48 protein-coding genes, 1 rRNA gene and 1 pseudogene (1 of these 50 only partly in view) are annotated in these 56,859 nt (G+C 63.2%); 33 read left to right on the forward strand and 17 right to left on the reverse strand.

Features of this window, described 5'->3' with window-relative positions:
- Positions 1 to 77: 77 nt before the first annotated feature.
- Positions 78 to 192 (forward strand): 5S ribosomal RNA (gene rrf / locus ACUXV1_RS04720).
- A 62-nt stretch (positions 193 to 254) separates the two neighbouring features.
- Here rrf and ACUXV1_RS04725 read toward each other — a convergent pair.
- On the reverse strand, positions 255 to 608 hold the full coding sequence (locus tag ACUXV1_RS04725) for a DsrE/DsrF/TusD sulfur relay family protein (RefSeq protein WP_446014930.1): 354 nt from the start codon (positions 606 to 608) through the stop codon (positions 255 to 257).
- A gap of 308 nt (positions 609 to 916) precedes the next feature.
- On the opposite strand from ACUXV1_RS04725, the gene putA reads away from it, so the two are divergent.
- Both putA and ACUXV1_RS04735 read left to right on the forward strand, forming a co-directional pair.
- Entirely contained in the window at positions 917 to 4,519 is a 3,603-nt protein-coding gene (putA, locus tag ACUXV1_RS04730; RefSeq protein ID WP_446014931.1) for a trifunctional transcriptional regulator/proline dehydrogenase/L-glutamate gamma-semialdehyde dehydrogenase, read from the forward strand.
- Between the two features lie 390 nt (positions 4,520 to 4,909).
- Positions 4,910 to 6,133 (forward strand): branched-chain amino acid ABC transporter substrate-binding protein, encoded by a 1,224-nt coding sequence (locus tag ACUXV1_RS04735; RefSeq protein ID WP_446015132.1) that lies wholly within the window; start codon positions 4,910 to 4,912, stop codon positions 6,131 to 6,133.
- Between the two features lie 59 nt (positions 6,134 to 6,192).
- Here ACUXV1_RS04735 and ACUXV1_RS04740 read toward each other — a convergent pair whose 3' ends face one another.
- Positions 6,193 to 6,453 (reverse strand): GlsB/YeaQ/YmgE family stress response membrane protein, encoded by a 261-nt coding sequence (locus ACUXV1_RS04740; protein ID WP_043641489.1) that lies wholly within the window; start codon positions 6,451 to 6,453, stop codon positions 6,193 to 6,195.
- 141 nt (positions 6,454 to 6,594) lie between these two features.
- The gene (locus ACUXV1_RS04745; RefSeq protein ID WP_446014932.1) at positions 6,595 to 7,743 is read right to left on the reverse strand and encodes a branched-chain amino acid ABC transporter substrate-binding protein; all 1,149 of its coding nucleotides are present in this window, start codon (positions 7,741 to 7,743) and stop codon (positions 6,595 to 6,597) included.
- A gap of 177 nt (positions 7,744 to 7,920) precedes the next feature.
- On the opposite strand from ACUXV1_RS04745, the gene ACUXV1_RS04750 reads away from it, so the two are divergent.
- The 4 genes from ACUXV1_RS04750 (at position 7,921) to ACUXV1_RS04765 (ending at position 12,955) form a co-directional block, all read left to right on the forward strand.
- Positions 7,921 to 8,295 (forward strand): cysteine-rich CWC family protein, encoded by a 375-nt coding sequence (locus ACUXV1_RS04750; RefSeq protein ID WP_081557053.1) that lies wholly within the window; start codon positions 7,921 to 7,923, stop codon positions 8,293 to 8,295.
- A gap of 121 nt (positions 8,296 to 8,416) precedes the next feature.
- Positions 8,417 to 9,643, forward strand: a complete 1,227-nt coding sequence (gene macA, locus ACUXV1_RS04755) for a macrolide transporter subunit MacA (protein WP_203391660.1) — start codon at positions 8,417 to 8,419, stop codon at positions 9,641 to 9,643.
- Positions 9,640 to 11,577: a macrolide ABC transporter ATP-binding protein/permease MacB gene (macB, locus tag ACUXV1_RS04760; protein ID WP_446014934.1), complete on the forward strand. Its 1,938-nt coding sequence runs from the start codon at positions 9,640 to 9,642 to the stop codon at positions 11,575 to 11,577. The genes macA and macB overlap by 4 nt, the downstream gene beginning before the upstream one ends.
- A gap of 4 nt (positions 11,578 to 11,581) precedes the next feature.
- Positions 11,582 to 12,955: an efflux transporter outer membrane subunit gene (locus ACUXV1_RS04765; RefSeq protein ID WP_446014935.1), complete on the forward strand. Its 1,374-nt coding sequence runs from the start codon at positions 11,582 to 11,584 to the stop codon at positions 12,953 to 12,955.
- A 37-nt stretch (positions 12,956 to 12,992) separates the two neighbouring features.
- Here the strand turns inward: ACUXV1_RS04765 and ACUXV1_RS04770 are convergent, their stop codons facing one another.
- Positions 12,993 to 13,853, reverse strand: a complete 861-nt coding sequence (locus tag ACUXV1_RS04770) for a hypothetical protein (RefSeq protein ID WP_446014936.1) — start codon at positions 13,851 to 13,853, stop codon at positions 12,993 to 12,995.
- 27 nt (positions 13,854 to 13,880) lie between these two features.
- Positions 13,881 to 14,705: a hypothetical protein gene (locus ACUXV1_RS04775; protein WP_043641499.1), complete on the reverse strand. Its 825-nt coding sequence runs from the start codon at positions 14,703 to 14,705 to the stop codon at positions 13,881 to 13,883.
- Between the two features lie 273 nt (positions 14,706 to 14,978).
- On the opposite strand from ACUXV1_RS04775, the pseudogene ACUXV1_RS04780 reads away from it, so the two are divergent.
- Together ACUXV1_RS04780 and ACUXV1_RS04785 are read left to right on the forward strand one after the other, a co-directional pair.
- A pseudogene (locus ACUXV1_RS04780) lies at positions 14,979 to 15,149 on the forward strand (transposase); the annotation flags it as partial.
- A complete protein-coding gene (locus tag ACUXV1_RS04785) occupies positions 15,128 to 15,430 on the forward strand; it encodes an ankyrin repeat domain-containing protein (RefSeq protein ID WP_446014939.1) in 303 nt (100 codons plus the stop codon). The pseudogene ACUXV1_RS04780 and the gene ACUXV1_RS04785, both read left to right, overlap by 22 nt.
- Before the next feature lie 78 nt (positions 15,431 to 15,508).
- Here ACUXV1_RS04785 and ACUXV1_RS04790 read toward each other — a convergent pair whose 3' ends face one another.
- Both ACUXV1_RS04790 and ACUXV1_RS04795 read right to left on the reverse strand, forming a co-directional pair.
- Positions 15,509 to 16,342: a hypothetical protein gene (locus ACUXV1_RS04790; protein ID WP_203391655.1), complete on the reverse strand. Its 834-nt coding sequence runs from the start codon at positions 16,340 to 16,342 to the stop codon at positions 15,509 to 15,511.
- A gap of 117 nt (positions 16,343 to 16,459) precedes the next feature.
- Positions 16,460 to 17,239: a helix-turn-helix transcriptional regulator gene (locus tag ACUXV1_RS04795; protein ID WP_043641501.1), complete on the reverse strand. Its 780-nt coding sequence runs from the start codon at positions 17,237 to 17,239 to the stop codon at positions 16,460 to 16,462.
- Between the two features lie 169 nt (positions 17,240 to 17,408).
- Between ACUXV1_RS04795 and leuC the strand changes: the two genes are divergently transcribed.
- The 15 genes from leuC (at position 17,409) to accD (ending at position 34,336) form a co-directional block, all read left to right on the forward strand.
- On the forward strand, positions 17,409 to 18,815 hold the full coding sequence (gene leuC, locus ACUXV1_RS04800) for a 3-isopropylmalate dehydratase large subunit (RefSeq protein ID WP_446014940.1): 1,407 nt from the start codon (positions 17,409 to 17,411) through the stop codon (positions 18,813 to 18,815).
- A 19-nt stretch (positions 18,816 to 18,834) separates the two neighbouring features.
- Positions 18,835 to 18,972 (forward strand): entericidin A/B family lipoprotein, encoded by a 138-nt coding sequence (locus ACUXV1_RS04805; RefSeq protein ID WP_081544472.1) that lies wholly within the window; start codon positions 18,835 to 18,837, stop codon positions 18,970 to 18,972.
- 92 nt (positions 18,973 to 19,064) lie between these two features.
- Positions 19,065 to 19,703 carry a 3-isopropylmalate dehydratase small subunit gene (gene leuD / locus ACUXV1_RS04810; RefSeq protein WP_194426133.1) on the forward strand — a complete coding sequence of 213 codons (639 nt, stop codon included), beginning with the start codon at positions 19,065 to 19,067 and terminating at the stop codon, positions 19,701 to 19,703.
- Positions 19,704 to 19,717: 14 nt separating this feature from the next.
- Complete coding sequence (locus ACUXV1_RS04815) at positions 19,718 to 20,497, forward strand: class I SAM-dependent methyltransferase (protein WP_043641506.1); 780 nt, start codon at positions 19,718 to 19,720, stop codon at positions 20,495 to 20,497.
- 15 nt (positions 20,498 to 20,512) lie between these two features.
- On the forward strand, positions 20,513 to 20,788 hold the full coding sequence (locus tag ACUXV1_RS04820; protein ID WP_446014942.1) for a hypothetical protein: 276 nt from the start codon (positions 20,513 to 20,515) through the stop codon (positions 20,786 to 20,788).
- Positions 20,789 to 20,801: 13 nt separating this feature from the next.
- Positions 20,802 to 21,866, forward strand: a complete 1,065-nt coding sequence (gene leuB, locus ACUXV1_RS04825) for a 3-isopropylmalate dehydrogenase (protein ID WP_043641509.1) — start codon at positions 20,802 to 20,804, stop codon at positions 21,864 to 21,866.
- Between the two features lie 181 nt (positions 21,867 to 22,047).
- Positions 22,048 to 23,160: an aspartate-semialdehyde dehydrogenase gene (gene asd, locus ACUXV1_RS04830; RefSeq protein ID WP_039755586.1), complete on the forward strand. Its 1,113-nt coding sequence runs from the start codon at positions 22,048 to 22,050 to the stop codon at positions 23,158 to 23,160.
- A gap of 295 nt (positions 23,161 to 23,455) precedes the next feature.
- A complete protein-coding gene (locus tag ACUXV1_RS04835) occupies positions 23,456 to 24,466 on the forward strand; it encodes an aspartate-semialdehyde dehydrogenase (protein ID WP_043641511.1) in 1,011 nt (336 codons plus the stop codon).
- Positions 24,467 to 24,685: 219 nt separating this feature from the next.
- On the forward strand, positions 24,686 to 26,986 hold the full coding sequence (locus ACUXV1_RS04840) for a FimV/HubP family polar landmark protein (RefSeq protein WP_446014944.1): 2,301 nt from the start codon (positions 24,686 to 24,688) through the stop codon (positions 26,984 to 26,986).
- Between the two features lie 265 nt (positions 26,987 to 27,251).
- Entirely contained in the window at positions 27,252 to 29,753 is a 2,502-nt protein-coding gene (locus tag ACUXV1_RS04845; RefSeq protein WP_446014945.1) for a type IV pilus assembly protein FimV, read from the forward strand.
- 228 nt (positions 29,754 to 29,981) lie between these two features.
- Positions 29,982 to 30,773, forward strand: a complete 792-nt coding sequence (gene truA, locus ACUXV1_RS04850) for a tRNA pseudouridine(38-40) synthase TruA (RefSeq protein ID WP_043641515.1) — start codon at positions 29,982 to 29,984, stop codon at positions 30,771 to 30,773.
- A gap of 2 nt (positions 30,774 to 30,775) precedes the next feature.
- On the forward strand, positions 30,776 to 31,405 hold the full coding sequence (locus tag ACUXV1_RS04855) for a phosphoribosylanthranilate isomerase (RefSeq protein ID WP_256870439.1): 630 nt from the start codon (positions 30,776 to 30,778) through the stop codon (positions 31,403 to 31,405).
- Complete coding sequence (trpB, locus tag ACUXV1_RS04860; protein WP_019102616.1) at positions 31,392 to 32,594, forward strand: tryptophan synthase subunit beta; 1,203 nt, start codon at positions 31,392 to 31,394, stop codon at positions 32,592 to 32,594. Before ACUXV1_RS04855 ends, trpB begins: the two co-directional genes overlap by 14 nt.
- Positions 32,595 to 32,603: 9 nt before the next feature.
- On the forward strand, positions 32,604 to 33,392 hold the full coding sequence (gene trpA / locus ACUXV1_RS04865; RefSeq protein ID WP_081556374.1) for a tryptophan synthase subunit alpha: 789 nt from the start codon (positions 32,604 to 32,606) through the stop codon (positions 33,390 to 33,392).
- A gap of 74 nt (positions 33,393 to 33,466) precedes the next feature.
- Positions 33,467 to 34,336: an acetyl-CoA carboxylase, carboxyltransferase subunit beta gene (gene accD, locus ACUXV1_RS04870; RefSeq protein ID WP_081573973.1), complete on the forward strand. Its 870-nt coding sequence runs from the start codon at positions 33,467 to 33,469 to the stop codon at positions 34,334 to 34,336.
- Between the two features lie 45 nt (positions 34,337 to 34,381).
- Here the strand turns inward: accD and ACUXV1_RS04875 are convergent, their stop codons facing one another.
- The 3 genes from ACUXV1_RS04875 to tsaD form a co-directional block, all read right to left on the reverse strand.
- Positions 34,382 to 35,140 carry a substrate-binding periplasmic protein gene (locus ACUXV1_RS04875; protein WP_446014946.1) on the reverse strand — a complete coding sequence of 253 codons (759 nt, stop codon included), beginning with the start codon at positions 35,138 to 35,140 and terminating at the stop codon, positions 34,382 to 34,384.
- Positions 35,141 to 35,348: 208 nt separating this feature from the next.
- Positions 35,349 to 37,253 (reverse strand): ATP-binding cassette domain-containing protein, encoded by a 1,905-nt coding sequence (locus ACUXV1_RS04880; protein WP_043641519.1) that lies wholly within the window; start codon positions 37,251 to 37,253, stop codon positions 35,349 to 35,351.
- Between the two features lie 53 nt (positions 37,254 to 37,306).
- Positions 37,307 to 38,332 carry a tRNA (adenosine(37)-N6)-threonylcarbamoyltransferase complex transferase subunit TsaD gene (gene tsaD / locus ACUXV1_RS04885; protein WP_043641520.1) on the reverse strand — a complete coding sequence of 342 codons (1,026 nt, stop codon included), beginning with the start codon at positions 38,330 to 38,332 and terminating at the stop codon, positions 37,307 to 37,309.
- Between the two features lie 121 nt (positions 38,333 to 38,453).
- Here tsaD and ACUXV1_RS04890 point away from each other — a divergent pair, with 121 nt between their 5' ends.
- Entirely contained in the window at positions 38,454 to 38,870 is a 417-nt protein-coding gene (locus ACUXV1_RS04890; protein WP_043641523.1) for an OsmC family protein, read from the forward strand.
- On the opposite strand, the gene ACUXV1_RS04895 is transcribed toward ACUXV1_RS04890, so the two are convergent.
- Positions 38,839 to 39,306, reverse strand: a complete 468-nt coding sequence (locus ACUXV1_RS04895; RefSeq protein ID WP_052370903.1) for a hypothetical protein — start codon at positions 39,304 to 39,306, stop codon at positions 38,839 to 38,841. The two genes, ACUXV1_RS04890 and ACUXV1_RS04895, sit on opposite strands and share 32 nt — an antisense overlap.
- Before the next feature lie 192 nt (positions 39,307 to 39,498).
- Between ACUXV1_RS04895 and ACUXV1_RS04900 the strand changes: the two genes are divergently transcribed.
- From ACUXV1_RS04900 to ACUXV1_RS04910, 3 genes are all read left to right on the forward strand, one after another.
- Positions 39,499 to 40,095: an MFS transporter gene (locus ACUXV1_RS04900; protein ID WP_019102624.1), complete on the forward strand. Its 597-nt coding sequence runs from the start codon at positions 39,499 to 39,501 to the stop codon at positions 40,093 to 40,095.
- On the forward strand, positions 40,092 to 40,973 hold the full coding sequence (gene hslO, locus ACUXV1_RS04905; protein ID WP_039755589.1) for an Hsp33 family molecular chaperone HslO: 882 nt from the start codon (positions 40,092 to 40,094) through the stop codon (positions 40,971 to 40,973). Before ACUXV1_RS04900 ends, hslO begins: the two co-directional genes overlap by 4 nt.
- A gap of 224 nt (positions 40,974 to 41,197) precedes the next feature.
- Positions 41,198 to 43,864, forward strand: a complete 2,667-nt coding sequence (locus tag ACUXV1_RS04910; protein WP_446014948.1) for a collagenase — start codon at positions 41,198 to 41,200, stop codon at positions 43,862 to 43,864.
- 196 nt (positions 43,865 to 44,060) lie between these two features.
- Here the strand turns inward: ACUXV1_RS04910 and ACUXV1_RS04915 are convergent, their stop codons facing one another.
- Positions 44,061 to 45,209: a hypothetical protein gene (locus ACUXV1_RS04915; protein ID WP_446014949.1), complete on the reverse strand. Its 1,149-nt coding sequence runs from the start codon at positions 45,207 to 45,209 to the stop codon at positions 44,061 to 44,063.
- Positions 45,210 to 45,247: 38 nt separating this feature from the next.
- Here ACUXV1_RS04915 and ACUXV1_RS04920 point away from each other — a divergent pair, with 38 nt between their 5' ends.
- On the forward strand, positions 45,248 to 45,973 hold the full coding sequence (locus tag ACUXV1_RS04920) for a GAF domain-containing protein (protein WP_043641525.1): 726 nt from the start codon (positions 45,248 to 45,250) through the stop codon (positions 45,971 to 45,973).
- 96 nt (positions 45,974 to 46,069) lie between these two features.
- Positions 46,070 to 46,651: a GTP cyclohydrolase II gene (ribA, locus tag ACUXV1_RS04925; RefSeq protein ID WP_203391643.1), complete on the forward strand. Its 582-nt coding sequence runs from the start codon at positions 46,070 to 46,072 to the stop codon at positions 46,649 to 46,651.
- A gap of 62 nt (positions 46,652 to 46,713) precedes the next feature.
- Here the strand turns inward: ribA and ACUXV1_RS04930 are convergent, their stop codons facing one another.
- The 5 genes from ACUXV1_RS04930 to lptF all read right to left on the reverse strand — a co-directional run bounded on the left by ACUXV1_RS04930 (position 46,714) and on the right by lptF (position 54,137).
- Positions 46,714 to 47,358, reverse strand: a complete 645-nt coding sequence (locus tag ACUXV1_RS04930; RefSeq protein WP_043592114.1) for a HugZ family pyridoxamine 5'-phosphate oxidase — start codon at positions 47,356 to 47,358, stop codon at positions 46,714 to 46,716.
- 100 nt (positions 47,359 to 47,458) lie between these two features.
- Entirely contained in the window at positions 47,459 to 49,087 is a 1,629-nt protein-coding gene (locus tag ACUXV1_RS04935; protein WP_194426139.1) for a S53 family peptidase, read from the reverse strand.
- Positions 49,088 to 49,377: 290 nt separating this feature from the next.
- A complete protein-coding gene (locus ACUXV1_RS04940) occupies positions 49,378 to 51,951 on the reverse strand; it encodes a [protein-PII] uridylyltransferase (protein WP_114154843.1) in 2,574 nt (857 codons plus the stop codon).
- 1 nt (position 51,952) lies between these two features.
- Positions 51,953 to 53,029, reverse strand: coding sequence for an LPS export ABC transporter permease LptG (gene lptG, locus ACUXV1_RS04945; RefSeq protein WP_043592119.1), 1,077 nt, complete (start codon positions 53,027 to 53,029; stop codon positions 51,953 to 51,955).
- 7 nt (positions 53,030 to 53,036) lie between these two features.
- A complete protein-coding gene (gene lptF, locus ACUXV1_RS04950; RefSeq protein ID WP_043592120.1) occupies positions 53,037 to 54,137 on the reverse strand; it encodes an LPS export ABC transporter permease LptF in 1,101 nt (366 codons plus the stop codon).
- Positions 54,138 to 54,338: 201 nt separating this feature from the next.
- On the opposite strand from lptF, the gene ACUXV1_RS04955 reads away from it, so the two are divergent.
- The 3 genes in view from ACUXV1_RS04955 to ACUXV1_RS04965 are tightly spaced (at most 2 nt apart) and all read left to right on the forward strand, a layout consistent with a single transcriptional unit that may run on beyond the window.
- Positions 54,339 to 55,904, forward strand: a complete 1,566-nt coding sequence (locus tag ACUXV1_RS04955) for a leucyl aminopeptidase (RefSeq protein WP_114154845.1) — start codon at positions 54,339 to 54,341, stop codon at positions 55,902 to 55,904.
- Complete coding sequence (locus tag ACUXV1_RS04960) at positions 55,891 to 56,313, forward strand: DNA polymerase III subunit chi (protein WP_446014950.1); 423 nt, start codon at positions 55,891 to 55,893, stop codon at positions 56,311 to 56,313. The genes ACUXV1_RS04955 and ACUXV1_RS04960 overlap by 14 nt, the downstream gene beginning before the upstream one ends.
- Before the next feature lie 2 nt (positions 56,314 to 56,315).
- A protein-coding gene (locus ACUXV1_RS04965; RefSeq protein ID WP_446014951.1) for a hypothetical protein crosses the window boundary here: on the forward strand, positions 56,316 to 56,859 show its 5' end (the start). 1,997 nt of this gene lie beyond the right edge of the window; only the first 544 of its 2,541 coding nucleotides appear in the window; its start codon is at positions 56,316 to 56,318; the stop codon falls past the right edge of the window.

Here is a 56,859-nt window from a genome sequence, read left to right on the forward strand (position 1 = left end):
CCGCCAGACGCCCTATACGATAACGCCAAGTTCAAGACTTGGCGTTTCGCTTCCCAAGGGAAGCAATACAGTTTATGCCTGGCGACATTAGCGAGGCGGTCCCACGCCTTCCCATCCCGAACAGGACCGTGAAACGCCTTAGCGCCGATGATAGTGTGGCATTCGCCATGTGAAAGTAGGACATTGCCAGGCGCCCCATGTAAAAGCCCAGACCAATCGGTCTGGGCTTTTTGCATTTGCCTTGCGGCAGGCGTTTAGAAACTGAGCGCCTTGTCCGCGGAGAGTGTCCACTCCGCCAACTCCGGCATGGTGCCGATCTTGACTCCCGTCAGCAGCAAGTCCTCATGAATTCCCCTCGCATCGGCGCAAGTGCGGCAGACTCGCGCCTCCGCGCCCAGTTCCACCGCTTCGGCCAACATGTCTCCCAGGGTGGGCGCTTGGGCGGTCTTCTGATTTTTCAACGCGGTGACTACGGCGTCGGACAGCAGGAATAGCCGCACCCGGCAGCGCTCGGCTTGCTGCGCCAGCGTAAGCGTTAGACGTAGCGCGGAGAGCGCGCGTTCGTCGCCATAGGGGCTGGCGTTCAAAGTGATCAGCACGGTTTGCATGATGGTTTGCCTATGATGAAGAGGGTTAGGGCGGCATTGTGGCACGTTGCGACGGTCTTGGCATGTGCGGTATGGACGCTTGGCGGCGATTCTAAGTTGTTGGCATGCAACAAGTGGGATGGGGGCGATGGCGGAGTCGAGGGGGCTAACTACTTGTTCGAGTTGAGTTTGTTTGTAATGAGATTGTGGACTGAAAAGTTTCCTTCACATTGTCCAGCAATCTATTTGTATTTGTATACAATAGACAAATTTTCCGGGCACTAATGAAAAGAGATAGCCCGGCGCTGCAAACTACACGGAGATGATTCATGCAATTCGACGCATTTGCCCATGGCCAGTCGGCGCTGCGGGACGCCATTACTTCTGCCTATCGCCGCGACGAGCGCGAGTGTGTGCAGGCGCTGTTGCCGCAGGCGGCGATGAGCGAAGGCGAAGTCAAGGCGGTTCAAGACCTGGCGCGACGTCTGGTGGCGGAGGTGCGCCGCGAGCGCACCAAGTCCAGCGGAGTGGATGCCTTGATGCATGAATTCTCTCTGGATAGCGCCGAAGGCATTGCCCTGATGTGTCTGGCTGAAGCGCTGCTGCGCATCCCTGACCGCGAGACAGCGGACAAGCTGATCCGCGATAAGATTTCGCGTGGTGATTGGAAAGCCCACTTGGGCAATAGCGCCTCCTTGTTCGTCAACGCGGCGGCCTGGGGTTTGCTGGTGACCGGCAAGCTGGTGGCTTCGCACAGCGCGAATGGTTTGTCGGCGGCGATGACCCGTTTGATCGCCAAAGGCGGCGAACCGCTGATCCGCAAGGGCGTGGATATGGCGATGCGCATGCTGGGCAAGCAGTTCGTCACTGGCGAAACCATAGAGGAGGCGCTGGCCAACGGCCGAGAACGCGAGGCGCGCGGCTATCGCTTCAGTTACGACATGCTGGGCGAGGCGGCGATGACCGAGGCCGACGCGCAGCGCTATCTGCAAGACTATGTGACCGCCATTCACGCCATCGGCAAGGCCTCAGCCGGCCGCGGGATTTACGACGGCCCCGGCATTTCGGTGAAGCTGTCCGCCATCCACCCGCGCTACAGCCGCATCAAGCACGAACGGACGATGGCCGAGTTGCTGCCGCGTCTGAAAGGCTTGTTCCTGCTGGCCAAGCAGTACGATATCGGTTTGAACATCGATGCAGAAGAAGCCGACCGCCTGGAAATCTCCATGGATCTGGTGGAGGCGCTGGCCAATGATCCGGACCTGGACGGCTTCGAGGGTATCGGCATTGTGGTGCAGGCCTATCAGAAACGCTGCCCCTATGTGATCGATTTCCTGATTGATCTGGCGCGTCGCACCAATCACCGTTTCATGGTGCGTCTGGTCAAAGGCGCTTACTGGGACGCAGAAATCAAGCGTGCCCAGGTGGACGGTTTGCCGGGCTACCCGGTCTATACCCGCAAGGTCTACACCGACGTGGCTTATCTTGCCTGCGCCAAGAAGTTGCTGTCCGCGCAGGATGCGATCTACCCGCAGTTCGCCACGCACAACGCTTACAGTCTGGCCGCGGTGTTCAACCTGGCATCCGGCAAGGATTATGAATTCCAGTGCCTGCACGGCATGGGTGAAACTCTGTATGACCAAGTGGTGGGCAAGGACAAACTGGGCAAGGCCTGCCGCATCTACGCGCCGGTGGGGTCGCATGAGACCCTGCTGGCCTACCTGGTGCGCCGTCTACTGGAAAACGGCGCCAACAGTTCCTTCGTCAACCGCATCGTGGACGAGGCGGTATCCATAGACGAACTGGTGGCGGACCCTGTGGCCGAGGCCGCGCGTCACGGCGGCCAGCCGCACAAGAAAATTCCGGCGCCGCTGGAGCTGTATGGGCAGCAACGCAAAAACTCCAAGGGCCTCGATTTGTCCAGCGAGCACGTGCTGGCCACTTTGCAACTGGGCCTGCAAGCGTCCGAGAAGCAGCAGTGGGGCGCCTTCCCGATGCTGGGCGACGGCGACGTCACCGACGGCGAAGTGCAGCCGGTGCGCAATCCGGCCGACCACGACGATCTGGTTGGCCGCGTGATCGAAGCGAGCGCGGCGGATGTGGACCGCGCGCTGAACCTGGCGCAGCAGGGAGCGGCCGATTGGGCCGCCACGCCGGTGGCCGAGCGTGCCGCCTGCCTGAAAAGAATGGCCGACCTGATGGAAGACCAGATGCCGGCGTTGATGGGCCTGGCGGTGCGCGAGGCAGGCAAGACCTTGGCCAACGCGATTGCCGAGGTGCGCGAGGCCGTGGACTTCTGCCGTTACTACGCGGCGCAGATCGAAGACGAATTCGACAACGCCAGCCACCGTCCGCTGGGCCCGGTGGTGTGCATCAGCCCGTGGAACTTCCCGCTGGCCATCTTCATCGGCGAGGTGGTGGCCTCGCTGGCGGCCGGCAACGCAGTGCTGGCCAAGCCCGCGGAGCAGACCAGCCTGATCGCCGCGCATGCTGTGCGTTTGTTGCACGAAGCCGGCGTGCCGCGCGCGGCGCTGCAATTGCTGCCGGGCCGCGGTGAAGTGGTGGGCGCGGCGCTGACCGCTGACCCGCGCGTTCAAGGGGTGATCTTCACCGGTTCCACCGAGGTGGCGCAGATCATCAACCGCACGCTGGCCAAGCGCGGCGGCGATCCGGTGCTGGTAGCCGAAACCGGCGGCCAGAACGCGATGATCGTGGACAGCTCGGCGTTGCCGGAGCAGGTGGTCACCGATGTGCTTAGCTCCGCTTTCGACTCTGCCGGCCAGCGCTGCTCGGCGTTGCGCGTGCTCTATCTGCAGAACGACATCGCCGACAAAGTCATCGCCATGATCAAGGGCGCGATGGATGAATTGAAGGTGGGCAACCCGGCCAAGCTGGATGTCGATGTCGGCCCGGTGATCGACGCCGAGGCTCGGGCCGGCCTATTGGCTCATATCGAAAAAATGAAGGCCAGCGCCCGCGCCACTCACCAGATCAAGCTGGACGACAGCTGCGCCAACGGCACTTTCGTGGCGCCCACCCTGTTTGAAATCGCCGATCTCAAGCAACTGAAGCGTGAAGTGTTCGGTCCGGTATTGCATGTGTTGCGCTTCGAGGCCAATGAGCTGGACAAAGTGGTAGCCGAGATCAACGCCACCGGTTACGGCCTGACGCACGGCATCCACAGCCGTATCGATGAGACCATCGACAACATCGTCAGCCAGATCAAGGTCGGCAATGTCTATGTCAACCGCAACATCGTCGGCGCGGTGGTGGGGGTTCAGCCCTTTGGCGGTGAAGGCAAGTCCGGCACCGGCCCCAAGGCCGGCGGCCCGTTCTATTTGTATCGATTGAGCCGCGCGGCCTGGACGCCGAAACTGGCGGCGGAAACCTTGCCCTTGTCCTTGCCGGCGCTGGACGTGCTGGCGGCGGCCGGCAGCGGCCTGGGCTTGGCTTTGGAGTCCGCTATCGCCGCAGCGCGGAAGGAGAGCGCGCTGACCTGCCTGGTAGATCTGCCGGGCCCCACCGGCGAGCGGAACGCGCTGCAATTCGCGCCTCGCGGGAAGGTGGGATGCCAAGCCGCCACCGCGCAAGCGCTGGCGGAACAACTGGCGGCGGTTTTCGCCACCGGCAACCGCGCGGTGCTGCCGGCCAATGAGGCTGGCCGAGGGCTGGCCGCCAAGCTGGGCGCTCTAGTGGAGCTGGACGCCGATGTGCTGGCGGCGGATGTCGGCGCGGTGCTGTTCTCCGGTTCCGAAGCCGAGGCCGAAGCCGCTCAGCGTGTGTTGGCGGAGCGCGACGGCGCTCTGGTGCCGCTGCTGCGCGCCGACGCGCAAGGCCATTACAATCTGCACCGTCTGGTGGTCGAGCGCGCGGTTAGCGTGAATACTACCGCGGCGGGCGGCAACGCCAGCCTGATGAGCATCGGAGACTAAGACCGGCTAAGCCAATCCCTGATCCAGCGTTGCGCCGCCTTGTCGTACTACGTGTACTGCCTGCGCCGGCGCGCCTTGGTTCAGGTTCTCTGCGAGCTTTTGTTAGCAGCTCTAAAGGCAAGGAGGGCTTCGATGACGAAAGCCCTCCCTCCTTGCAAAACCGCGTGTTAAACGAATTTTCCCATGCGTCGGCGCGCATGGGGCGGCAGGAGGCTTGTCCAACAAGCCACTTGCCACAAGCTGGCGGCCTTGAAATAATGCCGCCAGCCGCCGCTCTCGCCTCCCTATGCGGATAGGGCGGGATGTACATAACAACATTACACAGGTTCCGCAAACTCCCATTCCTGATGATTGACGGATGGGGATCTCTGGAGAAATAGAGGAAACATGATGCAAGCAAACAAACTGACGACTCTTTCCCTGGCCGTAGCCGCTGCTGTCGCCTTGTCCGCATGTGGCAAGAAAGAAGAGGGCGCGGCGGGAGCCGGAGCCTCCGCCGGAGCTCAAGCCGCCGCGGGCGGCGTGGTCAAGATCGGCTTCGCGGCGCCGCTGACCGGCCCGCAGGCGCACTATGGCGAAGAATACAAAAACGGCGTGACCCTGGCGATCGAAGACGCCAACGCCGAGAAGCCCACCATCGGCGGCAAGCCGGTGACCTTTGAACTGGAAGCCCAGGACGATCAGGCCGATCCCAAAACCGCCACCCAACTGGCGCAGAAGTTCGTCGACGAGAAAGTGAACGGCATCATCGGCCACTTTAACTCCGGCACCTCCATCCCGGCTTCCAAGATCTACTCCGATGCCGGCATCCCGATGATCGCGATGGCTACTTCGCCGGCCTTCACCGCGCAGGGGTTCAAGAACACCTTCCGCTCAATGACATCCGACACCCAGCAAGGCTCGGTGATGGGTAAGTTCGTGGTGGAAAAGCTGGGCGCCAAGAAAGTGGTCATCGTTGACGACCGCACCGCATACGGTCAGGGCCTGGCCGACGAATTCGAAAAAGCCGCCAAGGCCGCCGGCGGCAATGTAGTCAAGCGTGAATTCACCAATGACAAAGCCACCGACTTCGCCGCCATCCTGACCTCGATCAAGGCCGCCGCGCCGGACGTGGTGTTCTACGGCGGCGCCGACGCGCAATCCGCGCCGATGGCCAAGCAGATGAAGCGCTTGGGCCTGACCGCGCCGTTGATCTCCGGTGAAATGACCAAGACCCCGACCTTCCTGCAACTGGCTGGCAAGGAAGCCGACGGCACCATCGCTTCGCTGGCCGGCCTGCCGCTGGATCAGATGCCCAAGGGCAAGGACTACGAAAGCCGCTACAAGGCGCGTTTCAAGATGGACGTGGCCACTTACTCGCCGTACGGTTACGACGCCACTCGCGCCTTGATCCAGGCGATGAAAGACGCCAACTCCACCGATCCCAAAGTCTATCTGCCGGTGCTGGCCAAGATCGCGCATTCCGGCGTGACCTCCAGCAGCTGGACCTACGATGCCAAGGGCGACCTGAAAGACGGCGGCATCACCGTCTACAAAGTGGTGAACGGCGAGTGGAAAGTGCTGGAAACCGTGGGCGGCGGCGCTGCGTCCAAGGCCGCTTCCGCGGCCAAATAAGCCGGTTTGGCGCTAGGCAACAAGGCGACGCTTTCTGCGTCGCCTTTTTCTTTGCCCGTTCAACGCAAGAGGCCGATCTTCTTCAGCAAAAAAATAAGAATGGCAGCGCCGGCAATACCGAAGGCCAGGCCGGGCAGCGAGAAAGAGCCGGCGGCCGAAGCGGAGGAAATGCCCAAGAGGCGGCCAAACAGCCAATGGCCCAGTGCCGAACCGATGATGCCGATGATGATGTTGGCGATGACGCCTTCGCTGACGCCCATGACCTTACCAGCTAGCCAGCCGATCAGGCCGCCGGCCAACAGTGAAATGAGTAATCCCATATCCTCTCCTTATGTTAGTTTGTGGATAAATAGTTATAGCCATTTATTTAATATGGCGCCATGTTTTTTTGGAGCTCCGCTGCGAAAAACAAAAACCCCGGCATGCGCCGGGGTGGTGAGGGGAGGCGGGAATGCCGGTGTTTACAGGCCTACCCACTGACCTTTGCGCAATTGATACAGCGACACGGTGCCGTGCTGAATGTCGCCTTTGTCGTCAAAACGGATCTCGCCGGTTACACCCTTAAAGTCGGTTTTGGGGAGTTCGCCCAGGTACTTGGCCGGATCGGCCGAGCCGGCGCGCTTCATCGCGGCGATCATGACCCGTGCGGCGTCATAGGTGTAGGGAGCGTAGGCCTGGATGTCGGCGTTGAATTGCTGTTTGTACTTGCCGTTGAACTCGGCGAAGCCCGGCATCTTGTCTTTTTGCGCGCCGGCGCTGGAGGCGTAACTGCTTTCCGCGCTGTCGCCGCCCAACTTGGAAAACTCCGGCGTATTAATCCCGTCCGCGCCCATGAAGGCGGCTTTCAGACCCAGCTTGTTCATCTGCTTGACCATGGGCGCGGCCTGCGCGTCCATGCCGCCGTAGAACAGCAGGTCGGGCTTCTGCCCTTTGATCGAGGTGAGGATCGCCATGAAGTCGGTGGCGCTGTTGCTGGTGAACTCGCGTTTGACCACCTTGCCGCCAGCCGCTTCCACCGCCTTGGCGAAATCGTCGGCCAGGCCCTGGCCGTAAGTGGTGCGGTCGTCGACGATGGCGATGCGGCCGGCTTTCAGCGTCTCTATCGCGTATTTGGCCAGCGCTTCTCCCTGCTGGCGGTCGTTGGCGATGATGCGGAAGGTATTCTTGAAGCCCTGCTGGGTGAAGCTGGGGCTGGTTACCGAGGCGGCGATCATCGGAATGCCGGCTTGGGAGTAAATGCGCGAAGCGGGAATGGCCGCGCCGGAGGTGAGGTGGCCGATGATGCCCGCCACCTTGCCGTCCACCAGGCGTTGCGCTACCTGTGCCGCGGTTTTGGGGTCCGCCTGATCGTCCTCGGACACTACTTCGAAAGTGACCGGCTTGCCGTCCAGAGTGAGCTTTTCGGCATTGGCTTCCGCCACGGCCAACTTGACGCCGTTGTCCGCGTCGCGGCCCCAGTGAGCAAAAGGCCCGGTCAGTGGGTTGGCGGAGCCGATTTTCACCACAACAGAGCCGGCCTCGGCCGGCGCGCTGCCGGCGCTTTGTTCGGATTTGCCGCAGGCGGTCAGGGCCAGGGCGGTGCAGGCGATGAGGCTAAGATGCGTTTTCATGAGTTTCTCCTGATTTCTCTTTGTCTATTTAGCTTTGTCTATTTGGATATTCGCCTCAGGAATAAGGCGGTGGCCCATTTTTGGTGCATAAACGGATTAGCGTCAACCCCGGCGGCGTCTCGGCGGCGGCTTTGCGCTAAAATGGCGGACTGATTTCGCGATATATATGGATTTTTAATGACGAAAGGGTATCCAGCTCCCGCCTCGCCCTGTGTCGGCCTTTGCCGTCTCGACGAGGGCGGCGCCTATTGCCTGGGTTGCCTGCGCACCTTGGATGAAATTGCCGGTTGGTCCGGCTTTGACGACGAGCAAAAGCGCGCGGTGTGGCAGCGGCTGATCGCCTTGCGGCCCAAGGTAAAGGACAAGCGCTGCGAGCGTTGCGGCGCGGTGTTCCGCTGTGGAGAGGGCGGCGCCAACGGCGCTTGCTGGTGCGTGGATCTGCCGCAGGTGCTGCCGCTGCCCTACGGTCACGGCGACTGTCTGTGCCCGGAGTGTTTGCGCGGTCATCTGCGAGAAAGCTATTTGGCGCGTGGGCTGACGCCCCCTATATAGCGCTCAGACATGCGCGAACGCACTGAATGTCAATTGCGTATTATTGCCGCGAGGTGCAACCAAAGACCATGACTCGCGGTCCTAACGTCTTTTCCTCCTTTCCGGTTCGGCTCCTAACCTCATGACTCTTTGGAAGCGTTGGATTCGTAAGCTGTTGTTGCCCTTGTTTTTGATTGGCTCGTTGCGGGGTCGAGGCCGCGTCAGCCTAGGCCGTAGGCCGTGGCGCAACGGCATCGCGCTGGCCGCGGTTTTGGCGTTGGCCGGCTGGGGGCTCTGGCTGTGGCTGGCGCCCAAGCCGGCGCCTCAGGTGCTGACCGCGGAAGTCACGCGAGCGGACCTGGAAGACGTGGTGCTGGCCAGCGGCGTGCTGAAACCGCTGCGGCAGGTGGATGTAGGCGCCCAGGCCAGCGGCCAGCTGAAAACGCTGAATGTTGAGGCTGGCGACCGCGTCAGAAAGGGCGAGCTGTTGGCCGAAATTGATCCGGAAAACAGCCTCAACGACCTGAAGGCTTCCGAGGCGCAATTGGAGTCCCGCGTGGCCCAGCTGCGCAGCAAGCAGGCCACGCTGCGCCAGGCTGAGCGCGAACTGGCGCGCCAAAAGCAGATGATGGGCGAAGGCTCGACCTCGCAAAAAGACCTGTTGACGGCGGAAACCAACTATCAAACCCAGACAGCGGAGCTGGACGACCTGCAAGCGCAGATTCGCCAGAACCGTTTTCAGATCGACAAGAATCGAACCACGCTGGGCTATACCCGCATCACCGCGCCGATGGATGGCGAGGTGATAGAAATCGTCACCCAGCAGGGCCAGACCGTGATTGCCAGCCAGACGGTACCGGTCATCCTTAAGCTGGCGGACCTGAGTACGATGACGGTGCACACCCAGGTGGCCGAGGCCGATGTGATTCGCGTCAAGGCCGGGCTACCGGTGTATTTCACAGTGCTGGGCGCACCGGATCGGCCTATCCGCGGCAAGCTGCGCGCGATTCTCCCCACGCCGGAAAAAATCAACAATGCCAACTTCTACAAGGCGCTGTTCGATGTGAAGAATGTCGACGGCAAGCTGCGCGTGGACATGACCGCGCAGGTCAGCATCGTGCTGGCGGAGTCCAAGCAGGCTTTGAGCATCCCGCTGAGCGCCTTGGGCGCGGCCGGCAAGGATGGTCGTTACAGCGTCAAGGTGCAGGGCAAGGACGGTCAACTGCATGAACGGCAGGTGCGGATCGGTTTGAAGACCGCTACCCGGGTGCAGATTCTGGATGGTTTGAAAGCCGGCGAGAAAGTGGTGACCAGTGAAGGCGGCGGCAAGGAAGAAGAACCCAGCGGCGGCGTGATGGTGAGCGCATGAGCGGAGCCAGCTTGACGTTGTCCGGAGTGTGGCGGCGTTTTCCGTCCGGCGACGAAGAAGTGGTGGTGCTCAAGGACGTCAGCCTGGATATCCGCGCTGGCGAGATGGTGGCCATTATCGGTGCCTCCGGTTCCGGAAAGTCCACGCTCATGAACATCCTGGGCTGCCTGGACCAGCCTTCCGCCGGCCACTACCAGGTAGGCGGGCGCGATGTGGGGACGTTGGACAAGGACCAATTGGCTACCTTGCGTCGTGAGCACTTCGGCTTCATCTTCCAGCGCTACCACCTGCTGCCGCATTTAAGCGCCATAGACAATGTGGCGATGCCGGCCGTATACGCCGGCATGACGCAAGAAGCACGGCGCGAGCGCGCGGGCCGTTTGCTGGCACGGCTGGGCCTGGCCGGCAAGGAAGACTACCGCCCGGGCCAGTTGTCCGGTGGCCAACAGCAGCGGGTGTCCATCGCGCGGGCGCTGATGAACGGCGGTGACATCATCCTGGCCGACGAACCCACCGGCGCGCTGGACAGTCATAGCGGCGAGGAAGTGATGAATATCCTCAAGGAGCTGCACGCCGCCGGCCACACCATCATCATCGTGACTCACGACCCGTCCATTGCCGCGCAGACCGAACGCATCATCGAAATCCGCGATGGCGAGATTCTGCGCGACAGCGCCGCCGACGCATCGCGCCCGGCTGCGGACGCGAGCGAGCCGCGGCGGCCCAAGCCCGGGCCGGCCTGGCGTGAACGCATGAGCGAAGCCTTCAAGATGGCCATGCTCGCCATGCTGGCCAACCGGCTGCGCACCGTGCTCACCATGCTGGGCATCATCATCGGCATCACCTCGGTGGTGTCCATCATCGCGGTGGGCGAGGGCGCGCGCAATTACGTGTTGAACGACATCCGCTCCATCGGCACCAACACCATCACCGTGTATCGCGGCAAGGATGGAGGCGACGACAAGGCCGACGGCGTGCGCACCTTTCTGCCTAGCGATCTGGCGGCGCTGAGCGAGGAGCCCTATGTCGACAGCGTGTCGCCGGTTACCACCAACAGCCTGCGCATCCGCTACCGCAACGTTGACGTCAACGCCTCGGTGTCCGGCGTGGACAGCACCTTCTTCCGTGTGCGCGGCTTGAAGCTGGTCGCCGGCCTCGGCTTCAGCCGCGACGATGTGCGCATGCAGCGCCAGGTGGTGGTGGTAGACAACTACACCCGCCGCAAACTGTTTGCCGATGCGGAAGCCATCGGCCAGGTGGTGCTGGTGGGTAGCGTGCCGGCCACCGTCATCGGGGTGGTGGAGACCAAAGACAACGGCTACGGCGGCAAATCGCTGCAAATGTGGATGCCCTACAGCACCGCCGGCAGCCGTTTGTTCGGGCGGGCCTATTTTGACTACATGGTGGTGCGCATCAAGGAGGGCCAGCCCACCGCGCTGGCGGAGAAGGCGCTCAGCCACCTGCTGACCCTGCGCCACGGCAGCAAGGACTTCTTTACCGTGAATATGGACGAAGTGCTGAAAACGGTGGAAAACACCAGTCGCACGCTCGCTCTGCTGTTGACCTTGATCGCGGTGATTTCACTGGTGGTGGGCGGCATTGGCGTGATGAACATCATGCTGGTGTCGGTGACCGAGCGTACCCGCGAAATCGGCATCCGCATGGCGGTGGGCGCGCGTCAGTCCGACGTGTTACAGCAATTTCTGACCGAGGCGGTGCTGGTTTGCCTGGTGGGCGGAGCCATCGGCATCGGCCTGTCCTACGGCATCAGCTTTGTGTTCGCGCTCTTGGTCAGCAAATGGAAAATGGCGCTGTCGCTGAAAGCCATCGCCCTGGCGGTGGCATGCTCCACCGCTATCGGCGTGGTGTTTGGCTATCTGCCGGCGCGCAGCGCGGCGCGTTTGAATCCTATCGATGCCTTGGCTCGGGAGTAAGTGTTTGACGCTTTGGAAATCCAATCTCACTGCTTTGGGTCTGGCCCTGTTGCTTGCCGCGTGTCAGAGCACGCCTTATCAGCGCCAGGCGCTGGAGACCCCGGCGCAATGGCACAGCCCCACGGCTCAATCGCAGACGGACATGAGCCGCGAGCGCTGGTGGCAAGGTTTTGGCGACGCGGGCTTGTTGGCGGTGCTGGAACAGGCGCGCAGCCGCAACCCGGATTTGAGCATTGCCTTGCTCAAGTTGCGCAAAGCGCAATTGGCGGCTGGGCTGGAGCGTAGCGAGGCCTTGCCCTCCTTGAGCGGCGATTTGAGCGCTGGAACCAAGCGCACGCTGGGCGAGTCCTCGACCTGGAGCCGCAGCAGCGGCGGCAGCTTGAGCACCAGTTACGAGTTGGATCTGTGGGGGCGGGTGGACGCGCGCTTGCGCGCGGCGGATCAGGAGTTTCGCGCCAGCGCCTATGATGAAGCCGCCGCCAGGCTGCTGTCGGACAGCGCCGCCGCCGGCTTGTACTGGGACATTGCCGCGCTGAAGACACGGCAGAGGCTGGGGCGGGCGGACCTGATGGACCTGCGCCGGATTCAGGCGCTGGCGGAAACTAAATGGCGTGCCGGCGCCACGAGCGAGCAGGATGTTACTCAGGCGCGGAGCGCGGTGTTGAGTCAACAGACGGAACTGCTGACGCTGGCAGACGAACTCGGGCAAAAGGAAAACGCGCTGGCCTTGTTGCTGGATCATCCGCCCGGCGCGGCGCTGCCGCCTATCGCCGAGCTGCCGCTGGAACCGGCTTTGCCCGCGATAGACGCCGGCCTGCCCAGCAGCCTGCTGGAACGTCGGCCGGACCTGATGGCGGCGGAGGCGCGCTTGCGCGGCCAATTGGCCAAGGTGGATCAGCAGCGCGCGGCCCTCTTCCCCACGCTGAAGCTGACCGGCTCGCTGGGCTCCAGCAGCAGCGCGCTGAGCAGCCTGGTGCAAAACCCGTTGTTGACGCTGGGCGCTTCCCTGTCCTTGCCCTTCCTGGAATGGCGCAAACAAGGCCTGCAATTGAAGAGCAGTCAGGCCGATTACGAGTTGGAAACCGTCAATTTCCGCAAGACCTTATATAGAGCTTATCAGGAGGTGGACAATGCGCTGAGCGCGCGTCAGCGGCTGCAAGGCTCGGCCCGCTTGCAAGCGGACGCGCTGGCGTTGAGCCGGCGCAGCGAGCAACTGGCGGAAAGCCGCTATCGTGCCGGCGCGGTGGACGCTCAAACCTGGCTGGACGCAGCCAAGGCGAGGCGTAGTAGCGAGTCCGCGCTGGTCCGGCTGCGTCAGGAACAATTGAAAAACCTGGCGGACGTTTACAAGGCCCTGGGCGGCGCGCCGGCGGCTTGAGCGGCGAGGGCGCCGATCTGGTTTTTCAGGGGCGGGGTTAAGGCTCGAGATACTCTTCGCAGGCTGGAATCGGCTTGTCCGGCGTGTAGGCGCCGCTATCCGGCCGCCGTGTCAGCAGGCGCTGGAAGGTGCAGGCCTGGTCCACCACGGTGGCGATGTCTTTTTTCCGCAAACGTTTGCCCAGCGAGTCGCGGCTGCGCGAGGCAGGGCCGGGAAAGCTGGTGGCACGGGTACGGTAGATCAGGCGTGGGAAGCCGGCTGTGACGTCTTTGTCCAGCTTGATGTTGGAAGAAAAACGGTACTCGTCATGACAGGCTCCGCGACGGTCGGCGTAATCCCGCTCCGAAAAGCACGCGCGTATCATCAGGGAACTAGCCAGCGGCAGCGCCAGCACCTCGCGCATCTCAAATCCCGCGCCCTTGGAATAGACCTGCAGCAGGTGCAGCATGCTGAAAGAGCCGCCGCCGCCGGAATACATGGTGCTGACGTCCTCGCTGACGCCCACCAAGATGCCCTGATCGGAAGCGGCGAGCCTTACCACATAAGGCCATAGCGCTAGACCGCGGCGGTTGTCCCACAGCGCGTCGGCCTGTAAATCACGCAATTCCAGCTGTGCGCCAGCGCTCTGGTTGGCGGTGGGCCGGACTTTGAGCATGGGCGGCGCGTCCTTGGTTTGCGCCACCAGCTCAAGACACAGCTGGCGGTCCGGAGTGCAGCCTTGCTCCGACTCCGCCGACTCTGGCCTTGATTCCCGCGTCAAGGTCTTGATGCTATTGCCGGCCAGGTCAACATCGGCTGGTCGAGCGGCGGCGGCCGGCTGGATGGAGACAATTGCCAAGCAGACGGTGAGCGCCGCGAGCTTGAGTACATGGGAAACGTCATTGGAATGCTGCTTCATGACCTGCTTTTTTGTGATGAGAGGGTGCTAGATCACCGCCCACAGCCCGCAGATGGCGAATAGGATGAGCACCCCGGTCAGAATCTGGGCAGTGGTGCGTTCTTTTTGCAGCGCTCGTTTCAGGTTGTCGTGCACGCTTTCCAGCTTTTCCAGCCGCTGCTCCAGCTCGGCGCGGGTTTCATCCTGCCGCGCCAGAGATTGCAGCATCGCTTCACCGCCCACCTCGGTGATCAGCTCCTTGTTCCATACCCCCAGCAGCTTGTTGACTTTGTCCTTGAAGTAGAGCGCGGAGCGCTGATTGGCGTCCTGCCATTCAAACTCAAAACCCTGGCTGGCGTAGAAGGCGTTGCGTTGCAGCCGTTCTTCTTCCGAAGAGGTCTGGCTCATGCTGATCATGCCGGGGCTGATGGCGTGATCCGGACAAATCCCCTTGGCCCATGAGATGACGCTGGCGAACAGAAAAGTGTCCAGTCCGGTGCCGACAAAGCCTGGACTGGCTTGCACGCCGCTTTTGGGGCCGAAGGTGACGGTACGGCTGGGCCGGTCCACCCGCACCCAGGCGCAGTTGTGGGCTGCTTGGAAATGGCTGTCCTCGCCTTCGAACAACTGCCAGCGGTGACCGTCGGCTCGGGCATAGCCGCGGAACTGCAGCCGGAAGAAGTCGGATTGTTCCGTCATGGCCCGGCTGCGCTGCAAAATGCCATAGATGGGCGTGCCGTTGGCGGTCAGCGTCAGAATGGTTTCGCCCAGCGGAATAGCCAGCGTGGCCAAGGTATTTTCGTTTTCCGGGGCGCGGAGCACCGGTTCTTCGGCTGTAGGCGCCGGATTGGCGGCCTGGTTCGGACTGGTCATCTGCTGCCTATATTTGGGGGGATTCTTAGAACCTGTTCAAAGCTTGCTGCGCTTCAGCGATACGGCGTTGAAAACCAGCTCAAAATGCTCATGTACCACTTGACCATTCCGCTTTTTCGCTCGTTTTCGCCTTGTCTCGCCCTTGCTCGCGAGACTTTGAACAGCCTCTTAGCGCCTGTTCAAAAGCCGTCGTCATGCGGCTGCTTATTGTACCAATCTAGACGGCTGGGGGAATCCTTGCTCGCATGTCCTGCGACATTTGCACAAGTGGGCGCTAGCCCAGGCCGGGGCAGAGAGGTCATCCAGTTTGGTTTGAGTATTAAATGCTTGCTCAATCTATCGTTGCGGCAGGCACTGGGCATGGTGCAGAGCCTGCTGAAATTGGCCGAGCTAGACTGGGCAGTACCGGATCACACCACCGTTTGCCGCCGCCAGAACATCTTGGCAAGACGCCGCTGTTCTACGCGGCGGAGGCGCGCAATGCGCCGGCGGCGAAGTTGCTGCTGGAGCATGGCGCGGATGTGAATGTGTCAACGCGCTTTTCGCAGATGTCGCTACTGATGGCGGCGGTGTTGAGCGGTGTGCCGCAGATGGTGGCCGACCTGATCAAGCACGGCGCTTCGCTGGAGGACAGGGATAAGTACGATCAGTCGGCGCGGGACTATGTGGCCAAGCTGCCCAAGGCCCAGCGGCCGGCTATGCTGCGGGCGCTGGGCCGGGCGTGAAGTCCTGTTCAAAGCCCGTTGCGCGTCGTGAGGCGTGACGGAGTGAGTGCCGTACTTTGAACAGGCTTTTGGCCGCGCTTAGTTAAAGCCGGTCAGCCGTTTGAAATTGATCTGGCGCGAATCGCGGTGAGACTTGAACCGGGAGCTCTTGCCGCGCCGGAGAAAGGCTTCGGCCTGCGGCAGCGGGGCGAGGCTATCCTGTTCCAGCTTGGGCGCGGCGTGTTCGGAGATGCCATGTTCGGGCGCGTGGCTGCGAAGATAGTCGCAGCGGGCTTGTTCCAGCGTGTCGCGCAGCGTCAGCGGGCTGAGCTGTTGCAGTCTGCTGGAGAGCTGGGCGGCACAGTGTTCCACCAGTTGTTTCAGCGCCGCCTGATGCTGCGGGTTTTTGTCATTCAGCCCGGCCTTGGTACTGATGGCCCTGAGGTGGTTGTTAAGCAGGCTGGGGCCGGCTTGTTTGCGAAAGCACTCCGCCTGGCTGGGGAAGCGCGCGGCGGCGGTATCAATGATGAAGGCACGGTAATGTTTGGCCTGTTCCGCCAAGCGACTGCTGGGCGCTTGGGGCAGGCATTGCTTGGCGGTGGCCTCGGCGCTGTTGTCGATATGATCGTGCACCATGGAGGTGTAGTAGTTGCGCAGCAGATTGTGAGCGTCTTCCTGTGTTCGGCTGGCCAGCCACAGGCTGAACTGGCGCTGCGATTGCGCCAGAGCGGCTTGCAGTGTGTCCGGAGCCAGGCGGCGCAGCGCATCGGCCGGTTGCGCGTCGCGCGGGGTGGCGCGGCCGACGCTGGACGGTCGCTCGCTATTATTGGCCGCGCTGCGGATGTCCGCGGCCAGCGCGGTTTGCGGTGGGGTGTCCGGGTCGGCGCTGCCGCGCGGGTGGATGCGGCTGGGCATGTCGTTGGTTATTTTCATTGGGCGCTCCTGAGCAAGGGAGGCGGCGTCAGGCGCCGCCGTGGTTGGGATGCGGCGCAGTGTGCCCAAGCCTGGGAATGCTCAATATAAAGAATTGGTCATGTCAACCGCATGGCGTCACAGCAGCATCACCAGTTTATACTCTGGCGCCTGGGCCAGTTTGAGGGTGATTTGCTGGTGTTCGATGCGGCCGGCGCTGGGGTGGTGGAACACGCGGCTGCCGCCTTCGCGGCCTTGCACGTCTTGTTGCTGCCAGTATTGGCGGAATTCCGGGCTTTTCGTTTCCAGTTCCGCAATCATCCCGGCCACGGCGGGCTGGTTCAGCCGCGGACTGAGGTCGGCGCGCAGTTCTGCGACGATGCGGCCGGCGCGTTCCTCCCACTGATCGATGAAGCTGCGCGCTTCCGGCGCCAGGAAGATGAAGTCCAGCAGGCTGCGGCTGGCGTCCGGCCGGCCCAGCCAGTCCCGGAACAGCCTCTGTGCCGGAGGGTTCCAGGCCACGGCGCGCCATTCGGCGTCCAGCACGTAGGCGGGGGAATCGATATGGGCGGTGGCTTGTTTCAACAGGGCTTTTGCCTGTTCGGACGGGCCGCGCCATTCCGGTTCCGGGTCTTTGAGCCCCGCCAGATTGAAAAGGTAGTCGCGCTCGGCGGCGGTGAGGCGCAGCGCCTCGGCCAGACGGGCCAGGGTGGGCGCGGACACGGATTGGGTGCGGCCCTGTTCTATCCAGGTCAGCCAGGTGGTGCTGATGTCGCACAAGGCGGCCACTTCTTCGCGGCGCAGGCCTTTGGCGCGGCGGCGCTGGCCGGGCGGCAGGCCGGCTTGTTCCGGGCTCAGGCGCTCGCGGTGGGCGCGGATGAATTGGCCCAGCGGCGCGCTGTCTTTGCTAGCGGTCATGGGGTAGGGCTATGGGTATTAGTATCGCTACTAGTATAAGCAACTGGCTTGTTGCCGGGAAAGTTTGGCTCCAAGATAAGCCCACGGAGCAGAGCCTTGTGACCGGCGCGCGGAAACCCGCGGCGTCGGCGGCAGTCTCAAGTTGAATAACCGGATTCGAGCAAACACCATGACCGCACAAACCTTGTACGACAAATTATGGAATAGCCACGTGGTGCGCCAGGAAGCGGACGGCACGGCTTTGCTGTACATCGACCGACACCTGGTGCACGAGGTGACCAGCCCGCAGGCGTTCGAGGGGCTGAAGCTGGCGGGCCGCCCGCTGTGGCGCGTGGATTCGGTGGTGTCCACCGCGGACCACAACACGCCCACTGATCATTGGGACGAGGGTATCAAGGACCCGATTTCGCGCCAGCAGGTGGAAACCCTGGACGCCAATATCAAGGCCTTCGGCGCCCTGGCGTATTTCCCGTTCAAGGACAAGGGTCAGGGCATCGTGCACGTGATGGGGCCGGAGCAGGGCGCCACGCTGCCGGGCATGACGGTGGTGTGCGGCGACAGCCACACTTCCACCCACGGCGCTTTCGCCGCGCTGGCCCACGGTATCGGCACGTCCGAGGTGGAGCATGTGATGGCCACCCAGTGCCTGGTGGCCAAAAAGTCCAAGAATATGCTGGTGCGGGTGGATGGCCAACTGGGCCGCGGCATCACCGGCAAGGATGTGGCGCTGGCCATCATCGGCAAGATCGGTACCGCCGGCGGCACCGGTTACGCGATCGAGTTCGCCGGCGAGGCCATCGAGAGCCTGTCTATGGAAGGCCGGATGAGCTTGTGCAATATGGCGATTGAGGCCGGCGCGCGTTCGGGCATGGTGGCGGTGGATCAGAAGACCATCGATTATGTAAAAGGCCGGCCGTTCGCTCCCAAGGGCGAGCATTGGGTGCGAGCGGTGGCGTATTGGCGCACTTTGCGTTCCGATCCGGGCGCCGTGTTTGACGCGGAAGTGGTGTTGCGCGCCGAGGACATCCGGCCGCAGGTGACTTGGGGCACCTCGCCGGAGATGGTGGTGGATATCGACGGCGCGGTGCCGGACCCGGCGCGGGAAAGCGATCCGGTCAAGAAAAGCGGCATTGAGCGCGCGCTCAGCTATATGGGCTTGCAGGCCAATACTCCCATTCACGACATCGCGGTGGACATTGTCTTCATCGGCTCCTGTACCAATAGCCGCATCGAGGATTTGCGCGAGGCCGCCAGCGTGGCCAAGGGCCGCCATAAGGCCGCCAATGTCAAGCAGGTGCTGGTGGTGCCGGGCTCCGGCCTGGTGAAGGCGCAGGCGGAGGCCGAGGGGCTGGACCAGGTGTTCCTGGCCGCCGGCTTCGAGTGGCGCGAGCCGGGCTGCTCGATGTGCCTGGCGATGAACGCGGACCGTCTGCAGCCTGGCGAACGCTGCGCGTCCACGTCCAACCGCAATTTCGAGGGTCGTCAGGGGCAGGGCGGCCGTACGCATCTGGTCAGTCCGGCGATGGCGGCGGCAGCCGCCGTCACCGGTCATTTCGTCGATGTGCGTTCGTTGTAACCGTTCCAAGGAGAGAATCATGCAAAAACTGCTGTTGTTGGTACTGGCTGCGCTGACCCTGAGCGCTTGCAATACGGTGAAGGGCGTGGGCCAAGACGTGTCCAAGGGCGGGCAGGCGATTGAAAATGCCGCCAAGGACGTGTCCAACAAAATGTGATGCGGCGGTCCGCCCCCGGCGTCCGCCGGGGCGGTCGTCTCCTCGCACTCTCTAATGAAGGCGGGCGCTAGCGCCCGGAAACGGCATTGACGATGAAAGCATTTACCACCTTGACCGGTTTGGTCTGTCCCTTGGATCGCGCCAATGTGGATACCGACGCCATCATTCCCAAGCAGTTCTTGAAATCGATCAAGCGCTCCGGCTTTGGTCCCAATCTGTTCGATGAATGGCGTTACCTGGATCACGGCGAGCCGGGCATGGACAACAGCAAGCGGCCGCTGAACCCGGACTTCGTACTCAATCAGCCGCGCTATCAAGGCGCGCAGGTGTTGCTGGCGCGCGAGAACTTCGGCTGCGGTTCCAGCCGCGAGCACGCGCCGTGGGCGCTGGACGACCAGGGCTTCCGCGTGGTGATCGCGCCCAGTTTCGCCGACATCTTCTTCAACAACTGCTACAAAAACGGCCTGCTGCCCATCGTGCTGGCGGCGGACTCGGTGGATCAGCTGTTCCGAGAATGCGCGGCCGCCGAAGGCTATCGGTTGACGGTGGATCTGGCGGCGCAAACGGTGACGACGCCGGCCGGGCAGGTGTTTGGCTTCGATATCACCGAGCATCGCAAGCACTGCCTGCTGGGCGGCCTGGACGAGATTGGCCTTACCCTGCAGCACGCGGATGAAATCAAGGCTTTCGAAGCCAAGCGCCGCAGCGAACAGCCGTGGCTGTTCGCCTGAGCAAAGGAGGCTGAGTGAACACGCCACAGCAGGGCGGCCACGGGCATAAACAGCATGTGGAGCAGCAGTTCGGCGGCCAGGCCGCCGCCTATTTGAGCAGCCAAGTGCATGCGGAGGGCGCGGAGTTCGCCGAGCTGCGCCAGGCCGTGGCGGAGCATGGCGCGGCGAGGGTATTGGACCTGGGCTGCGGCGCCGGCCATGTGGGTTTTCAGGTGGCGGAGGCGGCGCGGGAGGTCGTGGCTTACGATCTGTCGGCCGCCATGTTGGAAGTGGTGACGGCGGAAGCGGCCCGGCGCGGCCTGGACAATCTGAGCACGCGCCAGGGTTCGGCGGAGCGTCTGCCTTTCGCCGACGGCGACTTCGACTTGGTGTTCAGCCGTTATTCCGCCCATCACTGGGGCGATGTGGGCCTGGCGCTACGCGAGGCGCGGAGGGTATTGAAGCCGGGCGGCCGATTAGCGCTGATAGATGTGATGTCGCCGGGCCTGCCCTTGCTGGATACGCACTTGCAGGCTGTGGAAGTGTTGCGGGATTCTAGCCATGTGCGTAATTACAGCGGCGGAGAATGGTTGACGATGCTGGCTGAGGCCGGCTTCGTGGTGGACAGCCTGCGCCGTCAGCGGCTGCGACTGGCCTTCGACGCCTGGACCGCGCGCATGCGCACGCCGCCGGAGATGGCCGCGGCCGTTCGCCTGCTGCAACAGCGCATGGGCAGCGAGGTGCGCGATTACTTCGCCATCGAGGCGGACGGCAGTTTCAGTTCCGACGTGATGGTGTTGTGGGCCAGAACATGAACGCCGCCGGCGGCGATGGCTTGGCTGCATCGCCACCCCTGCTGGGCCTTCGCGCTGCTGGGCTTGAGCTTTCTGGTGTTCGGCGCGGGCACGGTCAATCTGGCGCTGTTGTTGCAATTGAATTTCAAGCTGTGGCTGGACGCCGGTTGGCAGGCGGCGATGGACGGCGCGCTGCGCCAGTTGCTGGAACTGCTGGTGTCCGGCTATGCCGCGATGGCGGCTTATATCATATTCAAATGTTGCGAGCGGGCGCTGGTGGAGCGGCTGACCCGGCGCGGTCCTCAAGACTGAAAAGGAAAACAGTATGAAAATCGCCATTCTGCCGGGTGACGGCATCGGTCCGGAAATCATCGCTCAGGCTCAGCGCGTGCTGGAAGTCTTGCGCAAGGACGGCCTGCCGATCGAAACCGAGCAGGCCCCGCTGGGCGGCGCCGGCTACGACGCTTTTGGCCAGCCTTATCCCGAGTTCACCCAGAAGCTGTGTCGCGAATCCGACGCGGTGCTGCTGGGCGCGGTGGGCGGCCCGGCCTACGACAAGCTGGAGCGTCCGTTGCGGCCGGAGCGCGGCTTGCTGGCCATCCGCAAGGATTTGAACCTGTTCGCCAATCTGCGGCCGGCCATCCTGTACCCGGAGCTGGCCAACGCTTCCACGCTGAAGCCGGAAGTGGTGTCCGGTCTGGACATCATGATTGTGCGGGAACTGACCGGCGACATTTACTTCGGGCAGCCGCGCGGCATCGCCGTCAACGAACTGGGCGAGCGCGAGGCCTACAACACCATGCGCTACAGCGAGGGCGAAGTGCGCCGCATCGCCCACGTTGCCTTCGGCATCGCGATGAAGCGCAACAAGCGCTTGTGCTCGGTGGACAAGGCCAATGTGCTGGAAACCACCGAGTTCTGGAAAGAGGTGATGATAGACGTGGCCAAGGAGTATCCGCAGGTGGAGTTGTCCCACATGTATGTGGACAACGCGGCGATGCAGCTGGTGCGCAACCCCAAGCAGTTCGATGTGATGGTGACCGGCAATATCTTCGGCGACATCCTGTCGGACGAGGCCTCGATGCTGACGGGTTCCATCGGCATGCTGCCGTCGGCCTCGCTGGATGAAAACAACAAGGGTCTGTACGAGCCCTCGCATGGCTCCGCGCCGGATATCGCCGGCCAGAACCTGGCCAACCCGCTGGCCACCATCCTGTCCGCGGCGATGATGCTGCGCTACACCTTTGGCCTGGAAGACGCGGCGCAGCGGGTGGAGAACGCGGTGAAGGCCGTGTTGGCGCGCGGCCTGCGCACCGCGGACATTTACGAGGCCGGTTGCGAAAAAGTCAGCTGCTCGGCGATGGGAGATGCGGTGGTGTCGGCGCTCTGAGCCCGGACGGTACGCCCGGTTTTCGCGGGGCGAACCGTCTGTTCTGATTTGAATACAATAAAAATGAAATACCCCATTGCTTGGTGCTTTATCGCGCTGCACAATGGGGTGACAACATTACAGCCGCCCGCCGCATAGGCGGGCGCGACGATTTGACAGACAGATACCAGGAGAAACCCCAGTGAGAGTAGGTTTTGTAGGTTGGCGCGGCATGGTGGGTTCCGTGCTGATGCAGCGCATGCGCGAAGAGAACGATTTTGCGGTGATTGCCGAGCCGGTGTTCTTCACCACCTCCAATGTGGGCGGCAAGGCCCCCGACATCGGCCGCGACACCCCGGCGCTGAAAGACGCGAAGGACATCGCCGAACTCAAATCCATGGATGTGATCGTCACCTGCCAGGGCGGCGATTACACCAATGAAGTCTATCCGCAGCTGCGCGCCGCCGGCTGGAACGGCTACTGGGTGGATGCGGCTTCCGCGCTGCGCATGGAAGACAACGCCATCATCATCCTGGACCCGGTCAATAAAGCGGTGATAGAGCAGGGCCTGGCGCGCGGCGTCAAGGACTACGTCGGCGGCAACTGTACCGTGTCGCTGATGCTGATGGCCTTGGGCGGCTTGTTCCAGAACGATTTGGTGGAGTGGGCCACTTCCATGACCTACCAGGCCGCCTCCGGAGCCGGCGCGCAGAATATGCGCGAACTGCTATCCGGCATGGGGGCGATCAACGCCCAGGTGTCCGGCCTGCTGGCGGACCCGGCTTCCGCCATTCTCGATATTGACCGCAAAGTGTCGGACTTCCTGCGCGCGGACGATTTTCCCTGCCAGAATTTTGGCGTGCCGCTGGCCGGCAGCCTGATTCCGTGGATAGACAAGGATCTGGGCAACGGCCAGTCCAAGGAAGAATGGAAAGGCGGCGTGGAAACCAACAAGATCCTGGGCCGCTCTGCCAATCCTGTGCCGGTGGACGGTTTGTGCGTGCGCGTGGGCGCGATGCGCTGCCACAGCCAGGCATTGACCATCAAGCTCAAGCGCGATGTGCCCTTGGACGAGATCGAAGCCATGCTGGCCGCGGCGAATCCGTGGGCCAAGGTGGTTCCCAACACCCGCGAGGCCTCGATGGCCGAACTGACCCCGGCGGCGGTGACCGGCACGCTGGCCACGCCGGTGGGCCGCCTGCGCAAGATGGCGATGGGCGGCGAATACTTGTCCGCGTTCACCGTGGGCGATCAACTGCTGTGGGGCGCGGCGGAGCCGCTGCGCCGCATGTTGCGTATCCTGATCGAGCGTTGACAGGGTAGAATGGCGGCAGCCTGGGGGCCGCGTTGGCGGGCTCCTACTGCCGGGCCGCTCTTACGAGTCTGTTCATCGCCTGCTGCGCGTCGGCGATACGGCGTTAAAAACAAGCTCAAAATGCTCATGTACCACATGACCATTCCGCTTTTTCGCTTGTTTTCGCCTTGTCTCGCTCTTGTTCGCGAGACTTTGAACAAACTTTTAGAAGCGCGGCCGAGTTGAAAAGGGCACCTAGGTGCCCTTTTTTGCGTGCGGTATTCTGTTTGCAATGATTGATTGAGAAAGTAAAGCGATGTCGAACTCTATTCAGCTCGCCGTAGTCGGCGCCACCGGCCTGGTGGGCCAGGCGGTACTGGAACTGCTGGCCCAGCGCCAGTTGCCCGTGGGCCGGGTTTTTGCCGTGGACACGGCGGACAAGGAAGGCGAAACCGCCGCCTATGGCAACCTGGAACTGGATGTGCATCCGATCGACGGTTTTGCCTTCGAAAACGTGGCGCTGGCCATCTTCGCCGCCGGCAGCGAACTGGCGCGCGAGTACGCGCCGCTAGCGCGCGCGGCTGGCGCGGCGGTGGTGGATTTCAGCTCCGCCTTCCGCGAGGACGACAGTGTGCCGCTGGTGATTCCCGCCATCAACGGCGCCTTGCTGGCGGACGCCGGCGAAGCCGCGCTCGCCTCCGTGCCCAATTGCACGGTGACGCCGCTGGCGCTGGCGCTGGCGGCGCTTCGCCCGCTGGGCTTGCAGCGCGTGTCGGTGGCCACTTATCAATCGGTGTCCGGCAGCGGCCAGGCGGCAATGGAAGAGCTGGCGGATCAAACCACGGCGCTGTTCTCCCAGCGCGAGACCGAAAGCCGGGTTTACGACAAGCGCATCGCTTTTAACGTGCTGCCGCAGATCGGCGCGCTGGACGCGGACGGCACCTCCGAAGAAGAGCGCTCGGTGGAGCGCGAACTGACGCGGCTGTTGGCGTTGCCGCAATTGCAAGTGGAAGCCACCTGCGTGCGGGTGCCGGTGTTCTTCGGCCACGCGTGGGCGGTGAATGCGGCATTCGAACATGAATTTGACATGGAGCAAGCGCGTAAGCGTCTGCTTGCGGCAGGCTTGCAAGTGGTGGCCGCTGACAAGTTGGGCGGTTATGTGACGCCAATGGAAGCTACCGGCAATGAAGCGGTGTGGGTCAGCCGTCTGCGCGGCAAGGGCCGGACGCTGAGCTTCTGGCTGGCCGCCGACAATGTGAAGGCGGGGGCGGCGCTCAATTGCGTGAATATCGCCGAAACGCTGTTGAAGCAGAATGGTTTGATCTGATTTAAGCGGTTTGGCCGAAGCCGCGCATGGCGCGGGCAGAGGGCGGCATTCGCGAGAGTGCCGCCCTGTTTCATGGCGGAGTCGAAAAACGCGCGCAAACGGCGTCATTATGAAATCTAGCTAAAAACTGCGGCAGGGCCTAAGATTGCAACAGTTACCGTCTGCGCCCGCTGGGCCAGCGCAAATAAAATCAAGATAAACCGTGCCGGAAGGTTGACAGTGACACATCAGGCAAAAATCAGAATCGGCGTTCTGGCGGTGGCTTTGGCCTGCTCCGCCAGCGCCTGGGCAGGGCTGGGGAAAATCAACGTCAGGTCCAATCTGGGCGAGCCGTTCCGCGCCGATATCGAATTGACCGGGGTAAGGGCGGCGGAGTTGGAGAGCGCCAGGATAGGGCTGGCCGGGGCGGATACGTTTCAGGACTTGAACGTTGATTACGCCACCGTGCTCAATATGCTGCGCTTCAGCGTGGCGCCCAGCTCGCGCGGCGCGATGATACGCATCAGTTCTTCCGGACCCATCAACGATCCCTATCTGCGTTTCGTGGTGGAAGCCAAGACTTCATCGGGACGCGCGGTGCGCGAATACACGGTGTTGTTGGATCCCAGCAACTACTCGATGGCTTCCCCGTCCGCCAACATCGTGCAGGACGTGCCCAGTTACGCCGACAGCAATCTGTCCAGCCGCTATCGCGGCAACGCCGCGCCCATCGCGCGGCCGCAGCCAGGCATTCTCAAAGTGAAGTCCGGTTCCACCCTGCGCGGCCTGGCCGGCAAGGTGCGGCCGCGCGGCGCCTCGCTGGACCAGACCATGGCCGCTTTGGCACAGGCCAATCCGGACGCCTTCGTCGACGGCGACGTCAGCCGTCTCAAACTGGGCGCGGTGCTGAAAGTGCCCGCCAGCCGCAAGATCAAGTCCCTGAGCGCCGCTCAGGTGGCCAGCATTCTAGGCAGTCAGCCCGCGGCTCCGGCTGCCGAAGACAAAGCCAAAGCAGGCTCGGATGTGCTGAAGCTGGTGCCCAGCGAGCCGGGCGGCGGCAAGCTGACCGAACTTGAGCAGCAGGTGGCTGCGCGCGAGCAAGCGCTGAAGAGCGCGGAGGCGCGCATCAGCGCGCTGGAAGAGCAATTGAAGGCCTTGCAGGCGGGCAAGCCCTTGCCGCCCATGACTAATTCCAGCTCCAGTTCCGCTCCGGCCGCGACGGCGGCGGAACCCGTCGCCGCCAGCGCTCCCGCGCACGCCGCCAGCGCGCCGGCTCCTGCGGCCAAGCCCGCTCCGGCGGAACACAAGCCAGCGGCCAAGCCGGCGGCTCCGCCTCCGCCTCCGGAGCCGTCGTTGCTGGATAAGGTGATCGATCATTTGCCGCTAGTGGGCGGCGGCGTGGCCGGCCTGGGCCTCTTGGGCGCGTTGGGCCTGTTGCTGGCGCGCCGGCGCAAGGGCGGCAAGCCCTTGTCGCTGTCCGCCAACAATACCAGCGCCGCCTTGAGCCGCGGCGCGTCTTCCGGCATGGAACCGCCGTCGGTGGGCGGCGGCCACTCCTTCATGAGCAATTTCACCCAGGCGGCCGGCGCCATCGACGCGGCCGAGGTTGATCCTGTAGCGGAAGCCGAGGTGTATATCGCCTACGGCCGCGATGTGCAGGCAGAGGACATCCTCAAGGACGCGCTGGCCAAAGACCCGTCGCGCCAAGAGGTGAGGCTGAAGCTGATGGAGATCTACGCGGCGCGTCCTGACGTCGCCAGCTTTGAAAAACTGGCGCGGGAAATGCACGCCACCTTCGACGGCCATGGACCGATCTGGGCCAAGGCCGCGGCGATGGGCCGTTCCATAGACCCGACCAACTCGCTCTATCTGTCCGACGGCGAGGGCGAGGACATCGAAGCCGCGCCCGCGCCGGTGTCTAGTCCGGGCGGCATCGATCTGGATAAGGAGCTGTTCGGCGAGCCAGAGGCAACGCCGCCGGCTGCCGCCCCTGAACCCGTCTCTGCGCCGGAAGCTGCGGTTCCCGCGGATGATCCGCTGGCGGCGCTCTTTGCCGAGCCTCAGCCCGAAGAGGCGGAGAAGCCGGAAGAAGCCAATCTGCTCAATTTCGATCTGGACGCGGAGCTGACGGCGCCCGCGGAGCCCAAGCCGGAGGCGACTCCCGCGGCCGCGGCGCCGGCGGAAAACAATTTGTTGGACTTCGACTTCAATCTGGAGGGCATGGCGGCGGAAACGCCGGCCGCCGCCGAAGCGACAGTTGCGTCAGCGGCCCCAGCGGCCGCGTCCGCGGGTTTCGAATCCCTGTACGAAGACATGCTGGCGGAGACGCCGGCCGCAGAGGCGGAAGCGCCGGCGGCGGCGCAGGCAGAAGGCATGTCGGTGCTGGACGATCCGCTGGCCACCAAGTTGGATCTGGCTAAGGTCTACCTGGACATGGGCGACCGCGACGGCGCCAAAGAAGTGTTGCAGGATTTGATCGCCGAGGCGCAAGGGCCGCTCAAGGCGGAGGCCGAGGCCTTGCTGGCAACGATTAGCGCTTGAGATAGAGGCGACGGCGATGCGCGGCGGGACGGGGCAACTCCTCCCGCCGTTTGACGATCCGGCTCCATCACGTGGTTTGAGGCGAATGGCATGAAAATGTGTGGCTTTTTTGGCCATTGCCTGGATGCAATGAGGCAAGGATGCTCGATTTATCCTCGCTAAGTGGCTGTTGTGTTGTTTCGTTGCAATAATTAAAACGTTATAAGAATCTGTTGGCGACCTGCTGCGCGGCGGCTTCGAAGAATGAGGGTGGGGAAATTCGTTCATGTCTTTCAAGACACGCATGAGTCAAATCGCGTTGCTGCTGGCCGGTCTGGGCCTGGCGGCGGCGGCTACGGCCGGTTTGGGGCCGATCCGGGTATTGTCCGCCGATGGAGAGCCTTTCCTGGCGGAGATCCCAGTGGTGGACGAGGAACCCTCCGACAATGTGCTGGTGGGCCTGGCCGACCGCAACCGCTATCCGCTGTTGTCCACTTACAGCAGTTCCGCCGGCAATCTGCAGTTTTCCATCGTCCGCAAGCCGGATGGCAGTGTTCAAAAAATCCAAGTGAAGGGCGCCGCCAGTTATCCGGAGCCGCTGTTGCGTTTCGCCGTGGATCTGAGTTGGCCGGCTGGCCGGCTGGTGCGCGAGTTCGAGGTGGATTATCGCCGCGACGGACCGCGCAACAAACCCGCGCCGGCGCGGGAGGAGGGCAAGAAGCCGCTGGCCGGCGTCGATGTCTCGCCGCGCTTGGATTCGCTGGGCCTGAGCGACGCCCGGCTGCGTTCCCGCCTGGGCGAACCCTTGCTGCTGGAACTGACCTTGCAGGGCAGCGCCTTGGAGCAGGCGGAGCCGCCGAGACTGGCGTTGTTCGCGGTGGCGGCTCAGGGCGAGCCCAGCGCTCAGCAAGTGCGCTTGGTGGCTTCCATCGTGCCCCATATCGAGAAAGTGGCCAAAGGCCGCTTTAATGTGCAACTGCGCACCGAGCAGCCGGTAAGCGAGCCAATGTTGGCCTTCCGGTTGGAAGTGGCCGCAGGCAAGCTCAAGGCGCAGAAAAACTACTCGGTATTGCTGGACCCTCATTCGGCGACTAAGCCGGTCCCCGCCGTCAAAACGCAGGGCTTGAAAGTGTACCGAGTGCTTAAGGGCGACACGTTGTCCGGCATCGCCAGCCGCGTGCGCGGCGGAGGCGAGACGGGTGGGGTGGCGCAGCAACTGCTGCGGGACAACCCAGGGGCTTTCATCGCAGGCGATGCCAATCGCTTGCGCGCTGGAGCGGCCCTGGAGTACCCGGCCGAGTGGCAGTTGCGTGGCCAGGGCGTTGCCCGTGGCGCGGAGCCTAAGCGGCCGGCGACGTTGACCGAGGCTCACGCGGTTCAGAAAAGCGCGCAGCCTGAAGGCAAGCTCCAAGAGCGCGCGCCGGAGCGCAAACCTCTGGAGCATAAGCCGGCGGAGTCCAAGCCGCAGGAACACAAAGCCCAGGAGCAGGCTCCCAGAGAGGCTGCGCCGAAGACTAAGCCCGTCATGCCGCCCCCGCCTGTTGCCAAGGAAGCGGCCAAGCCGGCCCCGGCCGCAGAGGCCGCGCGGCCTGCTGCCGCGCCGTCGCAGCAGGAGCGGAACTTGCAGCAGATGCTGCAGCGGCAGGATCAGGCGCTGCAGCAAGCCGAACAGCGCGCCAAGGCGCTGGAGCAGAAAATTCAGGATTACCAGCGCCAGCAGGCGGCGGTAAAGGCAGCTGTGCCGGCCCCGGCGGAAAGAGAGCCCGGCCCCGAGTCCGCGCCTGAACCCAAGCCGAAACCGGAACCCAAGATAGCAGCCGTCAGTTCGATGCCGGTCGCGGCGGCGTCCGCGCCGCAGGCGGCTAGGCCGGAACATGTCGGGAAGACCCAGGCGCCCGAACCCGCCGCGCCGCACGAGCCGCCCGCAGCCAAGCCCGCCGAAAGCCATGCTCCGCCAGCCACCGTGGCGGCCAATGGCTGGACGGATGAACTGGGCGCGCTCTTGTCCGATGAGTCTATGCGCTGGAAGCTGGGCGGCGCGGCGGCGGCTTTGGGTCTAGTCGCCTTGCTGCTGGCGCGACGCAAGCGCAGCGGCGATAAGGCCGAGCCCGCGGCGCCGGCCTTGAGCGGAACGGCGACGGGCGCTTCGATGCTGGGGCCGTTAACGACTTTGATGAGTTCTTTGAAGAAGGGCGATGGGATCGACCTGTCTTCGGTGGATCGGGTTGCCGAGGCAGACGTCTATCTGGCTTACGGTCGCGATGATCAGGCGCTGGAGATTTTGCGTGAAGGCCTGGCTCATGAGCCGATGCGACAAGATTTGCGCTACAAGCTATTGGAGGTGTTGTCCACCCAGCCGGACAAGCAGATGTTCATTGCCGAGGCCACCACGGCGAAGGGCGTGTTCGGTAAGGACAGCACCTTGTGGATGAGGGTGTGTGAGATTGGCCAGACCGTCGAGCCCGGCCATCCCTTGTTCGCGCAAACCACACTCGAGCCAAAGGCGGAGGAGCCGGCGCAGTCGCTTGCGGCCGCAGAGCCAGCCCCTGTTGCCGCACCCGCACCCGCACCCGCACCCGCACCCGCACCCGCACCCGCACCCGCACCCGCACCCGCACCCGCACCCGCACCCGCACCCGCACCCGCGACGGCGACGGCCGTAGCGGCATCGCCTGCGCCGGCAGCTGCGGCGAGTCCTGATGAGGAGAAAATGGAACTAGCCAAGCTGTATCTGGAGATGGGCGACAAGGAAACTGCGGACGCTTTGATGAAGGAGGCCGGTCGCTGAGGCGTCCATCGCGCATTGCGAGTCACAGGGGCCGGCGCGCTTATCGCGAGCCGGCCCTTTCGTTTTACGTCGACGGCGTCTTATGCCGTGGTTGGCCGCTTTTCTCGCGTGTTCGCAGCAGACGTCATCGTTTGGTCGTGGCGCAAACCGGGCAGGATAAGGTAGAGTGAGTGCTTTATTGCTGAAACGACGCGGTGCGCCGCGTCGGTGTTTGAAGAAGGTGTGGGCATGAGGATAGCGCTCGGCATCGAGTATGACGGTCGGGCGTTTTCCGGCTGGCAGACTCAGCCGCATGGCAATACGGTTCAGGACAGATTGAATCAGGCGATCGCGCAGATCGCCGGCGTGGCCGACATCGGCACCTTGGCCGCGGGCAGGACCGACGCCGGGGTGCATGCGGCCATGCAAGTGGTGCATTTCGACTGCTTGACGCAGCGGCCGCTGAATGCTTGGGTGCGCGGCGTCAACGCCTTGCTGCCGCCGGAAGTGGCGGTGGTGTGGGCGCGAGAGGTGCCGGAGGCGTTTCATGCTCGTTTTTCGGCGTTTTCCCGCAGTTACAGCTATTTCCTGCTGACTAGTCCGGTGCGGCCTTGTTTGCTGGCTGGCAAGATGGGCTGGTTTCATCAGGCGTTGGACGTTGAGGCGATGCGGGAAGCGGCCGCCCACTTGTTGGGGCGGCATGATTTTTCCAGCTTTCGAGCGTCCGAATGCCAGGCAAAATCGCCGCTCAAGGATTTGCAGCGCTTGGACATCAGCGAGCAAGACGGCCTGATCCGCTTCGATCTGCTGGCGGACGCTTTTCTGCACCATATGGTGCGCAATATCGTCGGGGCGCTGGTCTATGTCGGCAAGGGCGCTTTGCGCGCGGAGGACATGGCGGGGCTGCTGGCGGCGCGCGACCGCACCTTCGCGCCGCCCACCTTCATGCCGGATGGTCTGTATCTGACCGGCGTGGGTTATCCGGAAATATACGATTTGCCGTCGCAGGCGGATGCCGCGCGGCTGGCCTTGTGGAGATGAGAGTGGGCGGCACAACCCGAATCAAAATTTGCGGCATTACCCGGCCGGAAGACGGCGTGGAAGCCGCGCGCTTGGGCGCCGACGCCATCGGTCTGGTGTTCTACGCCAAGAGCCCGCGTCATGTCGGCATCGAGCAGGCGCGCGCTGTAATCGCGGCGCTGCCGCCCTTCGTCAGCGTGGTGGCTCTGTTCGTCAACCCGGAACCGGATTATGTGCGCGCAGTGTTGGCGGAGTGCGCAATCGACATGCTGCAGTTCCACGGGGAGGAAGACGCCGTTTTCTGCCGCTCCTTTCAGCGGCCTTATTTGAAAGCGGTGCGGGTGAAGCCAGGCATGGACCTGGCCGAAATCGCCGCGCAATACCCGGACGCGCGCGCGGTGCTGACAGATGCCTTCGTTGAAGGCGCGCACGGCGGCACCGGGGCCACCTTTGACTGGAGCTTGCTGCCGGAGGCCTTGCCTCTGCCGTTGATCCTGTCCGGAGGGCTGGACGAACACAATGTGGCGGCGGCGGTGGCGCAGGTGCGTCCGGCCGCGGTCGACGTCTCCAGCGGTGTGGAGGCGTCCAAGGGAATCAAAGATGCCGCCAGAATGGCGGCGTTCATATCAGGAGTTAGACATGGATCGTTATGACTTGCCGGACGCCCAGGGCCATTTTGGCCCGCATGGCGGCGTCTATGTCGCCGAAACCTTGATGGCGGCGCTGGACGAGCTGAAAAACGAGTACGCTCGCGTCAAGGCCGACCCGTCGTTCTGGGAAGAATTCCGCCATGAGCTCAAGCATTACGTTGGCCGCCCCAGCCCGGTCTACCACGCCAAGCGCTGGTCCGAGCAATTGGGCGGCGCGCAGATCTATTTGAAGCGCGAAGACCTGAACCACACAGGCGCGCACAAGATCAACAACGCCATCGGCCAGGCGCTGCTGGCGCGTCGCATGGGCAAGAAACGGGTGATCGCGGAAACCGGCGCCGGCCAGCACGGCGTGGCTTCCGCCACCGTGGCGGCGCGTTACGGCATGGAGTGCGTGGTGTATATGGGTGCGGAGGACATCAAGCGTCAATCGCCCAATGTGTTCCGCATGAAGCTGTTGGGCGCCACTGTGGTGCCGGTGGAGTCCGGCTCCAAGACGTTGAAGGACGCGCTGAACGAGGCCATGCGCGATTGGGTGACCAATGTCGACAGCACTTTCTACATCTTGGGCACCGCGGCGGGCCCGCATCCCTATCCGATGCTGGTGCGCGATTTCGTGTCGGTGATCGGCGAGGAGGCCAAAGTGCAGATGCCGGAAGTCATCGGTCGCCAGCCGGATGTGGTGGTGGCGTGCGTGGGCGGCGGCTCCAACGCCATCGGCATGTTCTATCCGTATATCGGCGTTGACGGCGTGCGCATGGTCGGCGTTGAGGCCGGCGGCCTGGGCTTGGCCTCCGGCAAGCACGCGGCGCCGATTTCCGGCGGCGCGCCGCTGGGCGTATTGCACGGCGCCAAGAGCTATCTGATGCAGGACGAGAACGGCCAGGTGGTGGAAACCCATTCGGTGTCCGCCGGCCTGGACTATCCGGGCGTGGGGCCTGAGCACAGCTATCTGAAGGACATCGGCCGCGCCGACTACGTGGCGATCAACGACGACGAGGCCTTGCGCGCCTTCCACGATTGCTGTCGTTTCGAGGGCATCATCCCGGCGCTGGAGTCTAGCCACGCGCTGGCCTGGGCCGCCAAGGAAGCGCCGAAGATGGGCAAGGACCAGGTGATCTTGGTCAATCTGTCCGGCCGCGGCGACAAAGACATCAACACCGTGGCCGGCCTCGCCGGCATCACCCTGTAAGGAGGCGCTATGTCACGTATCGCCCAATGTTTTGAAGCGCTGGCCGGCGGCAAGGCGCTGATTCCCTTTATCACCGCCGGCGATCCGTCGCCGCAGTTGACCGTGCAGCTGATGCACGGCTTGGTGGAGGGCGGCGCCGACATCATCGAGCTGGGGGTGCCGTTTTCCGACCCAATGGCCGACGGCCCGGTGATCCAGCGCGCCTCGGAGCGCGCGCTGGTCCACAAGGTGGGTTTGCGCCAGGTGTTGCAGATGGTGGCGGAATTTCGCCGCGACAACGACCATACCCCGGTGGTGCTGATGGGATATCTGAATCCCGTGTTCGCCATGGGCTACCAGGACTTCGCCGCCGCGGCCAAGGCCGCCGGCGTAGACGGCGTGTTGACCGTGGACAGTCCGCCGGAGGAATCCGCCGATCTGTCTGTGGCGCTGACCGCCAACGGCCTGGATCCGGTGTTCCTGATCGCGCCCACCACCCCGCCGCAACGTGTGGCGGAAATCGCCAAACTGGCGCGTGGATACGTCTATTATGTCTCTCTGAAGGGGGTGACCGGCGCCGGGCATCTGGACATTGACGACGTAGCGCGTAAAATTGCTGCCCTTAGAGAATATTTGACCGTACCGATCGGCGTCGGCTTTGGCATTCGCGACGGCGCGACCGCCAAGGCGATCTCCGCCGCCGCTGACGCGGTGGTGGTGGGCAGCCGCTTGGTGCAGGAAATTGAGGCGGCGACACCCGAAACCGCCAAAGAGCGGTTAACCCGTCTGGTGGCCGAACTGAAGGCCGCCATCCGATAGAACATTGCGGGGGCTTAGCCCCCGTTTTACTGTGCCCGCCGTTTGACGGCGGGTCCAAGAATCAAGGAGTCAGCATGAGCTGGTTGAATAAGCTCCTGCCGCCGAAGATCAAGCGCGACAACCGCGCCGATAAACCTTCCGCGGTACCGGAGGGGCTTTGGAGCAAGTGCCCGGAATGCGAGGCCGTGTTGTATTACACCGACCTGGAGAGCAATCTGCAGGTGTGTCCCAAGTGTAATTATCATCACCCGCTGACCGCGCGCGAACGTCTGAACCTGCTGCTGGACGAAGAGGGCCGGCGCGAGCTGGGCGAAGAGGTCAAGCCGGTGGATATCCTGAAGTTCAAGGATAGCAAGAAGTATCCGGACCGCTTGACCGCTGCCAAAAGCGACACTGGCGAGGACGACGCGCTGGTCGTCATGCAGGGCAGCATCGAATCGATGCCGGTGGTGGTGGCCGCGTTTGAATTCAAATTCATCGGCGGCTCCATGGGGTCGGTGGTGGGCGAGCGCTTCGTGCGCGGCGTGCGCGCCGCGGTGGAAGCCAAGGCGCCTTTCGTTTGCGTGGCCGCTTCCGGTGGAGCGCGGATGCAGGAAGGCCTGAATTCGCTGATGCAGATGGCCAAGACCAGCGCCGCCTTGCAGCTGCTGACCGACGCCAAATTGCCGTTCATCTCGGTGTTGACCGACCCGACCATGGGTGGCGTGTCCGCTTCTTTCGCTTTCCTGGGCGACGTGGTGTTGGCCGAGCCCAAGGCGCGCATCGGCTTTGCCGGCGCACGCGTGATCGAGCAAACCGTGCGCGAAACCCTGCCGGAAGGCTTCCAGCGCGCAGAGTTCCTGCTGAGCAAGGGCGCGGTGGACATGGTGGTGGATCGTCGCGAACTGAAGCGCAAGCTGGCGGAGTTGAGCGCATTGCTGATGAAGGAGCCCGCTCCGGTCTAATCCGCAGCCAAGCCGCATTGAAGCCGCCATCATCTGGCGGCTTTTTTATTTGGCGCGGCAGCCTTGCACCGCGCGATTGAATTGCGTCAGGAACTGCGGCGACTCGCGGGCGAGGAAGGCTTTGCCGAAGTAGACGCCGAAGGGCAGGCTTTGCGCCAGCTCGCTGCGCAGTTGTTCCTGCACGCCCATTTTGGCGATGAGCGCGTCCACCACGTAGGCATTGCCGAGAATGGCGTCAACACGGCGGTTCAGCAGCATTTTCACCAATTGCTCGCTGTTGGGCGGGGTGGAGGTGAGTTGATAGCCGTGTTCGCGCAGCCAGTCGTCCATATTGGAGCCACTGAAGGCGGCGGTGCGGCCCTGGCGCTTGAAATCGCTGCTGGTCGGGGTCTGCGGGTTGTTCTTCAGCAGATACCAGCGTCGCTCATAAGGCAGGATGGGGGCGGACAGCACCGCGTAGCTGTCGCGTTCCGCCGACGGCGTGGCGGTGAAGAAGGCATCGGCTTGTTGGTGCTGCACCTGCCATTGTGCGCGGGGCCATGGCAGGAAGGAGATGGAGTAGGGACGTTGTAGCTGCTTGAGCGCGCACTGGACGATTTGTACCGCCAAGCCGTCGGGGGCTCCGTCTTCTTTGCTGAAGGACAGCGGAACTTGCTGATGGGTGTTGAGCCGGATGGGGGGCTCGGCCGCGGCGGCGCCGGCGATCAGCAGGCCGGCGAGCAGAACGCGACGTATGGGCGACGGAAATGCGGCGCGGCGGGGAGGGGCGCGCGGGGTTTTGCTTAAAAAATAGGCGGCAGTCATTTGTTTTTTGCAATCATGGAGTTGCCGGTTTTATCCACATGCTGTCACCAGATTTGCTCATTGGCAAGGTGGGAAAGTTCCCTGATTTTGCCTTTTTTATGAGCGTAAGCGGCAAGTGGCTAATTGCAAAAGTTTTTTTGGCGACGGATCGGGGTTATCCACAAAGTTATCCGGCGATTGCTGTGGAAAACCCCGGCCGTTGCCGCCGTTATTCCGCCTGTTCCAGCGCCTCCAGCTCGGCCTGGGCCTCCAGCCAAGCCTCCTCCACTTCCGCCAGGCGGGTCGCCACTTCCCCTTGGCGACGCACAGCGTCGGCCAGCCGTTGCCGGTTGGCATCCTCATAGGCGTCGGCGGAGGCCATGAAGCCGTCCAGCTCCGCTTTCGCCGCGCTGAGTTGGTCCAGTTCCTTTTCCAGCTTGTTCAGCTTGTTCTGCAGCGGTTTGCGCAGTTGGGAGAGCCGTTGCCGCGCTTCCGCTTCTTGGCGCTTCTGTTCCTTGCGGTTCAGGCCCTGAGCGTCTCCGGAGGAGGGCTTGCCGGCGTCAGCCAGCAGGGTCAGCCGCCATTGGCGGTAATCCTCTAGGTCGCCGTCGAAGGGCTGCACCTTGCCGTGGCTGACCAGCCAGAAAATATCGGTAGTGGCTTCCAGCAAGCTGCGGTCATGGGACACCACGATCAGCGCTCCGCTGAAGTCCTGCAGCGCCATGGTCAGCGCGTGGCGCATTTCCAGGTCCAGGTGGTTGGTGGGTTCGTCCAACAGCAGCAAGTTGGGTTTTTGCCAGACTATCATCGCCAGCGCCAGCCGCGCCTTCTCGCCGCCCGACATCGGACCCACTGGATCGGTGGCGGCGTCGCCGCGGAAGTTGAAGCCGCCAAGGAAACTGCGCAGTTCCAGCTCGCGCGTGGTGGGCGCCAGCCTTTGCATGTGTTGCAGCGGCGTTTCGTCTTCGCGCAGGGTCTCCAGCGTGTGCTGGGCGAAGTAGCCAATCTTCAGGGTTTGGGCGTTGACGATCTCGCCGCGCAGCGGGGCGAGGTCGCCGGACAAGAGTTTGACCAGGGTGGATTTGCCGGCGCCGTTGACGCCGAGCAGGCCGATGCGCGCGCCGGCTTCCACCGATAGGTTCAGTCCGCTGAGTATGGTGGCGGAGCCGTAGCCGACATCGGCCTGTTCCAGCTTCAGCAATGGATTGGGCAGGTTGTCCGGGCTATCGAAGTGGAAGTCGAACGGCGAAGCCACGTGGGCGGGAGCGATGCGTTCCAGTTTTTCCAGCGCCTTGACCCGGCTCTGCGCCTGGCGCGCCTTGGAGGCCTTGGCCTTGAAGCGGTTGACGAAGGACTCCAGGTGGGCGATCTGGCGCTGCTGTTTTTCGTACTCGCCTTGTTGACGAGCCATTTTCTCCGCGCGCATCACTTCGAACTGGCTGTAGTTGCCGGTGTACAGCGTCAAGTCCTGGTTGGCGACTTCAACGATGTGGTCACAGACGCTGTCCAGAAAGTCGCGGTCGTGGGAAATCATCAGCAGAGTGCCTGGATAGCCTTGCAGCCAATCCTCCAGCCACAGCACGGTTTCCAGATCCAGATGGTTGGTGGGTTCATCCAGTAGCAGCAGGTCGGAGCGGCACATCAGCGCCTGCGCCAGGTTCAGGCGCATGCGCCAGCCGCCGGAGAAGCTGGCCACGGACCGTTGCTGAGCGTCGACATCGAAGCCCAGACCGGTCAGCAGTTTGCCGGCGCGCGCCGGCGCGGCGTAGGCGTCGATGCGCGCCAATTCTCCGTGCAGGTGGCCGATGGCGTTGCCGTCGTGGCGTTCTTCCGCGTCTTGCAGCTCCTGTTCCAGCTGGCGCAGCTCATGGTCGCCGTCCAGCACGTAGTCCAGCGCGGAGCGTTCCAGCGCGGGTGTTTCCTGCGCTACGTGAGCGATGGTCCAGTGAGGCGGCAGCAGCGCGTCTCCGCTGTCGGCGTGAAGTTCGCCCATCAGGAGCGCGAACAGGCTGGACTTGCCGGCGCCGTTGGCGCCGGTGAGGCCAGTCTTGTAGCCGGGGTTGAGGGTCAGGTTGGCGCCTAGCAGCAATTCTTTCAGGCCGCGGCGCAGGTTGAGGTTTTTGAGTTGAATCATAGGAGTCCGAAGCCGCGCCGGCGTTTGCGGCCGGCGCGGCGCATGGGGGTGGGTCAGGCCGGGGGCAGCGCGCTGAGATCCCAGCGCGGCTTGATCGAGTAGCTGCCGGGCGGCTGCGCGTGTTGCAACCGCATCGCGCCGGCGAAGGCGATCATCGCGCCGTTGTCGGTGCACAGCGCCAGCGGCGGATAGAACACTTCGAAGCGGCGGCGGCGAGCGGCTTCGTCCAGCGCGGCGCGCAGCTGCTTGTTGGCGCCGACGCCGCCGGCCACCACCAGCCGTTTCATGTCGCACTGCTTGAGCGCGGCCAGCGATTTCTTGGTCAGCACTTCGACGATGGCTTCCTGGAAGGCGCGGCAGATGTCTTTGCGCGTCTGCTCGTCGATGTGGCCGTCGGCGTCCGCCACTTGTTTGCTCAGCGTCAGCACCGCGGTTTTCAGGCCGGAGAAGCTCATGTCTAGGTCGCCGGAGTTCAGCATCGGCCGCGGCAGGGTGAAGCGGGCCGGATCGCCTTCCTCCGCCAGCCGGGACAGCAGCGGGCCGCCGGGGTAGGGCAGCCCCAGCAACTTGGCGGTTTTGTCGAAGGCTTCGCCGGCGGCGTCGTCCAGGGTTTCGCCCAGGATTTGATAGTCGCCGACGCCGCGTACAGCCATCAGCTGGGTGTGGCCGCCGGAAACCAGCAAGGCCAGGAAGGGGAACGCCGGTTTGGGCTCGGCCAGCAGCGGCGACAGCAGGTGGCCCTCCAGGTGGTGGACGCCCAGCACCGGAATGTTCAGGCCGAAGGCCAGCGCGTTGGCCACGCTGGCTCCCACCAGCAGCGCGCCGCCCAGGCCGGGGCCTTGGGTATAGGCGATGGCGTCGAGGTCGGCCAGCGTTTTGCCGGCTTCGGCCAGGCAGGCTTCCGTCAGCGGAATGGCGCGGCGGATGTGGTCGCGGCTGGCCAATTCAGGCACCACGCCGCCGTATTCGGCGTGCATGGCCATCTGGGTGTGCAGTTGGTGGGCCAGCAGGCCGCCGTCTGTGTCGTACAACGCGACTCCGGTTTCGTCGCAGGAGGATTCAATACCAAGTACCAGCATGTTTGGGTGCAGCTCGGATATAGCGGGACAATCTTTCTATTTTACCGGTGAATCTTTGTTCGCCCAAATCCGGATGTTAGGCTAGGCCGTTTCGGGATTCCGACTACGAGGAGAAGCAAGGATGAAGGCCAGGCTGAAGTGGGTGGACGGCGTGTGTTTCCTGGGCGAGAGCGGCAGCGGCCATGCGGTGGTGATGGACGGCGCGCCGGAAGGCGGCGGAAGGAATTTGGGGCCGCGGCCCATGGAGTTGTTGTTATTGGGCACCGCCGGTTGCACCAGTTACGACGTGATTACTATTTTGAAGAAGGCGCGACAGCAAGTCAGTGATTGCTGGGTGGAGATCGATGCCGAACGCGCGGACGAGGAGCCCAAGGTGTTCACCCGCATTCATTTCCACTTTGTGGTGACTGGGCGCGATCTGAAGGCGGAGACGGTGGAGCGGGCGATCAAGTTGTCGGCTGAGAAGTACTGTTCCGCCTCTATCATGCTGGGCAAGACCGCTGACATCAGCCACGATTTCGAATTGCGCGACGCCTGATGACGCTGCCGGCGGCCGGCGGGCCGGCCAGCAGGTCCGCCGCCAGGCTCAGCGCTGTCTCATGGTCCGGGCGGTGGCGCAGCGGGTAGCCCCAGAACTTTTCGAAGCGCGGCGCGAACTCGTCAAGATAGCGCTGTTGCTCGGCTTGCGGAGCAATCACGATCGTGCCGCGTATCAATTGGCGGATCTGCAGCCGGTTGTCCTTGACCCACAGCGCCGCCATTTTGCGGATGATGCGCGCGTGCAGGTCCAGTTCGGTTGGCGCCGGTTCTTTGGCGATGAATACGAAGGGGCGTTGCTGGAGCAGCAGCTGGTCCAGGGTGGCGAAGATGTCGGTGGGCTGCTGCCCATCCGGGCGGCTGCGGTCCAGCCAGACGATGGGGAAGTCTTGAGCGTGGAATTGCATGGCTTTTTTGAAAATGATAATCAATATCATTATATCGTCAGCCACCTGACTTGTCATCTAGGTGGCGGTTGCGGCGCGGTCTTGAGATTCGCGCCGGCGGCCCCCATCTTTCCCGAGTCCCGCCACGGGAGCAACGCTTGGGTTGCCGGGCGTAAGCCGATACAATAGGCGGTTTTGCGCGGCTGCCGCTCCGGGGCCGCCATCGACGAAAAAGGCGCAGGGATGACTACCATCGTGGCGGTAAGAAAGGGCGATCAGATCGCGATCGCCGCCGACAGCCAGACCACTTTTGGCGACGACCAGAAGCTGTTGGCGGGCTATGACTGTTTCCACAACAAGATTTTCCAGCATGGGGACAGCTATTTGGCCATCTCCGGCTCGGCCGCCCACGATCTGGTGTTGCAAGGCGCGCTGAAAGAGTTGAAGAAAAAAGACCTGAGCAGCCGCCAGGGCATTTTCGAGACCTTCCGCAAATTGCATCCCAAGCTGAAGGACGGTTTCTACCTGCGTCCCGAAGAGGACGAGGAAGATCCGTACGAATCCAGTCAGATGATGGTGGTGATCGCCAACCGTCATGGGATTTTCGGGGTGTATCCGATGCGCGAGATTTACGAGTTCTCGCGCATCTGGGCGATAGGCTCCGGCCGCAAGTTCGCGATGGGCGCGATGTACGCGGTGTATGACCAAGCGCTCAGCGCGCGCGAAATCGCCGAAATCGGCGTGCGCGCAGGTTGCGAATTCGACGTCAGTTCTTCAATGCCAATGACGGTCTATACCGTAGAACTGGCGGCGGACAAGGAAAAGAAAGACATAGCATGAGCACACAAGACAGATTGCAACGATTTTTGTTTGACGGCGCGCCGGTGCGCGGCGCGCTGGTGAGGTTGGACGGCGCCTGGCAGCAGGTGCTGGCTCGCCGCAGCTACCCTCCTGCCTTGAAGAAGATTGTCGGCGAAATGATGGCGGCGGCCGAACTGATGGCCGCCAACCTCAAGTTCGACGGCGCGCTCATTCTGCAGCTTCACGGCGCCGGCGCCCTGAAACTGGCGGTGGTGGAGTGCAACAACGACCGCACTATCCGCGCCACCGCAAAGTGGGACGAAGGCATTTCCGATGGCGCGTCCATCCAGTCTTTGCTGGGAGCTCACGGACGCTTCGTGGTGACCTTGGAGCCGCGCGTGGACAAGGCGCAAACCTGGCAGGGCATCGTGGCGCTGGAGGGCGACAGCATAGGCGAAATGCTGGAGAACTACATGCTTCGCTCCGAGCAGCTGGAAACCCGGCTGATCCTGGCCTCCAGCGACGAAACCGCGGCCGGCATGCTGTTGCAGAAGCTGCCGGAAGGTCATGGAGATCCGGAAGGCTGGGAGCGCATTCAGATGCTGGGCGCCACTTTGAGGGCGGACGAGTTACTGAGCTTGCCGGCCGAGGATGTCCTGCATCGTCTGTTCCATGAGGAAACAGTGCGGGTATTCGATCAGGAAACGGTGAGTTTCGCCTGTAATTGCAGCCGGGAGCGCGTCGGCGACATGTTGAAGATGCTGGGCGGCCAGGAAGTGGGCGAGGTGTTGCTGGAGCAAGGCAGCGTGGAAATCGTCTGTGATTATTGCAATCAGCATTACGTTTACGACGAAGATGATGCCAACAAGTTGTTCGACTACGATGTGGTCGCTGCCGCGCGCGAGGCCAGGCACTGACGCATTACCGTTAGTTTGGCAACAAACTTTATTTTAAGCCGCATATGCGGCTTTTTTTACGCCCTTTTTTCGACTAAAAACAGGGTAAAAATACCAATGTTGTAATTATGGTTTAAATTGGAGATTTTATTTTAAACTAAATTTTCATGACGTTTGCTATTCGATATGATTTGACTTTCGCATTTCATTATTGATGCGACATTATCAATGTCTTGGATAGCGTCATGATAAAAACAGCTTCGCTCAGCAGCGTGCGCGCACTGAGTCTTTCCGTGATGGCCGCCGCCTTATTGGCCGGTTGCGTCAGCGATTCCGAAAAAACGGCAGTCAGCCAGCCGGCGCCGCAGGCCAATCTGCCGCAGGCCGGCCACTCTTCGCATTCTCCGGCTTTGTCGGAGAAACCATCCTATCCGCATGGCTTGCCGCCCGGCGCGCCGGCAGACGGCGCCGGTCCCGGCGCCAAGCCGCAAGGGCCGATGCAGCAGACCGGCGCGCGTCGCGCCAAGGAGGCCGCGGCCGTGCCGCGGTATGCCGAGTGCGACGAAGCCAAGCTGGGACAACTGTCCGGCTCGGCCTTGGCGCGTTATGTCGCCAGCGTAGAGGGTACTTGCATGAACCGCCTGTTCCAGGCGGACGCCTTCAGCTACCGGGTGGTGTCGCCGGCGAATATGCGCGAAGTGGCGGCCGAGGCCCGCGCCCGCGCGCAAAGCTGGGACGGCAAGAGTGCCAACGGCCTGTGGCCGCTGGCGGTGTTCCTGAAAGCCGGCTATTTCACCCAGTACAGCCACGCTGGGGAAGTGGGAGATTACGGTCGTCCGGTGGACGAGCCGGTGATGCAGGTCGTGAGCGCGCTGGCGGAAAACCCGGCGCTGTGGAGCGAGCCGGTGCGCGACGGCAGCGGCGATCGCGACGCCTGGTATCTGGCGACCGATCTACGCCAGTCCGTGGCGGAAACCATGATCCTGGCGGATTCGGTGCGCAAGCCGGAATACGCTTTGCCTTTGTTGCAGCGCTTCTTCGGCCGCTACAACGCCGCGGTGAAGAACAACTGGGCGCGTATCGCGCTGCATCCGATGCAGACCACGCTGTTCAATATGCATTACACCGAGGGCTTCGCCGCCAAGGCGGGCGCCGGGCAACTGGATGCGCTGGCGACCAGCCTGGCAGGGCTGACCCGAGCCGGCCAGTCGGCCTTCGCCGATGAACAGATGTATCTGAATACCGTGCGCGAGACCGGCCGCTTCATGCAATACCCGCGTACCGCCAAACTGGCGGAGGACGCGGTGGCCGGCCTGCTGGACGGCGAGAAGTTCGGGGCCTCGTGGGCGGAAGCGGTGTACGCGCTGAAGAAACTGGGCAAGGTGCCTTGCGAGCGCTACGGTATTTGCCAGGCGGAGCAGGAACTGAAAACCCATTTGTTCCCGCATAGCTGGAGTTTCGACAACGGCAATCTGGTGTTCGAAACCCCGCTGGCGCTGGCCGAAGTGGAACCGCTGTACTACGCGATGAAGCAGGTGCAGGCGCAACTGGGTCGGGTCAGCGGCATCAGCCAGCCAGTGAGCGGCGACACCAACGCCAAGCTGCGCATGGTGATTTACGGCAGCAAGACCGCCTACCAGCGCTTCCAAGGCCTGCTCAATGAATTGTCCACCGACAACGGCGGCATTTACATCGAAAAAGACGGCACCTTCTACACCTTCCAGCGCGAAGTGCCGCGCGAGAGTTATCTGAGCCTGGAAGAACTGGTGCGCCACGAGTACGTGCACTATCTGTCCGGTCGCTTCATCCAGCCGGGGATGTGGGGCAGCTCCGAGTTCTACCGCGACGACCGCCGCATGGCTTGGTACGACGAGGGCTTTGCCGAATTCATGGCCTGGAGCACATCGCGCGACGGCATCAAGGTGCGCGGCCACGTGGTGGACGTAGTGGCCAATGGTTGGCCGCAAAGCTATCTGGAGCCATCCCGCATCATGCGTTCCAGCTATAGCGACGGTTGGGACTTCTACAGTCATTCCGCCTTGTGGTTCTACTATCTGAACCAGCAACAGCCGGGCCGCATCGCCGAGATCCTGGCTGCGCTGCGCGCCGACGACGTCAAGCGCTTCGACGCCTTGGTGGCGGAAATGGGGCGCGACGCCAGCCTGGCACAGGGCTTTCAAGACTATGTGGGCCGTCAGGTGGAGGCGCAGCGCGCCGGCCAGTTGGGCAACACCTCAACCGAGCTGGGTGTGGACTGGCTGAAGCAGGCGCAATGGCAGGCCGGCGACGTTGCTGTGATTGAAGGCGCGATGCGCCGCTATCTGCCGGTGGCGTGCCGAGTGTGGGCCGACGGCGAGCGCAGCGCTCTGCGTCGCTTCGAATGCGACGGCGTGCTGCCGCTTCGTTCCGGCACCGCCACGCTGGCGCGTCAGGAGTTGGACAAAACCTTGGACTCCGCCTTGCAGAACCTGCTGCGCGGCAGCGGCGTCAACAATATGATGGCGCTTAACTGCGCGGCTACCGACTACGACTTCAAAGCCAAGCGCGCCGCGCTGCGTTGCGAAGGTCCGCTGGGGCCGGCCGCGTCGCAGCCGTCGCAACCCGGCGGCGGCGACGCTCAGCTGGGCCTGGCCAAACTCAGCTATTCCAGCCCTGTGCGTTGCTTGCGCGGCCAGTTGCAAGGCGTGGGCGAGCCGGACGGCTATAGTCTGGTGAGCGGTCCCAAGTTAGGCCGCGCCATCATGGCCGACCACGGCGCGTTCAACTACCGGCGCGATCAGGACCAGCCGGGCGTGGCCGACCAGATCACCGTGCGCGTGCGCAAGGGCGCGCAAACGCGGGACGTGGTAGTGCAGTTGCTGGCGACGCCGGTGAATATGTCGGACGAGGAGTGCTGGGCCCGCGCCGGTTGAGGCGTGCTCAATGTCTGCTGCGCTTCGGCGGGCAAGTTAGACAGGCGCGTTGAAAACATCTTCAGAATGCTCATGTACTCTATGACCATTCCGCTTCTTCAGCTGTTTTCGCCTTGTCTCGCCTTTGCTCGCAAGACATTGGAAGGGTTCTGAGCTGTGAATGAAAAGAGCCGGGAGATTCCCGGCTCTTTTTGTTTTAGAGTGTTTGAACCTGGCCCAGGTCCGGCCGCTCCAACCACGCCATGAAGGCATCCCCCAAGCGTTGGCTCTCGGCGGTGGCTTGGCGCCAGAAACGCTGGCGTTGCTCGTCCCGGCCTAGGTAGCGGTGGAAGTCGTTGCGGTCCGGCAACTTGCCGCCGGGCAGCCGCGCCAGGTAATCGCGCGACGGCGAGATCAGCACGGTGTTGGCGTGGTGGGTCGGGTTGGGCCGGCGCCAGGGCAGGAATTTGTCGAACCAGCCGGGCACGATGCGCTCGGTGAAGTGAGGGTACAGCACGATGTCGTCGCCCTGGGCAAAGGGGAAGTCCAGGTGGTAGTCGGTCAGGCCGCCGTCTCGATAAGTGGCCGCCGGGGCGCCCGGCAGCTGCACGCCGCTGAGCACGCCGGGAATGGCGATGGTGCCCATCAGCGCGGCGTCCAGATTGTCCGCCCCCAAGGGCTGGCACAGCGTGGGAATGCCGTCCTCGGGCTTGAAGCGCAAGGCGCTGCGGGGGTCATGGCAGATCACTCGGCTGAAAGCGTGGCGCAGCAGGCCGCGCGACACGGTGTTGAGCGCGGCGCTCAGCGCCAGGCCGCCCAGCAGCGCGGCGCGCGCTTCGCTGGCGAGCAGGCCGTGGGAACGCACCAGCAACAGGCTAAGCTGATAGTGCGGGTGGTCTATCAGCGCGCTGCGCGCCGCCGGCGGCAGTATCTCATCCAGCATCAGGCGGGTCTGGCGGGTGATGTCGGTCACGCTGGAGTCTGCCGTGTAGCTTTCTTCGGTATAACGCGCGGCCAGGCGCGCCAGCGCTTGGCTCGGTTCGGCTTGCATCGCGCAGGCGAATCGCCAGCCGCCGATGGAGGCGCCGACCAGTTCGCGCCGCCGCGGGTTGCGGTTCAGCCATTCGAACACCGCCTGATCCAGGCCGGTGATGCCTATCGCCTTGGGCCCGCCGGCGGCGCCGGGCAGGGTGGCCACGCTGGCGGCGGGCAGTCCTTGGCGCGCCAGCAGCTTGCGGGCGTGCGCGCCGGCCTTGATCACGAGGGGCGAGTAGGGAATATGGATGGCGGGCATGGGCTTGTATTCTGGACTGGGGTTGGCCAGCGCGGGGCGGTTTTTGGTATCCTGCTGGGTTTCGATATTCATTCGCATCGGGCGGCGCGGCCGCCTTCAGGAGCACTGTCATGATACCCGTAAGCCAACTGGCCGACTATCTGCGCGAGCAGAGCCTGGAACTGGATCGCACCGAGCTGCAGATCGCGGTGTTGACCCTGTCCGCGGTGTTGAACGCGGACAAGCCGGCGGCGCGGCAGGATCTGTATCGTTACCAGGTGCCCAAACTGAGCGAGGATGGCAGTTGTTCTTTGTTCGAAGAACTGGCCGACGAGCCTTATGATCTGGCGCCGCTGTTCGGCGGCGAAAGTCCGGAAGCCACGGCGGCCTTGCGCAATCTGCACGCGCTGGTGGAGTCGGTAAACCATAAGGTGGGCGCGGACTGGCTGGGCGTATATCGGAAGATCGGCAAAGGCCAGCAGGCCAAGCTGGTCAAGCTGGCCTACCAGGGCGTGCCCAGCCGCGCCGAGTTTCCTTTGACCGAGGCCTTCGCCGAGTACAGCAACAACAGCCGGGTGGGGCTGACCGGCTGGGCGGTGTTGATCGAAGACGTCAAAGCCTGGCGCGCCGAGGGCGGCGGCTATTACGAGTGCGATCCCAAGGTGATGAGCGAGGTGTGCCTGCCGGTGCTGGGGCCGGACGATAATGTGCTGGGCATTCTGGATGCCGAGGCGTCCAGCGCCGGCTTCTTCACGCCGGAGCGGCTGGTGTGGCTGGCAGCGCTCGCCATCGTGTTGGCCGAGCCCTTCGCCGCCTTGCCTTTAGCGCTTGAAAATCCGGAAGCCGACCACAGTTAATAAAGATTATTGCGCGCGGATTCAGGCGTGCTTATCAGGTTTAGCGGAGAAATAATGTCATTGCCTGCTGTCGAGCTCAGCGCGGATGAGCCGAGAATGGAATATGTCGCCAGTTGCAAGCTGCCCACCCCTTGGGGTGAGTTCACCATGCATGGTTTTGAGGAAGTGGGCGGCCGCGAGCACGTTGCGCTGACCCTGGGCGCGATAGACGACGGCGAGCCGGTGTTGTCGCGCTTGCATTCGGAATGCCTGACCGGCGACGCCTTGTTTTCGCTGCGCTGCGATTGCGGTTTCCAACTGGAGGCGGCCTTGTCCGCCATCGCCGCCGAAGGCCGCGGCGCGCTGCTGTATCTGCGTCAGGAAGGCCGCGGCATTGGCCTGATCAACAAGATCCGCGCCTACCAGCTTCAGGACGGCGGCGCCGACACCGTGGAAGCCAACGAGCGGCTGGGTTTCCCCGCCGACATGCGCGATTTCCGCATCGCCCGGCACATGCTGGAGCAGTTGGGCGTGTCCCGGGTGCGGGTGATGACCAATAATCCGCGCAAGATCGAAACCCTGCGCACCGCCGGCATCGATGTGGTGGAGCGGGTGCCGCTGGAGGTGGGGCGCAATCCGCACAACGACCGCTATCTGGACACCAAGGCCAGCAAGCTGGGTCATATGTTGTTCAAGTGAACGGCAGCGTCTCAGCGGCGCAAACAGGATGTGAACGAACGGGAGCCGATGGCTCCCGTTTTTCATGCCAGCGCCGCGGTCAGTTCCGGCCAGCGGGCGGCCAGTTCGTCCGCCTCCAGCGCGGCGGGGAAGGCCAGGCGTCGGCGCGCGGCGGCGATCTCATAGTCAATGCCGTGGCAATCGGCGCCCAGCAGTCGGACGCCGGCGGGAAGCTCGGTATTTTGTTCCAGCAACTCCGCTTCTTGCTCCGGCTCCAGCGCCGGGCCGTCAAGCCACTGCTCTGCCTCCAGCCAGCCCATGCGGCCGAAGCCTTCGATATAGCGCAGCCGTCGCGGCTCCAGCCGGTAGAAGGTGAAATCCAGTTGTAGCCAGTTTTCGGCCTCCGGCTGGTAGCGCAGGTGGCGGGCCAGCTCCAGCGGGGTGGGCTGGAAGGGTTCCATATCGCCCAGCAGGGTCAGGCGCGCGCCGCTCTGACTGGACTCCGCCGCCGGGTCCAGCAGCGCGATGCTGCAGCGCGGGTCGGCCCGCAGGTTTTTGCAGTGTTCGGCCAGCGCGCTGAGACAGAGCGTGGGCCGGTGGCGGGCGTCGGGCACGCAGGGTATCGGCGTGGCGTAGGGGTAGCCGTCCAGTTGAGTGCTGTGAGTGGCCAGGCTGGCTTGGGCGCAACGGTGAAGTAGATGGATGGCGGCTGAGGGCGGGATTTTCATGTTTGGTTTCCGGCGCGAAGTGGGCTCATCTTAGCCGGCGATGGGGCTAGGCACAAAAAAGCCCCGGCGGACCGGGGCTCAAGGCGAGAGAGCGTTGCGCTTAAAACCCAGGGGTCCTGGCGATGAAGGCGTTCAGGTTGGCAATGTTCAAGCTGCCCCAGCCGGTGGTGTAGTCCCAGCCCTTGGCGGCGCTGTAGGCGCCGTTGCTGCCGCTGGTGACGTCGTGGTACAGCGAGGGGTTGGCCTTGAAGTATTTGTAAATCGACGGCGCCGGCGAGTGGATGTTGTTGCCGTTGGCCGATTCGATCCGCGCCCAGAAGCCGGTGAACAGCGGCGCCGCCAGGCTGGTGCCGCCGATCTGCGAGGTGCTGCCGTTGACCAGCACCAGCGCGCCGCTGTTGGGGTCGGCGTCGAAGGAGACGTCGGGCACGCCGCGCTTGGTTTTGGAAATGGTCAGCACGCCGGCGCTGGTCTGCCAGGCGGGAGCGCTCTCGGTATAGCTGGGGCCGCCGCCGCCGCCGTTCCAGGTGGTTTCAGACAGATAGCCGGTTTTACCGCTGGTGGACAGCGTGGTGCCGCCCACCGCGATCACGTAGGGCGATACCGCCGGGTAGCTCTGGCGCGCGGTGCGGCCGCCGCACTCGTAGGAGCCGGAGTCGCCGGTGGACACCGAGAAGGTTTGGCCTTGGGCCACCGCCGCCTGGAAGATCTGGTCGGCGCTGGCCGTCATGCCGTCGCTCTGGGCGCTGGTTTCGCATTCGCCCAGCGACACGTTGATCACCTTGGCCGTGCCGTCGCTGACCGCGGCGTTGAAGGCGGCGGTGATGTCGGCATTGGTCATCGACGGCGCAACGTAGAAGTTCATCTGTTGAACCGCGCCGCCGGCGGCGGCGAGGATGTCCTGGCTGTCCAGGTTCCATTCCTCGGTGCCGGAGGTGTCGCTGGTGGGCGTGCCGCTATTGATCACCGAGGTGGCCACCGTGCCGTAGCCGACGCTGCTGGCGAAGTCCTGCAGATCGCTCAGCGTCTGGGTCAGGTCGCCCTCGGCGATGATGCCGACCGTGGTGTTGCTGGCCGGGGGCAAGCTGTTCGCATTGTAGATGGACGGGAAGTCGGTGGGGGAGTGGCCGCTGACGCTGGCGGTCTTGAAGGCCTGCGGCGTGGGGTGGCGCAGCGCGGTGTGGAACTGGTGAACATTTTGCAGGCCGTGCACGGCCAGCACGATGTCGGCCAGCTGGTTGGGCACCTGAGCGTTGGCGACATTGGCGAAGGCTTGGCGACCGTTGATGTTGTAGCGGTGCAGCGAGGTCTGGAAGCCGGCCTTGACGGTGGCGGCGCTGCCGTCTGCGGTGATCAGCAGGCGGTTGGGCGCCACTTTGATGTTGCGGAAGCCGTTGGCCTGCAAATGCTTGACCACGGTCTGTGCCTGCGCCTCAGTGGGCGAGAAACGGTCCAGGAACTCGGTCTTGCTTAAGTAGTGCTTGCTGCCGCCTTGCAGGATGCTCTGTGTGAGCGTGTCCAGTTGCGCTTTGTTGCGCACTTTCAAAGCCACCGCGATGTGCACGCTCTGGCCGGCGGCGACTTCGCCGCTGTCCTGTGCTTGCGGGATCAGCGATTGGACCGGATGGGCCAGGGTGTTGGTGGATTGCCAGTTGAGGGTTGTTGCTTGCGCCGCGATGCTGAAGAAGGCGGCGGACACCAGTGCGGCAGTGTATTGCTTGGCAAACATTCACTTCTCCTCTGAAGAAGTACCGCGCGGGCCTGCTGTTTGGCATGGCCCTTGGACCAGGCTTGTAGTCGCTCGATGGCGCGCCTTTGGTCCAGGTTGGTTGCCCTTGGTGCGGAAGGGCTGCTCCCGATGGGGAACGCTGAATGTGTAATCCTTGATGTCGGTCAATGACAAATAAATTTGCGCAAGTGGGGGAAACTGTAGGGAAAACGCAAATTTATGACGTTTGCAATGCTGTTTGCTGGTGTCAGCAATGAGTGGAGCGAATGAATGGGCTTGGCTTGAGCTGCTCAGAGCCTTAGCGCGGCCATCAGCGCGTTCTCCAGCGCCAGCACCGTCTTATCGTCGTTGAGGCCGGGGCCGGAGATCAGGAAGGAGTCTTCGGCGCGGCTGCCCAGAGTCATGATCTTGGCGGATTGCACATTCATCCGGTAGTCGGACAGCACTTTGGCGATGCGCGCCAGCAGGCCGGGGCGGTCCCCGGCGACGATGGATAGCACGTAGAAGCTGGCTTTGTCATCCGGGCGAATCAAGATCTGCGGCGTGATTGGGAAGTGTTTGAGGTGGCGGCTGATCCGGCCGGAGGCGGGCAGGCTCAGTTCGCCCTCCTGGCGCAGGCACTCGGCCAGTTCGAACTCGATGAAATTGATCATGTCGCGATAATCGCCGTCATGATGCTCGGGCACGAAGACGTGGAAAGTGTCCAGCGCGTAGCCGTGGCGGGTGGTGTAAACCTTGGCGTCGGCGATGCTGTAGTGGGTGCGGCCGAAAAAAGCGCAGGCGCGGGCGAACAGTTCCGGGCGGTCCCGGGTGTAGATCAGCACCTGGATGCCTTCGTGGTCGTCGGACAGCCGGGCGCGCACCAGCGGCCCGTCGGCATGGACGAAGCGGTTGAGCAGCCGCGCGTGCCAGGCGATCTCCTTGGCTTCGTGGCGCAGGAAGTAGACAGTGTCCAGTTCCTGCCACAGCGCGGCCTCCACGCCGCTTGGCACCGCGTGCAAGCGCAACAGCGCCTGGGCCTGGTGTTTGCGCTCCTCTAGCTCAGAGGCGACGTCTAGCTGGCCGCCGCGCACCAGCTGGCGCATCGCCGCGTGGTAAAGGTCTTCCAGCAGCTTGGCTTTCCACGCGTTCCAGACTTTGGGGCTGGTGCCTCGGATATCGGCCACGGTCAGCAGGTAGAGCGCGGTCAGCCGGCGCGGCGTGCCGGCCAGTTCGGCGAAGCGGCGCACGGTTTCCGGGTCGTAAATGTCTTGCTTCTGCGCCACGCTGGACATGGTCAGGTGCTGGCCCACCAACCAGACCACTAGTTCGCCATCCTCGGCCGGCAAGCCGTGCTGGCGGCAAAAGTCCGCCGCGTCCGCCATGCCCAGCGTCGAGTGATCGCCGCCGCGGCCCTTGGCGATGTCGTGGAACAGACCGGCAAGGTACAGTGTTTCCGGCCGCTCGAAGTCGTTGATCAGCCGGGACATCAGCGGATATTCGTGGGTAAAGGCGCTGCTGGCGAAGCGGCGCAGATTGCGCACCACCATCAGGATGTGCTCGTCCACGGTGTAGACGTGGAACAGGTCGTGCTGCATTTGGCCGACGATGTGGCCGAAATTGGGCAGGTAGCGGCCCAGCACCCCGTATAGATTCATCCGCCGCAGGCAGCGCGTCAGTCCGTTGGGCTCCCGGAACAACTGCAAGAACAGCTCGCGGTTGCGCGGGTTGTTGCGAAAGCGTTCGTTGATGTGGCTGCGCGCGTGCCACAGCGCGCGCAGCATGCGCGGGGCGAAACCGCTCAGTTCCGGGTTGCGCTGCAGCATCAGAAAGGCTTCCAGGATGGCGGACGGGTATTTCTCGAACACATCCGGCTGACGGATGCCCAGCATGCCGTTGACCGAGTAGAAGCGCTCGTTAAGGTTCTGAGTGACGCGCGGCACTTGGGAGTAGATCCTGCCGCGCAGATTGGGCAGCAGGATGCCGTTGAGCTGGTTAACGGTCTTGGCGGCGCGGTAATACAGCTGCATCGCTTGTTCGCTGGCGCGCTTGGCCGGTGTGTCCTGCAGGCCCAGCGCTCGGCCCAGTTGCTGTTGCAAATCGAATATCAGCCGGTCTTCGCGCCGGCGCGCCAGCAGGTGCAGTTCGATGCGCAGGCCCAGCAACTGGCGTTCGCTGTGTTTGATCAGCCGCGCCTCGGCCAAGGTCAGGATGCCGCGGCGCACCAGCGCGTCCCAATTGTCGCCCAGGCCGATGGCTTTGCTGATCCACAGAATGGTGTGCAGGTCGCGCAGGCCGCCCGGGCTTTCCTTGATATTGGGCTCCAGATTGTTGCCGACGCCGAAGTGGCGAGTGTGGCGCTGCTGCTGTTCCTGGGTTTTGCCTTCGAAAAAGGCCAGCGGGTCGCGCTGGCGGTCCAGCAGCGCGCTCATGCGCCGCCAGGGCGCGGCGTCGCCGGCGATGAGCCGGTTTTCCAGCAGATTGGTTTCAATGGTGATGTCGCCGCGCGCCTCGGACAGGCATTCTTCGACAGTGCGCACGCTGTGGCCTATCTCCAGGCCCACGTCCCACAGCTGGCTGATGAAGGCGCCGACGCGTTCGCCCAGCTCCGGCGACGGCGGCTGGTCCAGCAGCACCAGCAGGTCGATGTCGGAGTGGGGGAAAAGCTGGCCGCGGCCGTAACCGCCCACGGCGATCAGGCTGGCGGCGCCGTCCAGACCGGATTGCGCCCACAGCGCCTGCAAGGCGGCGTCCACCGTCTGGCTGTGCCGTTTCAGATATTCCTGAGGATTGCGCTGCTGACGGTATTGCTCGGTCAAAGCCTGACGTTTGCCGGCCAGTTCCTGGCGCATGTGGGCGAGGGAGTCCGCGGCCGGCGAGTTCATGTCAGCGCCTTTCCTGTCTGGCGATAATGGCGACGCCGGCCACCAGGAACAGCAAAGTGGGCAGCGTGGCGGACAAGATGGGGTTCCAGTCGTACAGCAGGCCCAGATGGCCGAACAGGCGGTTCACGAAGTGAAAGGCGATGCCCAGGCAGATGCCGCCGAACAGACGGATGCCCAGTTGACCGTGGCGGCGTTGCTGCGGGGTGAAGGCCAGCGCCACCAGGGCCATCGAGATACAGGCCAGCGGATAGAAGAGCTTGCTCCACAGCGCGATCTCATAGCGTTGGGTCTGTTGCTTGTTGCTGCGCAAGTGCTCCAGATAGGTTAGCAGCGCGCTAGCCGACATCTGTTCCGGCACGACCAGCAGCACCGACAGGATTTCCGGCTCGACGATGGATTTCCAAGACAGCTCCGGATAATGGCGGCTGACCGACTGATCCGCGCCCAGCGTGGTTTCGCGCACATTGATCAGGCGCCATTGCTGCTCATCCTTGGAGAAGGAGCCGCGTTCGGCGTAACGGGTGCGCACCAGGCGGAAATCGTTGTCGTAGGTGTAGATGCGCACGCCCAGCAGCGAGGTGTCCGGCAGCATCTCATGAACATTGATGAAGTTCTGATTGTCCTTGACCCAAATGCCGGAGCGGAATTCCTGCGCCACCATCGAGTGGGTGGCGGACAGCTTCAGACTTTGCGCTTGCTGGCCGGTGCGCGGCGCCAGCACCTCGCCCAGCAGCACGGTGAGCAGGGCGAAGCCGAGGCCGAACTTCAGCAGCGTGGCGGCGATTTGCGGCAGCGTCACCCCGCTGGTGCGTATCACCGTGTATTCGCTGCTGGTCGCCAGCTGGGTCATCGCCACCATGCCGCCGATCAAGACCGCCAGCGGCATTAACTCATAAGCGTGGCCGGGCATCAGCAGCGCGACATAGCCCAGCATCTTGCCCAGGGTGTAGCTGCCCTTGCCCAGGTTGGGCACTTCGGCCAGCAGGTCGAAGAAGCCATACAGGCCCAGCAGGGCCAGCAGGGTGAACAAGGTCGCCTGGCTCAGAGTGGCGACGATGTAGCGATGAATCAGTTTCATGACGGGATCAGGATTTCCGGAACAGCAGGGACAAGGCCTGGCCGATGGGACGAGCCGGCCGGTTGCGGTAGCTCAACAGCGCAAGCGCCAACGCCAGCATGGCCAGGTGCACCAACAGCACCAGCCAGACGCCGGCCTTGCCCTGGGCCACCCAGTTGCGGGCCACGGTCAGTCCGTTCTGATAAACAAAGAAAACCAGCAAAGACAGCAGTAGATTGTAGGTCTGGCCGCTGCGCGGGTTGAAATAGGACATCGGAATCGCCAGCAGCGCCAGAATCACGCAGCTGATCGGCATCGATAGCCGCCAAGCCAGTTCGGCGCGGTAGTCGGCGGAGTCCTGGCTCAGCAATTGGGCGGTGGGAATGGCCTGGCGGTTGCCGGAGGGGCCCGGCATCTGCTGGCTTTCGCCGATGCCGGCGGTGTAGCGCTGAAATTCCGCCACCTCGTAATTGGCGCTGCCCGGCTCGCCTACGTAGCGCTGCCCATGTTCCAGCACCACCACGCGCTCCCCGTCTGGCTTAGTGGTAATAAAACCGGATTTGGCGAAAATGGTGGCCACTTTGCCGTCGGTGATTTCCTGCATGAAAATATTAGTGGCCGCGCCGTGCTCGCCAGAGTAGTTCTCAATAAAATATACCTTGTTGGACGAGGCGGATTCTTTGAACACGCCGGGGGAGATTGCGGAAACCTCCTCGCGGCGTTTGATCTGTTCGGCATAGTCTTGGCTGCGTTGGTCCGCCCACGGCCCGATGAACAGGGTGACGCCGGCGATCAGCATCGCCAGCGGCAGGGTGAAGCGCATCACCGGCCACACCCAATTGCTCAAAGACAGGCCGGAACTGAGCCAGACCACCATCTCGTGATCGCGCCAAATACGGGTCAATACCACCAAAATGGTGGCGAAAACCGTCAAAATCATCAATACCGGGAAAAAGCCCAGCGTGGTGAAGCCAAGCACCGCGGCAACGGCCTCGTTGGCCATTTGTCCTTCGGCCGCGCGGCCCAGAAGATTGACTGCCTGAGTGGAAACGATAATCGCCAGGAGCACGATGAAAACGCCTAATGCGCTCAAAGTCAGCTCGCGAGTCAGGCTTTTTTGAAAAACCATTTATTCAGTGCCTTTTTGACTTTTCATGAAAAGCATTGTGATAATTCCGGGGACCATCCAGAAACGTCAAAAACGGACGATTTCGGAATCAACAACAAAATCCGTCTTCACCGGAAGGCCGGGCCGTCAGGATTCTACCTGCGCATCGACGGCCGGTTAAGAGGTGTAGCTACAGACACTCGCTCTACACGGGAGTTCTCAATGGAATTTAACATAAAAAGCGGCAGTCCGGAAAAGCAACGGGTAGCTTGCGTTATCGTCGGCGTATACGAATCCCGCAAGCTGACTTTCGCGGCGGATCTGCTGGATCGCATCTCCAACGGCTTCATCAGCGACGTGCTGCGTCACGGCGACATGGAAGGGAAGCTGGGCAGCACGCTGGTGCTGCACTCGGTGCCGCACACCCTATGCGACCGGGTGATGTTGGTGGGCTTGGGCAAGGAGCGGGAGTTCCGCGCCAAGGAATACCGCGAGGCGGTGCGGGCCTCGATCAAGGCCTTGACCCAGACTTCCGCGGTGGAAGCGGTCAGCTACCTGAGCGAACTGACAGTCAAGAAGCACGATGTAGAGTGGATGATAGAGCAGGCGGCGGTGGTGACGCTGGACGCCTTGTACCGTTTCGACCGCTTCAAGAGTAAGGTGGACGAATCCGTGCGAGAGCCGCGCAAGCTGACGCTGGCGGTACCGCGCCGCAGCGATCTCGCCGACGGCGAAAAGGGCTTGCAGCGCGGCCTGGCCATTGGCAGCGGCATGAGGCTGGCCAAGGATCTGGGTAACCTGCCGGGCAATGTTTGCACTCCCAGCTATCTGGGCGAAGAAGCGCGCCAGATGGCCGCCGCTTTCGGCGCGGACGCCGAAATCCTGGGCCCCAAGCAAATCGCCGAACTGGGCATGGGTTCTTTCCTGTCCGTGGCCAAGGGCAGCACTGAAGAAGCGCGGCTGATCGTGCTGCGCCATCATGGCGCCAAAGACAAAGGCGACAAGCCCATCGTGCTGGTGGGCAAGGGCATCACCTTCGACTCCGGCGGCATCTCGTTGAAGCCGGGCGAGGGCATGGACGAGATGAAGTACGATATGTGCGGCGCGGCCACCGTGCTGGGCGCTTTCCGCGCCGCGGTGGAAATGAACCTGCCGCTGAACCTGGTTGCCATCGTGCCCACTTGCGAAAATATGCCCAACGGCAACGCGTTGAAGCCGGGCGACATTGTCACCTCGATGTCCGGCCAGACCATCGAGATTCTGAACACCGACGCCGAAGGCCGACTGATTCTGTGCGACGCGCTGACCTACGCCGAGCGTTTCGACCCGGCCACCGTGATCGACGTGGCCACGCTGACCGGCGCCTGCGTGGTCGCGCTGGGCCATATCGCCACAGCGCTGTACAGCAACCAGGACAGCCTGGCGCGCGAGCTGCTGGCCGCCGGCGAGGAAGTGGCCGACCGCGCTTGGCATATGCCGCTGTGGGACGAGTACCAGGACATGTTGAAGAGCCCGTTCGCCGATATGGCGAATATCGGCGGACGTCCGGGCGGCAGCATCACTGCGGCCTGCTTCCTGTCGCGCTACGCCAAGGCTTACGATTGGGCGCATTTGGATATCGCCGGCACCGCCTGGAAGGGCGGCAAGGACAAGGGCGCCACCGCGCGTCCGGTGCCTTTGCTGGTGCAGTTCCTGCAAGACCGCGCGGACATCGCGTTGGGCAATGTGGTGCGACGCGGCCGTCCGCGCCGTGAAACCCCTGAAACGGTGGACGATGAGCAGGATTGATTTTTACACCAAAGTGGCCGATCCGCAGGGCTTCGCCTGCCTGCTGGCGGCCACGGTGATGCGCAAGGGGGGGCGGCTGCTGGTCTGGTTCGACAGCGAGCAGCAGCTCGATACCTTCAGCCGACAGCTGTGGAGTTTTGGCGATACCCGCTTCGTGCCGCACTGCCGGCTGGGCGCAGACGAGGCGGCGGACACGCCGATCTGGCTGACCGCCCGCCTGCCGGATGCGTTGGAGCACCCGGTTTTGTTGAATCTGGGATCGAATTTGCCGGAGCGGATGGAGCGCTTTGATCGTATTCTGGAAATAGTCGGACGCGACGAAGCGTCGCTGGAGACGGCGCGCCTGCGGTTCAAGGCGTATCGCGAGCGCGGTTATGCAATCGAACATCACGACATGAGCAACAAGTGACCATGAGCGAGCCGTCAAAGCCCAAAGAGCCTGACTGGTCCGGCCTCAACCTGCCGGTGTTGACCGAGGTGGTGGATGAGTCGCAAGTGCCTACCTTGGGCGACGAAGTCATCGACATTCCCGATTTTGATTTCTCCAGCGAACTGGACGCGCTGGCCGACCAGTTGGGCGAACTGCCGCAGGATTTGCCCGCCGAGTTGGAAATTCCCGAACTGAGCCTGGAAGAACTGATCGCCGCCCCTGTTGCCGGCGAAGAACCGTTGCTGGACCTGGCTTCGCTGCCGTCGCTGGATCTGGACGACATACCTGCCTCCGAGCTTGGCATCGAGCAAGTGCTGCCAGGTTGGAGTCCCGCCGCGGCCTCGCCGGAAGCGGCGCAGCCGCCGGCGGCGGAGACCGGTGATTTCGAATTCTTGTTGCAGCCGGCCGGCGAGGAGCAAGCAGCGGAGGCCGTGGCTGACGAACCCGCGTCTATCGCGGAAGAGGCGCTGGCGGCGGTTCCTGCTTCGGCGCCCGTTGCCGAGCCCCTAATGGCCGAAGCTGAGC

This window comes from Chromobacterium sp. W521 (assembly GCF_052805975.1).

Coding starts and splice junctions, on each gene's coding strand:
- trpA (WP_081556374.1), top strand. CDS start 32,604: ATGTCACGTATCGCCCAATGTTTTGAAGCGCTGGCCGGCGGCAAGGCG.
- ACUXV1_RS04740 (WP_043641489.1), bottom strand. CDS start 6,453: ATGGGATTACTCATTTCACTGTTGGCCGGCGGCCTGATCGGCTGGCTA.
- ACUXV1_RS04790 (WP_203391655.1), bottom strand. CDS start 16,342: ATGAAAATAACCAACGACATGCCCAGCCGCATCCACCCGCGCGGCAGC.
- lptG (WP_043592119.1), bottom strand. CDS start 53,029: ATGAAACTGATTCATCGCTACATCGTCGCCACTCTGAGCCAGGCGACC.
- accD (WP_081573973.1), top strand. CDS start 33,467: ATGAGCTGGTTGAATAAGCTCCTGCCGCCGAAGATCAAGCGCGACAAC.
- ACUXV1_RS04900 (WP_019102624.1), top strand. CDS start 39,499: ATGACTACCATCGTGGCGGTAAGAAAGGGCGATCAGATCGCGATCGCC.
- ACUXV1_RS04935 (WP_194426139.1), bottom strand. CDS start 49,087: ATGTTTGCCAAGCAATACACTGCCGCACTGGTGTCCGCCGCCTTCTTC.
- hslO (WP_039755589.1), top strand. CDS start 40,092: ATGAGCACACAAGACAGATTGCAACGATTTTTGTTTGACGGCGCGCCG.
- ACUXV1_RS04835 (WP_043641511.1), top strand. CDS start 23,456: ATGTCGAACTCTATTCAGCTCGCCGTAGTCGGCGCCACCGGCCTGGTG.
- ACUXV1_RS04725 (WP_446014930.1), bottom strand. CDS start 608: ATGCAAACCGTGCTGATCACTTTGAACGCCAGCCCCTATGGCGACGAA.
- ACUXV1_RS04775 (WP_043641499.1), bottom strand. CDS start 14,705: ATGACCAGTCCGAACCAGGCCGCCAATCCGGCGCCTACAGCCGAAGAA.
- ACUXV1_RS04875 (WP_446014946.1), bottom strand. CDS start 35,140: ATGACTGCCGCCTATTTTTTAAGCAAAACCCCGCGCGCCCCTCCCCGC.
- truA (WP_043641515.1), top strand. CDS start 29,982: ATGAGGATAGCGCTCGGCATCGAGTATGACGGTCGGGCGTTTTCCGGC.
- lptF (WP_043592120.1), bottom strand. CDS start 54,137: ATGGTTTTTCAAAAAAGCCTGACTCGCGAGCTGACTTTGAGCGCATTA.
- ACUXV1_RS04940 (WP_114154843.1), bottom strand. CDS start 51,951: ATGAACTCGCCGGCCGCGGACTCCCTCGCCCACATGCGCCAGGAACTG.
- ACUXV1_RS04805 (WP_081544472.1), top strand. CDS start 18,835: ATGCAAAAACTGCTGTTGTTGGTACTGGCTGCGCTGACCCTGAGCGCT.
- ACUXV1_RS04960 (WP_446014950.1), top strand. CDS start 55,891: ATGAGCAGGATTGATTTTTACACCAAAGTGGCCGATCCGCAGGGCTTC.
- ACUXV1_RS04920 (WP_043641525.1), top strand. CDS start 45,248: ATGATACCCGTAAGCCAACTGGCCGACTATCTGCGCGAGCAGAGCCTG.
- ACUXV1_RS04880 (WP_043641519.1), bottom strand. CDS start 37,253: ATGATTCAACTCAAAAACCTCAACCTGCGCCGCGGCCTGAAAGAATTG.
- leuD (WP_194426133.1), top strand. CDS start 19,065: ATGAAAGCATTTACCACCTTGACCGGTTTGGTCTGTCCCTTGGATCGC.
- ACUXV1_RS04745 (WP_446014932.1), bottom strand. CDS start 7,743: ATGAAAACGCATCTTAGCCTCATCGCCTGCACCGCCCTGGCCCTGACC.
- leuB (WP_043641509.1), top strand. CDS start 20,802: ATGAAAATCGCCATTCTGCCGGGTGACGGCATCGGTCCGGAAATCATC.
- trpB (WP_019102616.1), top strand. CDS start 31,392: ATGGATCGTTATGACTTGCCGGACGCCCAGGGCCATTTTGGCCCGCAT.
- macB (WP_446014934.1), top strand. CDS start 9,640: ATGAGCGGAGCCAGCTTGACGTTGTCCGGAGTGTGGCGGCGTTTTCCG.
- ACUXV1_RS04795 (WP_043641501.1), bottom strand. CDS start 17,239: ATGACCGCTAGCAAAGACAGCGCGCCGCTGGGCCAATTCATCCGCGCC.
- ACUXV1_RS04895 (WP_052370903.1), bottom strand. CDS start 39,306: ATGATATTGATTATCATTTTCAAAAAAGCCATGCAATTCCACGCTCAA.
- ACUXV1_RS04845 (WP_446014945.1), top strand. CDS start 27,252: ATGTCTTTCAAGACACGCATGAGTCAAATCGCGTTGCTGCTGGCCGGT.
- ribA (WP_203391643.1), top strand. CDS start 46,070: ATGGAATATGTCGCCAGTTGCAAGCTGCCCACCCCTTGGGGTGAGTTC.
- ACUXV1_RS04955 (WP_114154845.1), top strand. CDS start 54,339: ATGGAATTTAACATAAAAAGCGGCAGTCCGGAAAAGCAACGGGTAGCT.
- ACUXV1_RS04820 (WP_446014942.1), top strand. CDS start 20,513: ATGGCTTGGCTGCATCGCCACCCCTGCTGGGCCTTCGCGCTGCTGGGC.
- macA (WP_203391660.1), top strand. CDS start 8,417: ATGACTCTTTGGAAGCGTTGGATTCGTAAGCTGTTGTTGCCCTTGTTT.
- ACUXV1_RS04750 (WP_081557053.1), top strand. CDS start 7,921: ATGACGAAAGGGTATCCAGCTCCCGCCTCGCCCTGTGTCGGCCTTTGC.
- leuC (WP_446014940.1), top strand. CDS start 17,409: ATGACCGCACAAACCTTGTACGACAAATTATGGAATAGCCACGTGGTG.
- ACUXV1_RS04770 (WP_446014936.1), bottom strand. CDS start 13,853: ATGAAGCAGCATTCCAATGACGTTTCCCATGTACTCAAGCTCGCGGCG.
- ACUXV1_RS04910 (WP_446014948.1), top strand. CDS start 41,198: ATGATAAAAACAGCTTCGCTCAGCAGCGTGCGCGCACTGAGTCTTTCC.
- putA (WP_446014931.1), top strand. CDS start 917: ATGCAATTCGACGCATTTGCCCATGGCCAGTCGGCGCTGCGGGACGCC.
- ACUXV1_RS04930 (WP_043592114.1), bottom strand. CDS start 47,358: ATGAAAATCCCGCCCTCAGCCGCCATCCATCTACTTCACCGTTGCGCC.
- ACUXV1_RS04735 (WP_446015132.1), top strand. CDS start 4,910: ATGCAAGCAAACAAACTGACGACTCTTTCCCTGGCCGTAGCCGCTGCT.
- ACUXV1_RS04915 (WP_446014949.1), bottom strand. CDS start 45,209: ATGAATATCGAAACCCAGCAGGATACCAAAAACCGCCCCGCGCTGGCC.
- ACUXV1_RS04890 (WP_043641523.1), top strand. CDS start 38,454: ATGAAGGCCAGGCTGAAGTGGGTGGACGGCGTGTGTTTCCTGGGCGAG.
- tsaD (WP_043641520.1), bottom strand. CDS start 38,332: ATGCTGGTACTTGGTATTGAATCCTCCTGCGACGAAACCGGAGTCGCG.